This window comes from Paenibacillus mellifer (assembly GCF_023195895.1).
GTDB lineage: Bacteria > Bacillota > Bacilli > Paenibacillales > Paenibacillaceae > Fontibacillus > Fontibacillus mellifer.
In genome coordinates this window covers 1-56,295 of sequence record NZ_JALPRK010000029.1, presented here as the reverse complement: position 1 = coordinate 56,295, position 56,295 = coordinate 1, and the positions used below count along the sequence as shown (strand labels likewise).

Annotated in this window: 51 protein-coding genes and 1 pseudogene; 17 read left to right on the top strand and 35 right to left on the bottom strand. The window is 52.5% G+C overall.

All coding sequences use genetic code 11. The annotated features are described in order from the left end of the window. Positions 1-50 precede the first annotated feature (50 nt). A complete protein-coding gene (locus M0651_RS21785; RefSeq protein ID WP_248553789.1) occupies positions 51-1,157 on the bottom strand; it encodes a TIGR04053 family radical SAM/SPASM domain-containing protein in 1,107 nt (368 codons plus the stop codon). Then, positions 1,148-2,587 (bottom strand): protoporphyrinogen oxidase, encoded by a 1,440-nt coding sequence (hemG, locus tag M0651_RS21780; RefSeq protein WP_248553788.1) that lies wholly within the window; start codon positions 2,585-2,587, stop codon positions 1,148-1,150. Before hemG ends, M0651_RS21785 begins: the two co-directional genes overlap by 10 nt. Positions 2,588-2,760: 173 nt before the next feature. Between hemG and ilvB the strand changes: the two genes are divergently transcribed. Continuing rightward, the gene (ilvB, locus tag M0651_RS21775; RefSeq protein ID WP_248553787.1) at positions 2,761-4,479 is read left to right on the top strand and encodes a biosynthetic-type acetolactate synthase large subunit; all 1,719 of its coding nucleotides are present in this window, start codon (positions 2,761-2,763) and stop codon (positions 4,477-4,479) included. Positions 4,480-4,576: 97 nt separating this feature from the next. On the opposite strand, the gene M0651_RS21770 is transcribed toward ilvB, so the two are convergent. The 3 genes from M0651_RS21770 to M0651_RS21760 all read right to left on the bottom strand — a co-directional run bounded on the left by M0651_RS21770 (position 4,577) and on the right by M0651_RS21760 (position 6,920). Continuing rightward, positions 4,577-4,870, bottom strand: a complete 294-nt coding sequence (locus M0651_RS21770) for a hypothetical protein (protein ID WP_193418199.1) — start codon at positions 4,868-4,870, stop codon at positions 4,577-4,579. Positions 4,871-5,008: 138 nt separating this feature from the next. Continuing rightward, positions 5,009-5,353 carry a YlbF/YmcA family competence regulator gene (locus tag M0651_RS21765; protein ID WP_248553786.1) on the bottom strand — a complete coding sequence of 115 codons (345 nt, stop codon included), beginning with the start codon at positions 5,351-5,353 and terminating at the stop codon, positions 5,009-5,011. 403 nt (positions 5,354-5,756) lie between these two features. Further along, positions 5,757-6,920 carry a DUF445 domain-containing protein gene (locus M0651_RS21760; RefSeq protein ID WP_248553785.1) on the bottom strand — a complete coding sequence of 388 codons (1,164 nt, stop codon included), beginning with the start codon at positions 6,918-6,920 and terminating at the stop codon, positions 5,757-5,759. A 240-nt stretch (positions 6,921-7,160) separates the two neighbouring features. On the opposite strand from M0651_RS21760, the gene M0651_RS21755 reads away from it, so the two are divergent. From M0651_RS21755 to M0651_RS21730, 6 genes are all read left to right on the top strand, one after another. Then, positions 7,161-8,528, top strand: a complete 1,368-nt coding sequence (locus M0651_RS21755) for a YheC/YheD family endospore coat-associated protein (RefSeq protein ID WP_248553784.1) — start codon at positions 7,161-7,163, stop codon at positions 8,526-8,528. 41 nt (positions 8,529-8,569) lie between these two features. After that, entirely contained in the window at positions 8,570-9,682 is a 1,113-nt protein-coding gene (locus M0651_RS21750) for a YheC/YheD family endospore coat-associated protein (protein ID WP_248553783.1), read from the top strand. 23 nt (positions 9,683-9,705) lie between these two features. Beyond that, positions 9,706-11,082: a YheC/YheD family endospore coat-associated protein gene (locus M0651_RS21745; RefSeq protein WP_248553782.1), complete on the top strand. Its 1,377-nt coding sequence runs from the start codon at positions 9,706-9,708 to the stop codon at positions 11,080-11,082. Then, on the top strand, positions 11,079-12,203 hold the full coding sequence (locus M0651_RS21740) for a YheC/YheD family endospore coat-associated protein (protein WP_248553781.1): 1,125 nt from the start codon (positions 11,079-11,081) through the stop codon (positions 12,201-12,203). The genes M0651_RS21745 and M0651_RS21740 overlap by 4 nt, the downstream gene beginning before the upstream one ends. 288 nt (positions 12,204-12,491) lie before the next feature. Next, entirely contained in the window at positions 12,492-13,043 is a 552-nt protein-coding gene (locus M0651_RS21735) for a GNAT family N-acetyltransferase (RefSeq protein ID WP_248553780.1), read from the top strand. After that, the gene (locus M0651_RS21730; RefSeq protein ID WP_248553779.1) at positions 13,000-14,109 is read left to right on the top strand and encodes a YheC/YheD family endospore coat-associated protein; all 1,110 of its coding nucleotides are present in this window, start codon (positions 13,000-13,002) and stop codon (positions 14,107-14,109) included. The genes M0651_RS21735 and M0651_RS21730 overlap by 44 nt, the downstream gene beginning before the upstream one ends. A 52-nt stretch (positions 14,110-14,161) precedes the next feature. Here the strand turns inward: M0651_RS21730 and M0651_RS21725 are convergent, their stop codons facing one another. The 10 genes from M0651_RS21725 to M0651_RS21680 all read right to left on the bottom strand — a co-directional run bounded on the left by M0651_RS21725 (position 14,162) and on the right by M0651_RS21680 (position 25,113). Further along, positions 14,162-15,433: an MFS transporter gene (locus M0651_RS21725; protein WP_248553778.1), complete on the bottom strand. Its 1,272-nt coding sequence runs from the start codon at positions 15,431-15,433 to the stop codon at positions 14,162-14,164. Positions 15,434-15,628: 195 nt separating this feature from the next. After that, on the bottom strand, positions 15,629-16,324 hold the full coding sequence (locus M0651_RS21720; RefSeq protein ID WP_248553777.1) for an HAD family hydrolase: 696 nt from the start codon (positions 16,322-16,324) through the stop codon (positions 15,629-15,631). A 73-nt stretch (positions 16,325-16,397) separates the two neighbouring features. Then, complete coding sequence (locus M0651_RS21715) at positions 16,398-17,495, bottom strand: GerAB/ArcD/ProY family transporter (RefSeq protein ID WP_248553776.1); 1,098 nt, start codon at positions 17,493-17,495, stop codon at positions 16,398-16,400. Positions 17,496-17,514: 19 nt separating this feature from the next. Continuing rightward, entirely contained in the window at positions 17,515-17,724 is a 210-nt protein-coding gene (locus tag M0651_RS21710; protein ID WP_248553775.1) for a hypothetical protein, read from the bottom strand. After that, positions 17,721-18,890 (bottom strand): Ger(x)C family spore germination protein, encoded by a 1,170-nt coding sequence (locus M0651_RS21705; RefSeq protein WP_248553774.1) that lies wholly within the window; start codon positions 18,888-18,890, stop codon positions 17,721-17,723. The genes M0651_RS21710 and M0651_RS21705 overlap by 4 nt, the downstream gene beginning before the upstream one ends. A 7-nt stretch (positions 18,891-18,897) precedes the next feature. After that, complete coding sequence (locus M0651_RS21700) at positions 18,898-20,373, bottom strand: spore germination protein (RefSeq protein WP_248553773.1); 1,476 nt, start codon at positions 20,371-20,373, stop codon at positions 18,898-18,900. Between the two features lie 154 nt (positions 20,374-20,527). After that, entirely contained in the window at positions 20,528-22,225 is a 1,698-nt protein-coding gene (locus M0651_RS21695; RefSeq protein ID WP_248553772.1) for a cellulase family glycosylhydrolase, read from the bottom strand. Between the two features lie 99 nt (positions 22,226-22,324). After that, on the bottom strand, positions 22,325-23,413 hold the full coding sequence (locus M0651_RS21690; RefSeq protein WP_248553771.1) for a GIY-YIG nuclease family protein: 1,089 nt from the start codon (positions 23,411-23,413) through the stop codon (positions 22,325-22,327). Then, complete coding sequence (gene yfcE, locus M0651_RS21685) at positions 23,410-23,958, bottom strand: phosphodiesterase (RefSeq protein ID WP_248553770.1); 549 nt, start codon at positions 23,956-23,958, stop codon at positions 23,410-23,412. Before yfcE ends, M0651_RS21690 begins: the two co-directional genes overlap by 4 nt. A gap of 72 nt (positions 23,959-24,030) precedes the next feature. Next, complete coding sequence (locus tag M0651_RS21680) at positions 24,031-25,113, bottom strand: FAD:protein FMN transferase (protein WP_248553769.1); 1,083 nt, start codon at positions 25,111-25,113, stop codon at positions 24,031-24,033. A gap of 353 nt (positions 25,114-25,466) precedes the next feature. Here M0651_RS21680 and hcp point away from each other — a divergent pair. Continuing rightward, a pseudogene (hcp, locus tag M0651_RS21675) lies at positions 25,467-27,050 on the top strand (hydroxylamine reductase). A gap of 76 nt (positions 27,051-27,126) precedes the next feature. Here hcp and M0651_RS21670 read toward each other — a convergent pair. The 8 genes from M0651_RS21670 to M0651_RS21635 are packed head-to-tail and all read right to left on the bottom strand — an operon-like array spanning position 27,127 to position 37,678. Then, complete coding sequence (locus M0651_RS21670) at positions 27,127-29,475, bottom strand: discoidin domain-containing protein (protein WP_248553768.1); 2,349 nt, start codon at positions 29,473-29,475, stop codon at positions 27,127-27,129. Between the two features lie 53 nt (positions 29,476-29,528). Continuing rightward, the gene (locus tag M0651_RS21665) at positions 29,529-30,599 is read right to left on the bottom strand and encodes a peptidylprolyl isomerase (RefSeq protein WP_248553767.1); all 1,071 of its coding nucleotides are present in this window, start codon (positions 30,597-30,599) and stop codon (positions 29,529-29,531) included. A 59-nt stretch (positions 30,600-30,658) separates the two neighbouring features. Then, complete coding sequence (locus M0651_RS21660; protein ID WP_248553766.1) at positions 30,659-32,122, bottom strand: alpha-L-fucosidase; 1,464 nt, start codon at positions 32,120-32,122, stop codon at positions 30,659-30,661. Between the two features lie 40 nt (positions 32,123-32,162). Continuing rightward, on the bottom strand, positions 32,163-32,324 hold the full coding sequence (locus M0651_RS21655) for a DUF6903 family protein (protein WP_248553765.1): 162 nt from the start codon (positions 32,322-32,324) through the stop codon (positions 32,163-32,165). After that, positions 32,321-34,498 carry a 1,3-beta-galactosyl-N-acetylhexosamine phosphorylase gene (gene gnpA / locus M0651_RS21650; protein WP_248553764.1) on the bottom strand — a complete coding sequence of 726 codons (2,178 nt, stop codon included), beginning with the start codon at positions 34,496-34,498 and terminating at the stop codon, positions 32,321-32,323. Before gnpA ends, M0651_RS21655 begins: the two co-directional genes overlap by 4 nt. 18 nt (positions 34,499-34,516) lie before the next feature. Continuing rightward, complete coding sequence (locus M0651_RS21645) at positions 34,517-35,380, bottom strand: carbohydrate ABC transporter permease (RefSeq protein ID WP_248553763.1); 864 nt, start codon at positions 35,378-35,380, stop codon at positions 34,517-34,519. Between the two features lie 41 nt (positions 35,381-35,421). Beyond that, the gene (locus tag M0651_RS21640) at positions 35,422-36,312 is read right to left on the bottom strand and encodes a carbohydrate ABC transporter permease (protein ID WP_248553762.1); all 891 of its coding nucleotides are present in this window, start codon (positions 36,310-36,312) and stop codon (positions 35,422-35,424) included. A 40-nt stretch (positions 36,313-36,352) separates the two neighbouring features. Then, on the bottom strand, positions 36,353-37,678 hold the full coding sequence (locus tag M0651_RS21635; protein ID WP_248553761.1) for a carbohydrate ABC transporter substrate-binding protein: 1,326 nt from the start codon (positions 37,676-37,678) through the stop codon (positions 36,353-36,355). A 216-nt stretch (positions 37,679-37,894) separates the two neighbouring features. Between M0651_RS21635 and M0651_RS21630 the strand changes: the two genes are divergently transcribed. Then, positions 37,895-38,731, top strand: a complete 837-nt coding sequence (locus M0651_RS21630) for a helix-turn-helix transcriptional regulator (protein ID WP_248553760.1) — start codon at positions 37,895-37,897, stop codon at positions 38,729-38,731. Between the two features lie 51 nt (positions 38,732-38,782). Here the strand turns inward: M0651_RS21630 and M0651_RS21625 are convergent, their stop codons facing one another. Further along, positions 38,783-39,679, bottom strand: a complete 897-nt coding sequence (locus M0651_RS21625; RefSeq protein ID WP_248553759.1) for a LysR family transcriptional regulator — start codon at positions 39,677-39,679, stop codon at positions 38,783-38,785. 129 nt (positions 39,680-39,808) lie between these two features. On the opposite strand from M0651_RS21625, the gene M0651_RS21620 reads away from it, so the two are divergent. Beyond that, positions 39,809-41,287: a carboxylesterase/lipase family protein gene (locus tag M0651_RS21620; RefSeq protein WP_248553791.1), complete on the top strand. Its 1,479-nt coding sequence runs from the start codon at positions 39,809-39,811 to the stop codon at positions 41,285-41,287. Between the two features lie 26 nt (positions 41,288-41,313). Then, positions 41,314-42,054, top strand: a complete 741-nt coding sequence (locus tag M0651_RS21615; protein WP_282578037.1) for a sulfite exporter TauE/SafE family protein — start codon at positions 41,314-41,316, stop codon at positions 42,052-42,054. 69 nt (positions 42,055-42,123) lie between these two features. On the opposite strand, the gene M0651_RS21610 is transcribed toward M0651_RS21615, so the two are convergent. The 6 genes from M0651_RS21610 to M0651_RS21585 all read right to left on the bottom strand — a co-directional run bounded on the left by M0651_RS21610 (position 42,124) and on the right by M0651_RS21585 (position 45,558). Then, the gene (locus M0651_RS21610; RefSeq protein ID WP_248553758.1) at positions 42,124-42,672 is read right to left on the bottom strand and encodes a CueP family metal-binding protein; all 549 of its coding nucleotides are present in this window, start codon (positions 42,670-42,672) and stop codon (positions 42,124-42,126) included. A gap of 67 nt (positions 42,673-42,739) precedes the next feature. Further along, a complete protein-coding gene (locus M0651_RS21605; RefSeq protein WP_248553757.1) occupies positions 42,740-43,828 on the bottom strand; it encodes an AI-2E family transporter in 1,089 nt (362 codons plus the stop codon). Positions 43,829-44,196: 368 nt separating this feature from the next. Next, positions 44,197-44,394 (bottom strand): hypothetical protein, encoded by a 198-nt coding sequence (locus tag M0651_RS24375; protein ID WP_248553756.1) that lies wholly within the window; start codon positions 44,392-44,394, stop codon positions 44,197-44,199. A gap of 41 nt (positions 44,395-44,435) precedes the next feature. Beyond that, positions 44,436-45,005, bottom strand: coding sequence for a manganese catalase family protein (locus M0651_RS21595; protein ID WP_248553755.1), 570 nt, complete (start codon positions 45,003-45,005; stop codon positions 44,436-44,438). Positions 45,006-45,056: 51 nt separating this feature from the next. After that, positions 45,057-45,335, bottom strand: coding sequence for a spore coat protein CotJB (locus M0651_RS21590; RefSeq protein ID WP_059046206.1), 279 nt, complete (start codon positions 45,333-45,335; stop codon positions 45,057-45,059). Between the two features lie 4 nt (positions 45,336-45,339). After that, on the bottom strand, positions 45,340-45,558 hold the full coding sequence (locus M0651_RS21585; protein ID WP_059046208.1) for a spore coat associated protein CotJA: 219 nt from the start codon (positions 45,556-45,558) through the stop codon (positions 45,340-45,342). Positions 45,559-46,066: 508 nt separating this feature from the next. Between M0651_RS21585 and M0651_RS21580 the strand changes: the two genes are divergently transcribed. The 3 genes from M0651_RS21580 to M0651_RS21570 all read left to right on the top strand — a co-directional run bounded on the left by M0651_RS21580 (position 46,067) and on the right by M0651_RS21570 (position 47,451). Beyond that, a complete protein-coding gene (locus M0651_RS21580; protein WP_248553754.1) occupies positions 46,067-46,303 on the top strand; it encodes a hypothetical protein in 237 nt (78 codons plus the stop codon). Between the two features lie 73 nt (positions 46,304-46,376). Beyond that, on the top strand, positions 46,377-46,979 hold the full coding sequence (locus M0651_RS21575) for a hypothetical protein (protein ID WP_248553753.1): 603 nt from the start codon (positions 46,377-46,379) through the stop codon (positions 46,977-46,979). 31 nt (positions 46,980-47,010) lie between these two features. Further along, positions 47,011-47,451 (top strand): hypothetical protein, encoded by a 441-nt coding sequence (locus M0651_RS21570; RefSeq protein WP_248553752.1) that lies wholly within the window; start codon positions 47,011-47,013, stop codon positions 47,449-47,451. Between the two features lie 242 nt (positions 47,452-47,693). Here M0651_RS21570 and M0651_RS21565 read toward each other — a convergent pair whose 3' ends face one another. The 5 genes from M0651_RS21565 to M0651_RS21545 form a co-directional block, all read right to left on the bottom strand. Then, positions 47,694-49,058, bottom strand: coding sequence for a hemolysin family protein (locus M0651_RS21565; RefSeq protein ID WP_248553751.1), 1,365 nt, complete (start codon positions 49,056-49,058; stop codon positions 47,694-47,696). A 34-nt stretch (positions 49,059-49,092) separates the two neighbouring features. Continuing rightward, the gene (yfkAB, locus tag M0651_RS21560) at positions 49,093-50,235 is read right to left on the bottom strand and encodes a radical SAM/CxCxxxxC motif protein YfkAB (protein WP_248553750.1); all 1,143 of its coding nucleotides are present in this window, start codon (positions 50,233-50,235) and stop codon (positions 49,093-49,095) included. Further along, on the bottom strand, positions 50,232-51,332 hold the full coding sequence (locus M0651_RS21555; protein ID WP_248553749.1) for an HD-GYP domain-containing protein: 1,101 nt from the start codon (positions 51,330-51,332) through the stop codon (positions 50,232-50,234). The genes yfkAB and M0651_RS21555 overlap by 4 nt, the downstream gene beginning before the upstream one ends. 86 nt (positions 51,333-51,418) lie before the next feature. Further along, the gene (locus M0651_RS21550) at positions 51,419-52,246 is read right to left on the bottom strand and encodes an undecaprenyl-diphosphate phosphatase (protein WP_248553748.1); all 828 of its coding nucleotides are present in this window, start codon (positions 52,244-52,246) and stop codon (positions 51,419-51,421) included. A 36-nt stretch (positions 52,247-52,282) separates the two neighbouring features. Beyond that, on the bottom strand, positions 52,283-53,716 hold the full coding sequence (locus M0651_RS21545) for a bifunctional metallophosphatase/5'-nucleotidase (RefSeq protein WP_248553747.1): 1,434 nt from the start codon (positions 53,714-53,716) through the stop codon (positions 52,283-52,285). 137 nt (positions 53,717-53,853) lie between these two features. Here M0651_RS21545 and M0651_RS21540 point away from each other — a divergent pair, with 137 nt between their 5' ends. From M0651_RS21540 to M0651_RS21530, 3 genes are all read left to right on the top strand, one after another. Beyond that, positions 53,854-54,606 carry a molybdenum cofactor biosynthesis protein gene (locus tag M0651_RS21540; protein ID WP_248553746.1) on the top strand — a complete coding sequence of 251 codons (753 nt, stop codon included), beginning with the start codon at positions 53,854-53,856 and terminating at the stop codon, positions 54,604-54,606. 81 nt (positions 54,607-54,687) lie between these two features. Beyond that, positions 54,688-55,719, top strand: a complete 1,032-nt coding sequence (locus M0651_RS21535; RefSeq protein ID WP_248553745.1) for an HD-GYP domain-containing protein — start codon at positions 54,688-54,690, stop codon at positions 55,717-55,719. A gap of 150 nt (positions 55,720-55,869) precedes the next feature. Then, a complete protein-coding gene (locus M0651_RS21530) occupies positions 55,870-56,208 on the top strand; it encodes a L,D-transpeptidase (RefSeq protein WP_248553744.1) in 339 nt (112 codons plus the stop codon). Positions 56,209-56,295: the final 87 nt, after the last annotated feature.

Below are 56,295 nucleotides of genomic sequence, written 5' to 3'. Positions count from 1 at the left end.
GAATGACAAAGGAGGCCGATCGGCCTCCTTTTTGCATTGCGTTCACTCGCTTACTCTTGATCCTGACTATGGTAGCCCCGAGGAATATAGGAGCAGTAAGGATCGCTTTCCAAATAATCGCCTGTGACAGCATAAGCTCTAGCCCTGGAGCCGCCGCATAATTCCTTGAATTCGCAGGCTCCACATTTGCCCTTAAGCAAGGATTTGTCTCTTAACTGCCGCAGAATCGTTGAATTTCGGTAGATTTCCACCAGCGAGGTGTCCCGGACATTCCCGCAATTGACCGGCAGAAATCCGCTCGGATATACCTCCCCAATATGGCTGATAAAGACGAAACCGTCCCCGTCGTTCACGCCTTTTGGTGATCGACCGAGCACATCCTGTCGTTTTGGCGCTGCCGCAGCCCCCTCTCCGGAAGCGGCGTTCAGCCTCTGCTGCTGCATGAAAACCCGACGGTAATGGGGCGCTTCCGTCGCTTTGATTCCATAAGGCATCTCTCGTTGCAGGTTCGCCAGCCAGATCATCACCTGCTCATGCTCTTCCGGTGTAATCATGTCTTTCGTCATCCCCCGCCCCGTTGGTACAAGGAAGAACACGCTCCAGAGCACCGTGCCCATCCCTTTGACCGTTTCCGCGATTCGCGGCAGATCGTTCAGGTTGTAACGCGACACCGTCGTGTTGATCTGAATCGGAATCTGGAGTTGCTGCAAATAACCGATCCCTCTCGTGGTCATCTCGAATGAGCCCGGTGTACCGCGGAAATGGTCATGGATTTCTGCCGTCGAGCCGTCTAGGCTAAACGCCCAGCGAGATAACCCAACCTCCTTGGCTTTGCTTACGGCGGAGAAGGTAACCCTCGGTGTGGCGCTTGGGGTCATGGAAACGGGCAATTCCTTCTCATGGATCGCATACTGCGCCAGGTCAAACAAATCCGGACGCATGAGCGGGTCTCCGCCGGTAAATACAAATAGCGGATCGTCCATTTCCGCGATTTCGTCGATGAGCTTCTTGCCCTCTTCGAAGGTCAGTTGTCTGGGATCGGGATGATATTGGGCTTCCGCCCGGCAGTGCAGGCATTTCAGCGCGCAGGCTCTCGTCACTTCCCAAATAACGATAAAGGGATTCACGTTATAATCTTTATGCTGGATCAGTTGCATTTCGATTCATCTCCCAACCAAGTTAACGCCGCTTCCGCCGCTTCCTTCCCTTGACGAATGCAATCGGGGATACCCACACCGCCATACCCCGCTCCGCACAGCAAAACGCCGGGTAACTCCCGCTCCAGCTCGAAACGCAGCTCCTGCAGGTGTTCCACATGACCAACCGGGTACTGCGGCATCGACTCCGGTAAAGCCGACATTTCGCAAAAGAGCGGTTCGGCCTCGATCCCCATCAGATCCTTAAGCTCAGCAGCCACGCGTCGGCGGATCTCCGTCTCCGGCAGTTTCGTCCAGGCCTGATCTCCCAGACGGCCGATATACGCACGGAGCAGCACCTGATCTTCCGGTGTCGTATGCAGCCACTTGGAGGACGTCCACGTGATGGCCGTAACCATGCGGCCTTCCCCGCGTGGGATCAAGACACCGGAGCCGTTCAAATCATGCAGGATCTCATTCCGCCGGTAGGCAAAGGCCAGATTCGCAACCGAGACGTAACGAATCTGTTCCAAATAGTCCGCTGCTCGTACCTGTTCATGCAGCAGCCGAGCCGAGGCATAAGCCGGGGTTGCCAGAATGACGGCGTCCGCTTCCAAACGTTCGCCCCCGCGTAACTTCAACTCATAGCGGCCAGCTTCCTTGCTCAGACCGTCTACCGCTTGTCCCGTAATCACCCGCTCGCTTTGAAGCGCAGCGGTTAAAGCCTCCGTCAGCACGTTCAGTCCACCCTCCAGCGTCAAAAACATGCTGTTTGGCGCCTTTCTATGCATGTCTTCTCGCGGCTTGGGAGAAGGAGGTTTCTTGCTCGCCAAAAGACCGAGAATCAAACTGCGATGTTTACGCTCCATCTCCATAAACTGGGGGAACGTTGCTTCCAGGCTAAGCTCCGCCGTATCCCCGGCATAAATGCCGGCCAGCAGCGGTTCCGTCAGGTTCTCCAGCACTTCGCGCCCCAATCGTCGACGGATGAATCCGCCGAGCGATTCATCTCCGCCGCCGCGTCTGATCGGCAACACGAGATCCAATGCAGCTCGCAGCTTGCCGGCCGGCGACAGCAAGCCGGTCTTCACCAGTGGCCACATTTGCGTAGGAATGCCAAGCATCAGCCCCGGCGGCATCGGGTGAAAACGGCCACGATGCACAATATAATTTTTTTTGGCCAGTGGATTCGTCCCCACCAGCAAATGCTCCAAACCCAATTCCTTCGTCAGCTCCAGCACAGCTATTTTCCGTGCGATGAATGAATCGGGGCCTTGCTCTATCGTAAAACCGTCCCGGCGCAAGGTCCGAATGTTCCCGCCTAGCCGGTCCGTTTGCTCAATGATCGTGATCCCGGCCTCAATCCGCTGTTCGCGAAGCCATTTCCTGGCGTAATAAGCCGCGCTTAACCCGGAAATCCCCCCGCCGACCACCGCAATGGTTCTGCTCATGATAAGGTTTGCCCTCCTTTGAGCGGCGTGACCCTCCTGCGAATCAAACCGTCTCTTCATTGAATTCCTTGTAATCGTAACCCATCAATCCGTGCCGTTTTATGACTGGAATCACTCCAAATGCAAACCCCTCGCGATAAAATGGTCAAAATTCCATCGGGAGGTAAGTTGAGATGAGGAATAATCATGAACCCAAGTTGCCCACCGCCAAAAACGGAGCGGAGCTGCTAATCGAGTGCTTGCGTGCGGAACGGGTCTACAATATCTTCGGATATCCCGGCGGCGCGGTCATTCCGATCTACGATGCGCTGTACGATTGCCTGGAGATCCGTCATATTCTAACGCGTCATGAGCAAGCTGCCATACATGCGGCGGACGGTTATGCCCGAGTCACCGGCCAGGCCGGGGTTGCGCTTGTCACCTCTGGGCCGGGTGCGACAAATGCGGTCACAGGTATCGCTAACGCCTATATGGACTCGGTCCCCATGGTTGTGCTGACGGGCCAGGTTTCTACCGACCTGATCGGGCGGGACAGCTTCCAGGAGGTCAATATTTATGGAATGACGATGGATGTGACCAAACATAATTATTCCGTGATGGACATCCGCGATTTGCCTCGAATCGTCAAAGAGGCTTTCCATCTCGCGGTCACCGGGAGACCTGGTCCCGTGCTAATTGATCTGCCCAAGAACATCATGACCGCCCGTACCGATCAAGAGCCGACCGTCGAAGTCCATATTCGTGGATACGAACCTCAATCCGAAATTGACGAAGAGGTCGTTCGGCTCATTGCAAGCAAGATCAAGTCCTCCCGCCGCCCGGTCCTTGTGGTGGGCGGCGGCGCAGCGGCATCCGGCGCCGTAGAGCAGCTGCACCAGTTGGCGGAAACCGCGCAAATCCCGGTTGTTACGACGCTGATGGGCATCGGCGCCTTCCCGTCCCGCCATCCGCTCTATCTCGGGATGCTGGGAATGCACGGCACCTATGCCGCGAACCGAGCGGTCCATCACGCGGATTTGCTAATTTGCCTCGGTACACGGTTAAACGATCGGTTATCGGGCAATGCAAAATCGTTCGCACCCAACGCCTGGAAGATCCAGGTGGATATCGATGATGCCGAGCTGGACAAGAATATCCCTGTCGATCTCAAGCTCTGCGGGGATGTCGGAGAGCTGCTGCGCAAGCTGAACGCTTACGTGAGAGCACCCGAGAAGACAGATTGGCCGGCGGAAACGGCCGGTTGGCAAAGGAAGGTGCCGCATTATAACGAAGCGGCTGCCGGATCGCTTAATCCGCAGGAGGTCATTCGGTTGATCGACAAGCATACTGGAGGAAACGCGGTGGTGGCCACCGATGTCGGGCAACATCAAATTTGGACCGCCCATCACTACCGGTTCTCCCGCCCCCGATCCTTCCTGACCTCGGGAGGACTCGGAACGATGGGCTTCGGTTTCCCGGCCGCGATTGGCGCGGCCATAGCCCAGGGCGGACCCGCCGCTCCGCCGGTCGTCTGCATCACCGGAGACGGCAGTTTCCAAATGAACCTGCAGGAAATGATGACGGTCGTCGATTACGGCTTGCCGGTCAAAATCGCTATTCTCAACAATGGCTATTTAGGGATGGTTCGGCAATGGCAGCAGTTGTTCTATGAACGACGATACTCGTCTGTTCAGATCACTTCCCCCGATTTCGTCGCTTTTGCCGGCGCATACGGGGTTCCCGGGCTCCGGGCACAAACGCCAGAGGAAGCCGATGCGATCATCCAACGGGCGCTGGCCCTCCCCGGCCCCGTTCTGATGGAGTTTAATGTACGGGAAGAGCAAAACGTGTATCCGATGGTGCCGCCGGGAGCCGGCAACGATCAAATGCTGACGGGTGACGGCGAGATTTAATGGAGTGCTCCATGAGCAGGGACGAAAAAGGGACAGTCCCGGAAGAGTGATCTTCTTCCGGGACTGTCCCTGTCCATGATCAGGCTAAGCCTGAAGCTTATGCATTTTCTCCACGCTTGCCGTCCTCTTGCCATTGAAGCTCCCATTCGCGATATTTCGCCCGCCGGATTCGATCCAGCTCGCGTTGCTTCTCCTCCCCTACGCCCAAGAGGAAATGCAGGTGAGCCCCGATCACAAGGAAAGCAAACCCTGCCCACACCGCGCCAAACAGCGACACCCAACCAGCTCCAGGTTCAAAGGAAATCATCGGCAGCGCATATATGAGCATCGCCAATGCCAGAATCAGATAAACGACATGCTTCCATTTACTTGGTTTTTTAACGGTTTTCATCTTCCGCAGCTCCTTTATTTCATAGATTACGAGATATGAGATTCAGTTCGCTGTACCTTGTCTCTTCTATCTCTATGAACGGGGCTGCAGGAATATGATAGAAACTTGCTAATCTAAGATACGGGCGGATGCGGAGATTTAGATCCCCGCGCCGTACAGGTGAGCCAGACTGTCCGTAATAATCTTGTTGACGTCCTGAATAATCACACTAAGCCGGCGTTCAGCGTCAAACAAACGGCGGATATTGAGGTTCAAGCTCAGCACCTCGAACTGCTTCTCCATCTGTTCCATTTCTTCCTGCGACGGCATTTCTCCAGCCATCATCCGCTGTTGCATTTCATTTTGGCGAACCCGGAATTCATCCAGCATCCGTTTGCTCTCGGGATCGGCATCCACTAGCTTCATCGCTGCTGTAATTTCGGTTACCTCCGGGCTATCCTTCAAGGCTGCCGCCAGTTCATGCGCTTTGTCGTAAATGTTCATTGATAAAAACCTCCAAATTAATTAAGGGTACAAGCTGCCTTAAGGCGGGCCTGTCTCGTACTATATTGGCGAACGATGTAACACCTTGAGCTAATGTCGCAACAACAATTTGCACTAACGCTGATCTAGATGCTTATTTGCCCAAAAATCAAGGGTTTCCACATGTAACGCGGATCAGACACCCTATTGGGTTGGAACGAACCCCGTTTTATTAAAAATCGGGAAATAAGCTCTACAGCAAGCGTTAGAATTTTCTATGCCTCTTTTCGGCTCAATTAGCGTTCCTCATAAGCGTTAGGCAAAAGTTTCGTTGTTATTACCACTGTCAGTACCACTACGCACGCCATGGCAAGCCCGATCTTGTGGCCCGGACGGTTCAACAGGCAGTTCTCCGCCCTATCCCCTATCCCGTCCACAGCATCAGCATCGACTGGAACAAGCCGATGATACCGCCAAGCAGCACGCCGAGCCAAGTAATGGCGCGAAATTCCTTCCCCGAGACGCTGAGGATAACCTCCTCCAGGCGCTCCACCGGAAATTTCTGCACCTGCTCCTCGACGAGGCCCGGTAAATCCACAGCCTGCATCGCAGAAGGAATCCCCTTGGTGACAAGGCGCAGCAACCGATCCGTCAGCACCGGAACCATCGCGATGGCCTGTATCTTCCACGGTTCGATCAACGAGCGGAGCGGAAGATTCTCCGCCTGTTCCAGCCACCGCTCCAACGGCAGCTGCTCCAGCTTGCCGCTTAGCCAATCAAGCGCCTCCTCGCCAGTTAAAGCGGCTAACAGCTCCGCTACCGGCTTCTCCCCGTACAGCTCCAGGCGCGATTCGATCGCTTGGGCTGTTTTGCTCACGGCCTCCTCGCCGCGCAGCGCTTGAACGAGCGCCGGGGTCATTTTCTGCACCAATTTGTCCTCATCCATAAAGATCGCGGCCATTGTGCCTAGGAAACCGCCCGCTTTATCCATCATCCCAGCCGCCATTCGCGACAGCATGCGTTGACCGCTGGCAGACAGCAGTTCTTCCTCAACGACTCCCAGCAGCGCCCCAGCCAAAGCGGCGCTCCAGGCCTTACGGTTCTCCTCGGACCATCCGGGAACGAGCTGCTTTAGCGGCAAGCTTCCCATCTCCGAGTGCTCCCACAGCCGTGCGAAACCCCGCATGGCCGTTTCTCTAACCGCTGCCGCCAATCGGGTCTTCAGTGCTTCATACTCCGCCTCGCTCCATACGCGCAAAGCGGCTTGCCGCAGCGTCAACTCACTGGAGTCCAAGCGTTCAATGATCCCACGCAAGGCATCTTCCGCCTTGTTCCGGAACTCCGGTCGCAGCACCGTTTCCTGTAGGCCTTCGGCTGTCACGAGATACTCCGCTACGACCTGGCCCAGCGACTGGGCAATATCGTCGCGGCGTTTCGGAATAAGTCCCGGCGTAAAGGGAACATGGAACTTGCCGATATGTATGGGGTTGCGCGGATGGAACAGCATTTTGATCGCAAAGTGATTGGTGACGCCGCCAACAAAAGCAGCTACCGCGACGCTTACCAACACGTAAAGCCAATCGGGCATCCTTCCTCCACCTTCTTTCTCTTAGGCTGCCGCCCTAACTATCACCCACGAAATCCGCCTTCAGGCCGCGCCCGACAAGGGAATGAACGGTTCATCCCTTCGCCCTGAGGCCGCTGAAAACGGGCATAGGTTAATCACCAAGGATTCTATGTCCTCATATGATACATTACATGCATTTTACGCAGATGAACTTTACTTGCATCCAAGACTCTAGCTTAGCTTGGAAGGAGATCCGCATTCATGCCCTCCAAAAAAATTACGGTACAAATCATGAGTCCGGGCATTTTGGAAGATGACATTCTCGTGCTCGGAGACATGCTGATCAAACAATGGAAAATCCCGACACATCTTCCGCTTCTGCTCGCCTTCGGATCATTCCGGCACCGCGTCAAAGTTATTCCCTTATCCAGATCCGACGGAGTTCGCATGAGTTCAGGCCTGGCAAGGAAAATGGGAATCCAGCCGCGGTCGTCGCTGCGACTCATCTATCGGCCACATTCCTCAACCCTTCAATTGGGTCCGCTGTTAGGCATCCTGCTCAGTCAGGACTTCCCCGGCAATCCGGAAAGGCCGTTTGGCCAAATGACCTTATTCTGTAAAGAGCTCGTCACCGCCTGCTCACGCCAAGGGGTGTTCGTTTACTTCTTCACGCCCAACCATATTGGCACCAGCGCGGGCCAGGTCTCGGGCTGGGTCTATGGCAACGGGTGGAAGCAAACCCAGCTGCCTGCCGCAGACGTCTTCTACAACCGGCTGAATTCGCGGAAATTGGAGAACAAACCTAGCGTACAGCATTTTATGAAAGAAGTAAAATCCCGCTACGGGAGCCATTTTTTCAATGAAAAGTATCTCGACAAAACCGAAGTATTCGACGCTATTGGCCGAGACACCTCCGTACAACGTTACTTGCCGGAATCCCATCTGTTCCGAAATTACGCCATGCTGAAAGCGATGTGCGCCAAATATCCGGTCGTCTTCCTGAAGCCGATCAAAGGCAGCTTAGGCAAGGGCATCATCCGCATCTCGCGGCTCGAAGGCGGAGCCTTTCAGACATTAACCGCCCAGGTTGGCGGTACGCGGAGGCAGGTTTATCCAAATCTCACCAAGCTGTTTACATCGCTCTCCGGCAAGATGAAGGCGACCCGCTATCAGATCCAGCAGGGGCTTCATTTAATCGAAGTGGATCATCGGCCGGTGGATTTTCGTGCGCTGGTTCAGAAGAACTTCTCCGGCAAATGGAACACGACCTCCATTGTGGCACGGATCGCCGGAAGTCAGCATTTCGTCTCCAACCTGGCTCGCGGGGGAACCCTCAGCACGGTGAAGGACGCGATCGCCCGCAGTTCGCTGCCGCAAGGGGTGAAGGGGAAAGTCGCCTCGAAGCTGAAGAAGGCGGCCCTGGATATCGCCCAGAGTGTCGATGCTCAAATCCCAGCCCACTTCGGGGAATTCGGCATCGATTTGGCGGTGGAAACGAGCGGCCGGGTGTGGCTGCTGGAGGTCAACTCCAAACCGTCCAAAAATGATAATACCCCGATAGGCGAAGGCAAGATCCGACCGTCGGTCAAGCAAGTGATTGAGTACACCCGATATTTGTCCGGTTATTGAAAGTAGCACTATAAGGGCCTCTTGGAAGGAGGGATTCCGTCATGATCAAAACACCTCAAGGGACCGTTGGGATCCTAGTCGCCGAAAGCGACGGGCTGCTTCCATTCGCGGAAGCCGCGTTCTGCCGCAGATTATGTTATATCGGTGAAAGACAGGGCCTCTCTGTGATTGTCTTCTGTTTAGGTTGGATTGCTTCGGGGAACGCCGCCGGCATTCCGTCCTACACGTATGAACACGGGACCTGGATTCGCAAATGGTCCCCCAGACCCGACATTATATACGACCGCTGCTTCACCCACGACCGCAAGCATCAGCTACGTAAGCATCGCCTACTCGAACGGTTGGCTGCCGAGCATCCCTTCGTCTATCTGGCCCGAGGGCTTGCGGGCAAATGGGTCGTCTATCAAGCTCTGCTTGAATGTCCGGAGGTCGCCGAACATTTACCGGAGACCGTGCTTTATCAAGGGCAGCCTCAACTGGACAAATGGCTGCAAACCCATGCTGGCGAGGCGTTCTTGAAACCGCGTAACGGTACGCATGGCAAACGGACGCTGCATGTCAAATATCATCCGCCTCGCGATGAAATCAGGGTGATGGGCCGGAGCGAACGGAATACGATGTTCCGGCGCCGTTTTCTCACCAAACAAGCGGGGCTGGAATGGGTCGACCGATTTACCGGAAGACGCCCCTTCCTGATTCAGCCGTATTTGCAGCTGAACAGCGCTGACGGCGAGCCATTTGACGTCCGCGTCCTCATGCAGAAGAACGCCCAAGGTGAATGGAGCTTAACGGGAATGGCGGCCCGCGTCGGCCGTAAAGATTCGTTAACCTCCAATCTGCACGGAGGGGGTACTGCCCACCGGGCTCTGCCTTTTCTCATACGAGAACTCGGGGAGCAGGGCGGCAAAGCCGCTGAAGCAGCGATCCGCAAACTGTCACTCTTGATTCCGGCCTATCTGGAGACCCGTTTCGGCAGGCTGGCGGAACTGGGCCTTGATTTCGGCGTAGACCGCCAAGGCTGCGTATGGGTGCTGGAGGTCAACTCCAAACCGGGGCGATCCTCATTCTTTCGAATCGGCGATCCGGAAACCGCCAGAAGGTCGCTGGAGAATCCGATTGGCTACGCCCGCTATTTACTGCTGAGCAAACCCTGATCACTTTTAGGAGGATAAAATCCATGAGTTTGACTTTTTGCAACGTCCATTTCACGCAAGCCCCCGAACGGGTGGTTTACGTGTCAGGGGCTCTAATGAAGAATCTGAAGCTGTCCGGAAAAAAGTCGATGCATCTAAGACTCGGCGGAGAACGGGTTCCCGCCACCATCAAACGAATTAATAAAGCGGGAAAACACCTTTACCTTGCCGGCGGCGTCCGCAGAGGCATTAAAATCCCAAAACCCGGCGGCGTCTACCTTCGAAGCCTTCAGGAGGGGGAAGTGCAGATCGGCCCGCTCATCGGCGTCTTGTCCGATGGTCCGGTGTCCTCACAGACGAATCCGTTCGGCTCTCGTACCGGTTTCATTAAACAGCTGCTCAGACAGGGCAGCAAGATCTCATTTATTTTTGCGTTCACCCCGCGGGATATCCACTGGGAGGACGATACCGTGACCGGCTACTTTCTTAACGAGGCGGGCCGCTTCATGCGGAAGCGGGTGCCCTTGCCCGACGTTGTATACAACCGTCTGCCCAGCCGCCGCGCTGAAACCACAAGTTCGATCAATCAGCTTCGGGAACGGTTCGTCCGCCGGAGAATTCCTTTCTTTAACTGGAGCTTCTTTAATAAGTCCGATATTTACCGGTTGCTGGAGAAAGACACCGCCGTTGGCCGTTACGTTCCCGAATCGATCATGAGCCCGACGCCCGAGCAAATTAAGGAGATGCTAGATCGGCATTCCCTCGTGTATTACAAGCCAAACAGCGGCAGCCTAGGCAACGGGATCTACCGTCTGTCCTATATCCCAAGGAGCGGATACTACGCCAGGTATCGGAAAAATGGACGCAACGCCTTGCTGCGCTTCTCTTCCTTCGCCAGCCTAATGCGCACGCTGCAAGCCCGACACGGGCGGGCGCTCCGCGGATATGTGGCCCAGCAGGGCATCCGCCTGATCGAAATCGACAGCTGCCCGATCGATTTCCGGTTCCACATGCATAAGAACGGGAAAAACCAATGGGTTGTCGTAGGCATAGGGGCGAAAAAAGCCGGTAAAGGCAGCGTGACGACCCACTTGAAGAACGGCGGCTCCCTGCTCACGCCGGATCAGGCACTCAGCAGAGCGTTTGGCGCACGTGCCGATGAGGTGCTGCGGAACGCCAAGTCCGTTGCGATCACGTTGGCCGAAGCGATCGAATCCCATCAACAGCATCTGATCGGCGAAATCGGTTTTGATATCGGGATTGACCGGGAAGAGAAGATCTGGATGTTCGAAGCCAACGCCAAACCGGGTCGTTCGATCTTCAAGCATCCTTCGCTCCGGGCAGAAGGGAAGGCGTCGGTAGACCATATCTTGGATCATTGCCTCTACTTGAGCAAATTCCGGAGGAGGGATGGCTCATGAGCAATCCGCTCTTGAGCGATAAGAAGCCGGTCGTCGCCGTGTTAACGGTGGATGATACCGACAAGCTGTTCCGCGGAAATCGCAGCAACTTCAGGGATCTCGTCAAAACCGGGCAAGAGCTGGAATATCCCGTTTATGTCGTCACGGCCAAGGACTTGAAGCTTGGCGCCAAACGTGTTCAAGGATATTTGTTCCATCCGGAAGACAAAGCGTGGAAGAAGCAATGGTTCCCCTTGCCCGATGTCATCTACAACCGCATTCCGCTGCGGGAGGATGAGAAGAAACCGGAGGTACGCCGTAAAATCGACGAGGTGATCGAGCACGAGACCATCCATCTCTTTAATCCATTCTTCTTCAATAAGCGGCGCTTGTTTGAATGGTTGAAGAAAGGTCGGTCTACCAAGACGCTCGTGCCAGATACGAAAAAAATGCTGGGCCCCAAAACGCTGGCCGCAATGCTGGAGAAATTTGGCTGCCTTTACCTCAAACCGGAAAGCGGTAAAGCCGGAAAGGGCATCATGTTGTTGCGACTTGATGTCAACGATATCAAACCGTACCGACTCACGATTCAAGGAAAGCGGCGCCGAAACGTCGTTTATAAGACCGCCAAGCTCCCCTTGTTATGGAAAAGAATCAAGAAGGAAGCAGGAAACACACCTTACATCATGCAGGAGAGTATCGAATTGACTTCCTATCGAGGCCGTCACTTCGACATGCGTGTGCTCGTACAAAAAAACAGTAAAGGCATCTGGATGGTGACCGGGATCGGCGCCCGTCTCGCCGGTCCGAAACGGATCACGACCCACGTTCCCCAAGGCGGAAGCATCGAGGATCCGGAGAAGATGCTTCTACCCGCCTTCGGGCCGGAGATGACGGCGCTCCTTCTAAGTCGGATCAAATCCAGCGCGCTCCTGATCGCCAAGCAGATTGAGAAGGAATCCGGCTTCCTGCTTGGAGAAATGTCGATGGATTTAGGGATCGATACGGACGGACGCCTCTGGTTCTTCGAAGCCAACGCCAAGCCGATGAAGTTCGACGAGCCCCATATCCGCAAGAAATCATTGGAGCGAATATTCCAATACAGCCAATACTTGTCCCGTCAACCGAAATCTAAAGTGTGAGAAGGCCCGGCTGAATTCAAGATTCGACGCCAAGTCAGCTTCACTGCACTACTTCGTGATCCAAAGATGACTTTTTGAACTACCATTACAATCAAGGTTCAAAAAGTTAGATTGGGAGCACCGAGAAGGTTGGATGAAGCTAGGGACTGAGTAGCGCAGCGTACGTTTTGGGTACGTGAGCAACGGAAGGCCCGGCTGAATTCAAGATTCGACGCCAAGTCAGCTTCACTGCACTACTTCGTGATCCAAAGATGACTTTTTGAACTACCTTATAGGAGGGCGGAAGTGATGGAGATTAGAGGCGTGACTTTGGATGAGGTCCCTTGGGCGCTGCAACATGGCGAAATACTGGCTTTCGTACGCAAATACGGCTCCGGTCACGTCTCGTCCGCCGTCCTCCGGGGCCTGCTTCGGCTGACCCCCAGCGACTTAAACCGGCCCGGCTGCTCCCTGCTCGTCGCCCGGATCCGTGCGGAAGACGGGGAACGGTTGGCCGGTGTCGCTTGCGCCATGGATTACGGCCGCACGCTTTGCGTGGTAGTCGTGCATCCACTGTACCGCGGCCGAGGCATCGGCGCGAGGCTGCTTCAGGCTCAGTTGACCCGATTGGGGCAACTAAGCTGCCGAGTTGCGCTTAGTCAGGTCCCGGGCCTGCATATGTGCTTTCGCGCTGGGCTGTACGCTTCAGGACTGACCCGTGACCCGCACGGCAAAGCGCTGCTCCTCCTGGAGTCGCAGCCCGTTCTCCCCAATATTGAAGAACCGTCCGCCCATAACAGCAAGGAAGGTGATATGGTTGTCACACCCCGTCCTGGGCATCCTGACCTTGTACCTCAATGAGAAGAAGCAGCTGGAGGAACGGCATATCTACCAGCGCATGATCACGGAGGGACACAAAATCGGTCTGGACATTTTCGTGTTCACCCCGATGGACGTTTTCGACCAGAAGAAGCAGATTTTTGCACTCGAGTATGACCCGAAGGCTAAGAAATGGTTCCGTAAATGGCGCAGCTTCCCGGACCTGATCTTCGATCGTTGCCGGATTCAGCGTAGCAAACGGTTCGAACAGTTGCTGCGGTTCCGGGCCCGTTACGGTCACCTGACCTTTCTCAACCGGCCGCTGCGAAATAAATGGACGATTTATCAAACCTTGTCCCGAAAAAGCCGCTTCCGATCCAACCAGCCGGAAACCGTGTTGTTCCAAAGCAGCAGCGATGTGATGAACCTGTTGAAGAAGCATTCCACCGTCTATGTCAAACCGATTAACGGTACGGGCGGCCGCGGGATTCTGCGGGTTGAGCGACTGGACGGCGATCTCTTCCTGATACAGGGACGGCGGCAGAACCGGAGCATCATCGCTCCTCAGAAAATTCACAAAGCCCGTCTGAGCGCCTTCCTGCTGGGCTGGAAGGGAAGCGGCCGCTTCATTGCCCAGCAAGGTATCCAGATCAAATTACCCACCGGCCGCGTCCACGATTACCGGATGCTCGTACAGAAGAATGGTCAAGGCAAATGGGAGATGACCGGCTGTGCCGGCCGCGTGGGACCTCCCCGCAGCGTCACTTCCAATCTCCATGGCGGAGGCCATGCAGTGGCCATGAACACCCTGTTGAAGCAATGGATCCCAAGCGAAGAACGGCGTCAAGAGGTTCGACGCTCGGCCGAGAAGCTCAGTCTGGAAGTTGCAGCCTACCTGGAGGAGACTTTCGGCGCCTTATGCGAGCTGGCGCTTGATTTGGCAATTAACCGCCATGGTCAAATCTACTTGCTTGAGGTGAATCCCAAGCCTGCCCGCGAGGTGTTCAACCAATCGGGTGATTCGCAAGCGTACCGCGCAGCAATCGTTAAACCGTTAGAATACGCGCTGTGGCTGTATAAGCAAAAAGCCGCTTCCCCCTCCAATTAGGAGGGAAAGCGGCTTTTTACGTATCTCAACAACTTAACGGACTGGAACGGCGCTATTCACCTATTTCCCTATCCTTCCCGCAGTTCACCTTACGAAGTATCCGTCCGAATACGCTTAAAATGGGCACCAGCAGAACCGCTGCCGCAAGCAGTGAAGCCCTGACTCGGAATCGGCTTCCGATCCAGCCTACTGCCGGCCCACCTGCCGTCTGTCCAAGCGCATCCGACTGGCTGATCATCGAAAGCACGGTGGCGCGGTTGTCACTGCGAAGTTTCATATTTAACCATGTCGAATAGATTGGCTCGCTCACGGTAACGACCACGCTTACCACAAGTACCGATGCCAGCGCCCATGCGAAATTCGTCGCCAAGGCAAGGGAAAGGATGCCAAAAATTCGAACGAGAGTCAACACGAACATGACTGCGGAAACGGTTCGATCACGGCTCATGTCCAGTTTTTTCTCCGTAAACCTTACCGCCAGCATGCCCAATAGTATAGAAACTGCGCTAATTAGTCCGAACCACACAGCCATAGTGACCATCCCCTTTGGAAAACCGATCTCCTGGATCAAGTGAATTTCCCAAAGACGGTCATAACCTTCTGAGGCGGCTCCGCTAAACAGCGTGACAAATACGATCGTTATCAAGAGCGGGCTGCGTGCGATCACCCTTGCCCCGCTCTTCCATGTTCGCGACATTTCCTGGAGATGGGAGGTTCGCTCTTGGCTCCGAGATCTTACAAAACGCGTCTCCTTCATAACACGGATCAGGAGGAAACCCAATACAACATACATGAGTCCTCCAGCCAAATAAGGAAGATTCGGCGATACTAACGAAAGACCAACGCTAATACCGATACCCAACAAAGACGCCGTTAAAGCCACTCGTTTGGCACGCAGAAAAACAGAGCCAGCAGTTGACTCACCAACCTCATCAACCATCCAGGCGCTGTCCGCGCCGCTGACAAACGTGTGACCCAGTCCAAAAAACACTTGAGCGAACATGACCCAAACGACGACCGGGATCATCAAGCCAAAATCTTGTAGCCAGATGATACTTCCCTCAAAAATAAATCCAACTCCCAAAACGAACATACCGATAATGACGGACAGCTTCCGACTGTAAGTATCCGCAATCACGCCGGTGATCCCTTCAAAGATCAACACCGTCAATTCCAACACCGTGCCGACCAAGACAAGCTCAAGGGGGCTTAAGCCTAGCTGAGTAACATAATAAATGCTGTATGTCGTAAAAATGGTGCTACCAGCTAAAGAAGTAATAAAGTTCATTAAATAAAATATTGTTGCAGCTTGTTTTTTAAACAATCCTTTACCGCCTTTCGAGCAGACGGCACGTCAATTCAGAACTACCCTTCCATTCCGCAACAAACGGCCGTATACCGCTGTCTTTTTTGAACCTGAATCATTCCGATTAATTGGTTGAATTGAAGTTGTTTGCTTTGCAAATGGAACACCTCCGAAAATAATAGAAAACGGGTTTGATCCCTCGTGATGATATAGTTACGCTTCCTTCGCCTGATCGTAAAGCGGAATCAACTCGCCGAAGGAGCCGATCAGTACGTCCGAGCCAGCTAGTTCACTGCCATCGCCGAATCCGGCATAAGCGCAGCCGATCACCGTCAGCCCGTTCCGCTTGCCGGCTTCGACGTCCGAGGAACGGTCGCCGACCATCCATGCGCGGGATACGCCGTGCCGATCCAAGAGCAGCTTGACCAAATCAACTTTCGTTGCCGTTTTGTATTCGCCTGCGCTGAATATCCCTTCGAACAGAGGTAAGATTCGATGCGCCTCGGCAACGCCTTTAACGTAATGCTCCAGCCCGTTGCTCGCGACGAACAGCCGTACACCACACCGCTTCAACTCCTGCAGCGTTTCCAGCACTTGTGGATACAACTCCGTGTCAAGTTGCTGCAACCCTTCCAGTTCAAATTCCAACAGCAAATCATCGGCCCTTCGATGCACGGTTTCGCTCTGGTGCGGAAGGACGCGGCGCCAAATATCCGGCAGAAGCATCCCCAAACACCCTAATATCAACTCTTCCGGCGGCGTTTCTCCAGCATAAAGTTCTTCCTCCCGCAGCCGATCAAACACCTTATGAAACACCGGTACCAGCAGCGTTTCCGTTTTGAATAACGTCCCGTCCATATCAAAGATCATCGCGTCCGGCCTTGGAAGTTCTACTGTCTTTCTCTCCATCTCCACATTCCTTCCGTATGTATGATATAGCCTCATGATATGTCAAAGCCACATTCCTTGTAAACCGAAGTCATTATCCGGACTTCGCCTGGCGGGCCGATCGCACCTTGATTTCAGCAACCAGCAGCAAAAGCACGGGAAACACGACCTGAAATGGAAATGCGTAAAAATGGTATATTTCTATAGCGAAAAACTCCATATCCATAATATTGTCGAACAGCGAGTAGGCCAAATATGTGGTCAGAAGACCCGTTTGAAAGACCACGCTGCGATAACTGTTCAGGCGAAACAACTTCGCGATGCCTTGGCTAGCGGCCAACAAGCATACGCTGAACTTCACGAACACGCAAATCACGAAGACGATGGCGACCGTACCTTCGATGCGCTGAATAAAATCCCCGACATTAATGCGGCCCACGGCCGCATAGGAGGGGAAATACACGTTGCTCATCGTATACGTCCCCAAGACGAAAATGTTGCGGAACGAAATGAACAGGATCAACCCTCCGCCGATCAATAACCCATATAGGAAAATACGAACGAACGACTTGCGGTCTCTCACGCCGCCCATAATGGCGGTTAACAAAAAGGATTCGGCAAACGGAAACGAAAAGGCGGAGAAGGCTCCTTCCCAAACCGGACTCCAGCCATGGTCCAATACCGGAAGGAGATTATCGAACTCCATTCTTCCGATGGCGAGGAACAACACGATCAGTATCATCACTAAGCAAACGTTAAACAGCAGCCGCGCGCTCCGCCCCAATGTTTCAATGCCGTGCAGTACAACGATGATGCTTAGCGTGCCCACGAACAGCATCGGCACGAGCATCGGCGTTTCCGGCATCGCTTCGGACGTCATGAACTCCCCGTAATTTCTAAGCACTAACGCAGCCAAATGAACGGCATACCAAACATACAGCAGGATGAATACTTTCCCCAGCACATTGCCGAACACATTCTGGCAAATGTCGAACAGGTTTTGCCCGGGATAGAGAGTCAGCAGTCTAGCGGAAATCAGAGCGACTGGAATAGCCAGACAGACGGCGATCAGGATGGCGATCCATGAATCGGTTTTGGCCTGACCCGCCGCCCCCAGGATCATCGTACTGCCCATGATGAACAGGATCAAGATCGTTCTGGCTTCGCCGCCGGTTACCATTTCCTTGTTCATTGCGAATTCACCTCCCGCGTTATGGACCGAATATCATCCCCACCAGTTGTTCGATCGCCTGCGTCGGGCTCGGCAGCTTTGCGCCGCCGGCCAGTGCCAGAGCCGCTGAGAAAGACAGCAGCCCCATGGCGCAGCTTACGATAAGGTCCTTTTTATAGCCGTTTTTGTACGTTTGGACTTGATCCAACAGTACGATGAGAGCATAGACAATGAGCGTAAGCAAGATCAATAATTCTCATCCTCCGTATTGATCGATTTTTTGGTCGATGCTGTGCCTTTAATTTCAACTTTAGCCTGCACGGACACCTTCAGCCTGGAAAATTTCTCGTCCCAATCCGGTTCGAGTGTCTTCCATTCTTTCGGAAACTTCTTATGAATCCGGCTGCCAAAACCGAAGATGTCCTGTTTATACCGTTTTTGCGCAATCTCGATCGCTTTTTCCATTTCCTCTACCACCATCTCCTCCGCCATGCTCTCGATTTCCGCTCTACCCTTGGACGTATAGTAGTCGACATCTTCTTGCGCTTCGTCAACCGCCGTAACGGTATGCGTCTTCACCCGGATTTCGATCTGACCGTCCACCAGCACCGGTTCCACTTTGGTTTTGTTTTTAAAAATCTCCAAAGATATTCCCGGCAGGCGGTTATAACCACCCAAGGTTAGGATTCCTCCTTTGATTTCGTCCCGGAGAAACAATGCGAATTTGGTTTTGTTGGCGTCCATTGTTCCCAGCATCTTGTCGATATCGAAAACAGCCAATCCGTGGATCGAAGCTGTCTTTTTGCCCTTGTTCTCCGACGAATAAACCATCGGCAGGATACTGCTGATGCCGGGGGTATTGATCGTATCGGCGAAATCAAAAATCTCCATCACAGGGGAATTCGATACGCTATTTTCGTTTTTCAGGATTTCATCGATCTTGTAGGAGAACGGTTCGTCAGAATTGCTTTTGCTGGAAAGCACTTCCTCTGCCGTTTCCTCTCCGGACACCAGGATATGGATATCCGATCTAGTTTCCGAATCCCTGACGTACCAGTCGATAACTTTCGCTGCCCCGTCCCGGGCGATCTCCTCGCTTAAAATTATCGACTTGGCGTGAGCCCAATATAGTCGGTTGCCGGATTCCGTTATCATTCTTCGTACAATTTCAAACATCGTATGTCCAGATAAACTGATCCGACTGGAACCAATGCTCATCGCATCCTTCCCCCCCAACCCATCGACAACTTCTACGGTCAACCTGATCTCGCCTTCCTTTTCTCCTTTATCGATGGCAATCCCGGCGACGGTCGTCATTTTATCGACTTCCCGGTAATTCCAGCAGCCGGATAACACGAAGATCGTCAGGCTGCACATTACGACGATCAACCGCCTTTCGCATGCTCTCTTCGCCATCTTGTATTCACCTCGTGACCTTACGTATCCGCCGCTTGGCTTGCGCGATAGGAGCCCCGACCTTTACGCCCCACCAAGGAATCCGGATCACCGTATCCCTGATGTCTGACTCCTTGAATGAACCCACCGTGAGCATGTAAGGGACCCCGAAGCTCCGCAGGCTCATTAAATGAACGACTAATCCGATCATTCCGAACATGAAGCCGTAAAAGCCCATAAACGAGGACAAGGACAACAAACCAAAACGCGTAAAGATCGAGGCCGCTTTCATCTTGACATTAAGGAGCGTCGTAATGCCTGTAATGCCGATAACGATCACCATGGGGGCACTGACGACTCTCGCATCGACCGCGGCCTGTCCCAGAACCAAGGCTCCCACAATGCTTACCGCCTGGCCGATCGAATTCGGAATTCGGGTTCCTGCCTCCCGGAGAATTTCAAATACGATCAACATAACGTAACATTCCGCCACTGTCGGAAGAGGAACGGATTGCCTTGCGGCGGATATGCTAAGCAACAGCGGGGTGGGCATCATTTCCTGGTTGTAGGTGACCAAAGAGACATAGATGGCCGGAACGCTAATCGCCAAAAATTCTCCGATGTACCGGATGATCCGGTTGAACGAACCAAAAAAGTAATTGCTGTAATAATCCTCGCTCACCTGAAAATATTCCACGAATAAATAAGGAACCGTAAGGACAAATGGACTCCCATCCACCAGCACTGCAACACGTCCCTCCAGAATTTTACCGGCCACGGCGTCAGGACGCTCTGTATTGCCCACCGTTTCGAACGGTGTCAAGGTGTGATCGCGAAGCAACTCTTGCAGTTGCCCGGAATCCAGTAAGGCATCGATCTCCAAACGTTCCAACCGTTTGGCAAGCTCCTGCAGAATCTTCTGGGAAACGGAATCTTCCACATAGCATAGGCAAACCGTCGTGTGGGTCGTTTTCCCAATCTCCAGGAATTCGAATTTTAGTTTCGAGCTTTTTACTCTTCGCCTGATGAGCGACAAATTGGTGATCAGCGATTCGGTGAAGCCTTCTCTCGGTCCGATCACCGATTTCTCCGATCCCGGTTCTGACACCACCCGAGTTTGCCATCCCTGTGTCCCGACGATTAGAGCTTGATTACTCCCCTCCAGCAACAATAAGGCATTACCGTAAAGGAGATCATTCATGATTTCCTCCATATTGCCTGATAACTTAAGCTCGCTGACCTCAATGATGCCATCCATCAACTGCTGCATTAAAGATATATCTTGAACTTCTTCGGTAGGATGGAACCTTAAGATGGGTCTGAGAATGTAATTGCTTAACGTCTCGGTACTCACCATGCCTTCAATATGAATCAGGCAACCGGAAAGGGACTTAACTGATGGATGCTGGAATTTGCGGAACTTGATGGTGGAATCCCCAGGAAATATCCGCTCGAACAACGCGATATTTTCGTTTATCGTAGGGTACAGATTTTCCTTATTCACCAATACAATCCCTCCTCTCTTCATAGCATGCGGATATGTTATTCCCAAAATGGGTAAATTTTATTAACCGATTCAGGCTCGAATTTGCGGCAAAAAAAAGCAGCGGGGGTGCCACATCCTTCCCCGCTGCCTTCGTATGATCTTCGGCCGATGATCACTGGTTGATCAGCCAAAAGGCCTCCCAGGCGCCCCCGACCTTGTCGCGGTTAGCCACCAATCCTGCCCCGTTGTCTAGATCTACCGTAACGTACTTATTGTTGGCCAGCGCGAACAATGCGATCGTCCCGTCGGCCAGCTGTTCCTTCCTGAACTTCTCCCAAAGTTGAATGCTCTCGCCGCGGGCAACCAGCTTGCCGCCGATGTTCACGTCCGCGGTGACGTACTTCCCATTGATTTTCGACTTTAGCGAAATCGTCTGATCGCTGTTGTTGACGACCTCGAACAATTCCCAATCTTGGGCCGTTTCACGGTTTGCCACCAGCGGATCACTGCCGGCGTTCTCCGCGCTGACGATTTTCTTATTGGCTTCAGAGATCAAGTAAACCAACCCGGTAGGCGCGGGGGGAGGCGTTGATCCGGTCGTATATTTCTTCACCAAATTTTGCAGTGTGAGATTTGGCTTGAAATTCTCCGTATTAAACTTGCTCCATTTGGCGGCGATCGTCGCGGGGTTGTCACCCGTGATGTTCGGTACCGGATTTGGGTTATTGTTGAAATATCCCCAGTTCCCGTAGTTCGAGCTGACCTTGTACGTCCAGTTCGTCCAGGAGATGTTGGAAGCGTTCATTCCGGCCAAGAACTTCTCCCATAGATCGGTGAAATCGAACAGGCAGAACTCCCCTACGTACACTGGAACGTTCCACTGGGCTTGATGATCTCGAAGCCCCTGCAAGGCGCCGTTCACCAGGTTGTTCTGCGCATTCCAGTCGGAAGCCTCGCTCCCGGCCATCGCGTAATAATGCATTTCGTACACGACGTTCGTCCATCCGAACGTGTCCGGGTCATAGAGCTGCCCCCAGCTCCAAGCCGCTTCAATAAAGATCGCATGATCGGGATCGATTGCACGGATCGCTTTGTACAGCCGATCGTAATAAGCGTTCAACTGCTCCTTGCTAACCCGGTCGGGTTCGTTTAACAGATCGTAACCGGCCACGGTCGGATTCCCTTTAAAGTGCTCCGCAATCCCTTCCCACAACCGGACGGTGCAATCCTGATATTCTTTGTTCTTCCAAAGCTGCGGGTCCGAGTTGGCCTCGCCGGAGTTATCGAACGTATTCTGGGCGCCAAACGTGCCGTGCAAATCCAGAAGGACGTAAATGCCTCGATTCCCCGCCTCGCGGACGAGCCAATCGAGCTTGCTCCACGGATCCTGCTTCCAGTTGCCGTACTTGTCCATCAGCTCGAGGTACAAGATCGGCACGCGGACCATATTCATCCCCATGTTTTTGATATTGTCCAGATCCCGCGTCGTCAACCAGGCGTCCTGATACGTTTTGATCAGGCTTTCCGCGGTCTCTGCGCCATGCAGGCTTGTCAACGTTTCGCGCAGCGTCCATTCGTCCTTTACGCCGAGCGGCGACATCCAGCCCTCCTGCAGCAGCCATCCTCCAAGATTGGTCCCCCGCAGATTGACGATATTGCCGGTTCCGTAATTATCCCGCAGCACGGTACCATTCGCCTTGAGAAACCCGCTAGGCTCGATGCTCGATACTCCGGCATCCCCCTCCTCCGCCTGGGCTGACGGCGCAAACATCGAACCGCTTAATGTCGAAGCAGAAAGAACAACACAAAATAGCAACGTACGGAGCATTCTCTTGATGTCGTTGACGGTGTTGGAGCTTTTCCTTACCATCACAAATCCTCCTTTGTGCCAATAATGGTTTATATTTCCACTCCAAACATAAACGATTTATGTAAGCGCTGTCAATAAAAAGATAGTTTCATAGATTCTTCAAATCATCTCTTCCAGAGCCCGAAAGATCCGTACGGCGTCTGCGGTCTCAATCCAAGCCTGCGGAATCGATGCATGGCGGCAGTCGCTGCTTTGCAAATATCGGTAGATAATTCGGGCTTCATCGATTTCATCACGTCTCGGCTTGCCAGCCAAAGGGAGTCCCGCTTTGCCGAAGCAGGCAAGCGTCTTATCGGCAAGTTCTTTGGACAGAGCCTCATGAGTATCTTTGGACAGATCCAATTTCTGACTATAGAGAATTTGATTCCGCCGCAACAAGAAGCATTTGAATTCCTGTTCATTTAAATGCTCCAGCACCACAAGGTTCCGGTTCTGCTCCGTGACCCCGGCGACCTCCTCCTGCTTGGCAAACAAATCGATGGCGTTCAAGGCATCCCTAAGCTTGGCCGCGGCTTCAAAGTCATATTGCCCGGAAGCCTCCCGCATCCGCAGCTCCATCTCTTCCCTAAGGCCGGGATCCCGACCGTCAAGAAACGCGTCGAATCGCGCGAGGATTTGATTGTTGCTTAGGATCGCCTCCCCACCCAAGCATGCGCCGAGACATAACCCCAGCGAATGGTTCAAGCAAGGGACGCCGGTAGAAGCAGAACGGTTACGATTGCAGGCGATACGCAAAACTTCACGAATGCTTCGGACCGCTTGCTCAACGGTATGCCGGCTTGCCGTATAAGGCCCGTAGGCTTGTCGGATCCCTGGGGCCTCAGGGTTATCCGCGATTCCCAAGTCCCAAATCCCTTCGTTGTCCCGGATCGCGATATACGCATAACCGTACGTGCTTTTCATCTTTTTGTTATACATCGGCTTCAGTTCGCGTATCAGCCGGCACTCCAGCATCAGTGCTTCGAATTCGGTATCTGTCAGGCGGATCTCCAAATCCTTGACGTTATGCGCGAGTCTTTCAACTTTCTTGGAGCGGTTACGGGAAGCATGAAAATAGGAGCGAACCCTTTGCTGCAGGTTTTTGGACTTGCCGACGTAAATAATGCCTCCCGCCGCGTCCTTCATCAAATAACCCCCCGGCGAAGCCGGGAGGAGCCGCAGCTGATGTTCGATCCGTTCGTTAGTCATGGAGTAAACTCGATCCGTTTCACGGTTTCTCCGGCAAAATCCTTAACGATAAACGCCCCCGCCTCCAACACGCCGTAGGAATTCGGGTATTCCTCTTTCGGTAACGCGATGGATCCCGGATTCAGCACATAGATGCCGTCCTTGCGGTCGGCTACAGGCACATGCGTATGTCCCTGGATAAACACGTCGCCGGGTGCCAGCGGCGGAAGCTGCTCGATGCTGTATCCGTGTCCATGTGTGACGTAGATCCGGCGTCCTTCGAAGTAGAGCATGGCGTAATCCGCCATCATCGGAAATTCGAGCAGCATTTGATCCACTTCGGCATCGCAGTTCCCGCGAACGGCGATGATGCTCTGCTTATGCCCGTTGAGCATTGCCGCTACCCGTTTCGGATCATATCCGTCAGGCAGCGGATTCCTTGGGCCATGGTACAAGAAATCCCCCAGCATGATCATCTGATCGGGTTGCTCTTCTGCCGCTTTGGCCATCGCCCGGTCCAGCCAAGCGCTTGACCCGTGGATATCCGAAATCAACATCAGTTTCATAGAAACCAACTCCTTTATCAAATCGATTTAGGATAAAGAAAGACGCTCAATCGCTTGAACGTCCCCAGCCTGCTATTCTTCGACCAACGTGTACTGCTCGTCCGTCACCTTAAACGTATCCTTGAGTCCCGACGTGACGTAAATCTTATTGTCCTTCGTGATGAACATTCCTTCCGTCCCATCGTTCAAGTCCTCGATGTACTTCAAGCCTTCCGTAAGGCCCATCACATAAACGAAAGTTGACAGCGCGTCGGCATCCGTTGCATTGTCCGCAAGAATCGTCACGCTCTTCAGATTGTTTTGCGACGGTACCCCGGTTCTCGGATCAAGAATGTGATGATACATCACATCGTCCTCGATGAAGAATCGTTCATAAATTCCGGAGGTGTCAATCACCTGATCGCTTAAGCGAATCGTGCCCATGGTTGTGCCGCGCGAGCTGTCAGGATCCTGAAGACCCACGTTCCAGCTGTCGCCGTTAGGCTTGCTCCCGATGACGATAATGCTGCTGCCGCCAAGATCGACCAGTGCGCTCTTGACGCCTTCCGCCCGCAAATAAGCGGCAACCTCGTCGGCCGCGAAACCTTTCCCGATGCCGCCGAGATCCAGCACCATTCCCTGCCGTTTCAGAAAGACGGTGCTTTGGGCCTCATCCACGACCACATCCTTATAGCCGACTAGGCTGAGTTCCCGCTGCAAATCCTCCGGCGCCGGAACATGGGCCCCTTCATGCCCGATATCCCACAGATCGACCAGCCCGCCGACGGTCGGATCGAACAGCCCGTCCGTCTCTTCGGCGTAGTCAAGCGAACGTTCGAGTACCTTCATCGTATCCTCTGAAACCTCAACCGCCTGTTTGCCGGCTTCCTGATTCACTTTGTAGAGTTGGCTCGTTTCTAACGTGCGACTTAGCTCTATATCCAAGGTTTTCAGTAGGTTGTCGATATGGTCTAAATGCTCCTCCGCCTTGGGGTCATCAAACAATTTGATGTTAACCACCGTATCAAATATATAATATTGTTTCGAGACCGGCTCCCCGGCCGTTGGTTTCTCCTTCGTTTCTTCATTCCCACCGCAGCCGGAAAGAATGGTCATCAGCATTGCCGTTACGCTTAGGATGATGGCTCTTGTACGCCATTTCTGTGCTCGTTGCATCGTTTCACCTCATTTGAAATTCCACGCATCTAGTGGTTAACATATCGTATTGTATAATTTCCACAAGCAATTAGTCCAGTAAGTACATCACTTATAAGGATAGAGGAGCATGGTAAAGCGAGCGTAAACGAAAAAGAAGCGGGAGACATCCCGCTTCCAAATTCCTCACGACCGAGAATCTTCGCAACTCGTTACCTTAGAAAGTCATCCTCACGGGTTCTGTTGTCGTAAGAGCGATTATACCTCCGGAAATCGTCAAGGTGCTGGCGTTCTTGGTTTTTCACGTGGTAATGCTGCCCCCCCCCAATGAATACCAAAGCCAAAACCAACATAATTCGGTAAGCAAACGTGTAATGATCGGTGGCAAATCCAGTAACGATTCTCCGTTATCATTAATTGTATTATATAAAGGGATGTCATTCCTCGCGTTGGGCAGCGATCTGCCGGAACACATCGAGCGTCCGCTTTCTCTTTTTACGATGAACTCCTTATTTGCAACGATTACGAACGCCAATTTTGATCACGACAGTTTTGTCAGTCAAATACGAACCGCCTTTACGATGCGCGACGTCGTCCAACACTACTGGAACGAGCGGCATGCAGGAGTTGAATTTTTCCTGCCCGATGCCGCGCTCTGGAAAGCGGAAGACGAAATTCAATTTGCGGATAAAGCGAAGCAAGTGGGGGTCCTCTCCACCGCCAACGAAGACATCCGTTCCTTGCGTGAGCTGCTGACCTACGGACTCAAAGGGATGGCCGCCTACACGTATCATGCTTATCAGTTGGGTTATACTCATGCGGCAATCGACCTCTTTCTGCGCCGAGCCCTGGCCGCGACATTAGACGATACCTTAACGGCTGATGATCTCGTCGCCTTGGTCTTAGAGGCCGGTAAATATGGCGTGGAAGCCATGGCCTTGCTGGATCAGGCCAACACAAGTACCTACGGTCATCCGGAAGTGCCTCAAGTAAATATCGGCGTGCGCAATCGCCCCGGCATATTGATCAGCGGTCATGATTTGAAGGATTTGGAACAATTGCTGGCTCAAACCGAAGGAACCGGCATGGACGTCTACACCCACAGCGAGATGCTCCCGGCCCATTATTATCCGGCTTTCAAGAAATACAGTCACTTCGTTGGCAATTACGGCAACGCCTGGTGGGAGCAAACGAAGGAATTCGCCGCTTTCAACGGTCCGATTCTAATGACAACCAACTGTATCGTTCCGCCGAAAGCCAGTTATATGGATCGAATCTACACAACGGGAAATACCGGATACCCCGGGGTTCGGCATATTCCAGAAGGCACCGACGGTAAGTCGAAAGATTTCTCGGAACTGATCGCCCACGCCAGAAGCTGCTCCCCGCCAACAGAGCTCGAAAGCTGACGGATCGTCGGCGGCTTTGCCCATCATACGGTTACTCAGCTGGCCGACACGATTGTTCAGGCCGTGGAGACCGGAGCGATTCAGCGATTCTTCGTGATGGCCGGGTGTGACGGACGGATGAAATCACGTGATTACTACACGGAGTTTGCCTTACAAATCCCCCGCGATACCGTGATCTTGACGGCTGGTTGCGCCAAGTACAAATATAACAAGCTGGAGCTCGGCGATATCGGCGGTATCCCGCGCGTCCTGGATGCCGGTCAATGCAACGATTCCTATTCGCTGGCGGTCATCGCGCTCAAGTTGAAGGGGTTGTTTGGCCTGGAGGATATTAACGATCTGCCTATTTCGTACAATATCGCTTGGTATGAGCAAAAGGCCGTCATCGTCCTGCTGGCCCTCCTCCATCTCGGCGTCAAGAACATTCATCTCGGCCCTACTTTACCTGCCTTCCTGTCGCCCCATGTAACCCAGGTCCTGATCGACAATTTGGGTATCGGCGGCATCACGAACGTTGAGGAAGATATGGCCCTGTTTCTCGGAGCCTAGGCGTTACGCGATAATATAAAGAAAGGCAAGGACCAACTACTCCCTGAGGAATAGAAGGTCCTTTCTTGATCACCGACTATATATCCGCGTCTTGGCTACGATACACCTGGATCTCTGTCATCGTAGGCGTCCAGTATTCGCTTTCCTTTTGTTTCGTTAGGAGCAGCCGCAGTTTGCTGCTAGTCACACTGCCGAAATCGTCCAACTTCAGATCATGTCCCATCCCATCCGTTTTGGATTGGAACGTTATCCATTCCTGCGTCTCTGGGTCCAGCTTCTGCAGTTCAAATTCCTGGATTCTTAGATTCGTACCTCCATCGGTATATTCATCCAAATAAACTTCATCGAAGGTCGTCGGTTGGCCAAAATCGATCGTAATGACGATCGGATATCCGTCCGTCATCTTGTCCGGGTCGGCACTTGCCCAGCGAGTAGCGGTATTTCCATCCACCAGTTTATCCGCTTCCAGTCCCGGATTCGGATGGGTATAATTCGCTTCAATCGGTTTATGCAGCGCCAGGTTAACCCGGTCCGACTTGCCTTCGTCTTCGATCGGATTCGTGTCGATCGGGTCCTTTACTTTCTTGCCGATCGGCGATTCTTGCAAGCCGATATCGATTCCTTTTCCATAATACAAGTGCGTCCCGAAGAAATCCCCTTCGCCAACGTTTCGATTATAGCGACCGGCGTCGATAAGCGGTGAGTTCTTCTTCAGCTTGAAATTCGCCGCCGAGTTCACGATCCGGTCAACCCCGTTATTCTTCTTATAGTCCTTTGGATTCTTCACGAACATCGGGTCTGCAAATACGGCATGGGGATCCTTAGGCTGCTGCTCCGAGTAGACGCCTCCCGCTTCGTAGAAGGCGTTATTGGAGAACACGGCTTTGTTCAAAGCCCCTTCTTTCCGGTACCATTTCGTTGGCGTCGTCTCCGACATGTTGTAGAAAACGTTGTTCAGGAAATACACCGTATCCTTAAACACCTCATCGTGGAACCAGTCCATCTGTTCCGCATTATAGACAAAAACATTATTCAGAAAATACGTTGGCGAGTAATTGGTGGATAGCATATTTTTCACAATGACGCCATTGTCGTTGACGCTTAGATTATAACGCGCCACGGAATTGGAGCTGTTCCCCATATAGGCCATCCAGCCTGCGGCATTGTCGTGGGAGTAGTTATATTGATAAGTCACATTGAAGTTGGTGTATTCCAAATCCCAAGGGGTGCCGTCGAATTCACCGTACGGGCCGCCGTACACCTCATTGAACTGCATGACGGAGTCTGCCCCAGCCCATAAGTACAGACCGCACGAGACGGCGTCATATCTTTGCAAATAACCGTTGATCTCGTTGAATTCCACCGTCATGTTCTTGGTGTTCGCCAACTGAATGGCACCTTGTCCAATGTTCTCGGCATAGTTGTGCCCAATGTAGACGTCACGGCTGTAAAGGTCACGGGTTCTCACCCACAACTGCTCCCAGCCTTCATGGTATTTGCCGGTTTCATCGTATTCGCCGGAGCTGGCATCGCGATCGTAGAACCAGTTAAAAGCGAATTGGATCGCGTGGAGCTCAGTTTTGTAGAAATGGTTATTTTCAATGCGGACATCCTGGAAGTAATAAGCCCCTTCGTCGTAGTCTTTATAGCTCTTTTCGCCGAAAACTTGGAATACGATACCGCCGTAATGAATCTTCTGCCAATCAGTTGGTCCGTCGATATCGTGGATATATAAATTGCTGATGCGGAAATAATTCATGATCTTGTCATCGCCCGGTCCCAGCAGATCGGCGTTAATCGTGATGGACACCCCGTCTCGAACGACGGAATGCTCTTTCGCAGACACGTCGATATCGGTAGCGAAGTCGTCGTCGTTTGAAATCTCCAGGTTATGAATTTCCCAATACTGTTGATTTTGCAGTACGATAGCTCCGGTCAGGCCGACTTTGGTTTTGTCCTTTTTGAAGTCCCCGTTTTCATAGCGGACTGGATTCTCCACGTTGCCGCCTGCAGCGATATAAGGTTTCCCGTCCTTCGGATTGCCGTACATGTCGATCACGATCGGCTTTCCCTTCGCCCCGGAGCCCTTTGGCCAGAGCTGTTGATCATTCCAGGTTTCACCGGCCTTCAGCAGAATCCGGTCGCCTGGCTGAAACACCGTTTCGTTGGCTTTCTGGAACGTCTTCCACGGCGTTCTCTTTGAAGTCCCGTTGTTGGCATCGTTCCCGAGCGTCGCATCGATGTAATAGTCAGTCCCTTGATGTGGGTTCGCCTGGTTCCCCGCAACTTGGGCGGCGTCCTCTACTTGAACAGCGGGAATTGCGGGGCCTGACTCGGAAGCATGGGCTGCCGGAGGCAGCAACGAAAGGACCATAGCAAACAACATCAGACCTACCAAGGCAACGCGGCTTTTATTCAAGTACATAATTTCCCTCCCATACATTCAGAATGGATACGATAAATCAGGTTGACTGCGGGTCAAATCCCCGGAATCGTAACTTTGGCCAGCATTTCTCGGTTGACTTGAACCGGCAGTTCTCCCCTGTATTGCTCGACATACGCTTCAAATCGTTCCTCCAACAGCTGCTGTTTGATCTGATATTCATACCTTTGCAATGCTTTCTGCTCATCGACCTTGACTTCATCCAGACGATACACGACAAATCCTTCGCCGACTTCCACAGGCGCGGTAAGTTCGCTTGGTTCCATATCCCTCAGTTGCAAGATCACCTGATGAGCTGGCGAGTTGGCTTGGGATCCGCTCTCTTCTGTCAACGTTTCTGTCTGAGTGATGGCCTCTTCAAACCGGCTTGCTATTTCCTCCAATCCAGCTTGTTGCGTGGTGGGTTCCGCCAAAGCGTGGGCTGCGGCCTTCTTCCCCTCTTGCGGGACAGGCAAGATCAACTGGGTGACCTCGTAGCTGGTTGCGTTAGCGCTCCACTCCGAGGCATGCGATTCGTAATAGCTCTCGACATCCCCCCTTTCCAGATATAACGGGTCCTCCGGATATTGGCTAAGCTTCTGCTTCAATTCGGTTTCAAGGGAAGCCAGCCTATGGGCATAGTAAGGCTCCAAGGTAAATCGAGTGAGCCCATATACCACTTCTCCACGTCGGATCGCTGCCTCTCTCTCCCGATTTTCCGCCTCCATCGAGGCCGTTAGCGCATCGAAATCAGGCGAGTCCAGCAAGCCCTGCGCCTGGGCTAGAATGAAAACCACCTTGTCCTGCATCGCTTGTTCTAACGCCCGTTCCTGCAGAACACGAAGCGGAGTGAGGTCTCCGACCGGCTGGGTCCAGTCGCCTCTCCCAAGCGTCACTTGGGACTTGACGTGGAACTCGTTCTGAACCGCTGATTTCAACCGGTCCATATGAAAGGCGATTTCCTGCTCCGTGACGGCGTATCCGCCTACCTTAGCAACTTCTTCGTCAGAACCTCTCGCCAGGATATAACCAACAAGCAGAATGCCGGCCACGACGATCAAACCGCTAAGTAGCCATCCCCGCCGCCAGCCCTTTATTTTCTTGCTCGTTTCTGTCCGTTTGCGCATCGCCTCACCTCCGCTCCAACCTATAGTTTGAACTAGTCAGATGTCGCCAGCATCCTTGGTTAATCGCTCAATAAAGAGAGTCGAAAATTCGCCAAAGTCGGATACCCCCGATACCGCTTAAAAATGACCTTCACCCGCCTTGCTGTCGTTAACGGAAGTGTGACGATTTTCTTATGGCCAATCATCGTACCCTCTCCAATCCAACGCCACTCGTCCAGGTTCCCGGTTTCCTCGAGGTCCAACTCATCCCCATCCTCTTCCGAAACCCACAGTTCAAACGCCTCCACCCGCTGTCCTTGTACAATAGGCTCCTGCAAAATCACAGCGTTAAATGTCCTGCCCTCCGGCAAAGCGATTTGCACCCAAGGCTCAGCGTCCGTCTCCGTCGGCTTCCAGCCACGATCCAGGTCACCGCCGCCAAGGACTTCGGCCGTTTCCTTCTCCGAAGCGGCACTTGATGCGGTCCACACGGCTCCTCGTATCCGCCACGGATCATTTAGTTCAGCGATCCGCACGCCCAGCCCGGCTAACGCTTCGCAATCCGGCGCTGCAATTCTCCCGTCCCGATTAGGCGGAACGTTGAGCAGGAGCATCGCGTTGCCGCCAACCGCCTTGAGGTAGATGTCGAACAGCTCGCGGGCGCTCCGGACTTGTCCGTCCTCTTCGGCATGGTAGAACCAGCCCCGCCGGATGGACGTATTCACTTCTGCGGGATACCAGACCCACTCCCCGCCGTAGCGGGCAATGGCTTCCCGACTACCGAGATCCTCTTCCATCGAGTTGATCGAACGGGCGAAGGTCGGGTCATCGGTTTGCTGCGATTTCTCCGCCGTTTTCTCGGCATCCTGCAGCGCCCGGGGAACGACACTCCATTCCTCTCGCCGCGTATGGCCTGCCTCGTTGCCCACCCAGCGGATATCCGGACCGCAAACGCTGATCACGCACTGCGGCTGCAGCCGACGGATGATCTCATAGTAACGGTCCCAATCGTATTGCTGCCTCTTGCCGGAAGCGCCTTCTCCGTTCGCACCGTCTAGCCAGACGCAGCTGATCTCACCGTATTGGGTCAGCAGCTCCGTCAGTTGATTGACGTAAAAATCGTCATACGCGGAGCCTTCTCCATAGCTCGCTTCCGTTCGATCCCAAGGTGATAGATATACACCAAACTTCAGGCCAGCTTCCCGACAAGCCTCCGAGACTTCACGGACCAAATCCCCCTGGCCGTCTCGCCAGGGACTGGAAGCAACCGAGTGCTTCGTGTAACGGCTAGGCCACAAGCAGAAGCCGTCGTGGTGCTTACAAGTCAGAATTACAGCTTTCATTCCGGCCTGCTTCAGAACCGCGACCCATCTCGCCGCATCGAGGTGCTGCGGATCGAACAGGGCTGGATCTTCATGTCCCTCACCCCACTCCCTGCCCGTCATCGTGTTCATCCCGAAGTGAATAAACCCGTAAAACTCCAGCCTTTGCCAATGAAGCTGCCGTGTTGAAGGCCTGATGTTAAAAATCTCGTTCATGTTCATCCAAGAAGTATTCCTTTCTCGTCTCCGCGTCGTTCGCGGGCTATTGATATTTGCGGTTGTATTCGTAAAGCAGGCCAAGTAAACCTGCCAAGCCAACGATCATCAAACCTAGATTCGTGTAACTTGTTCCTTGACTATGCCCGTAGACGACCAGGCAGATGCAGACGATCAATCCAAGCAACCGAAGTAGTATGACCTTCATGATGCAGCGCCCCCATCCGTTTCCTTCCAAACGATCTCGCTTGGGCCTAGTTCCACCACGGACGTTCTCCCTTCCCCGTCATATACGACCGTCGATTGCGGATCATTGGTGTTGTTGACGACCGCATACACCCCACGTTCCGGGTAGGCATGCACTGCACAGTCCACATTGTCTGCGTACCAACGCTTCAATTCCGCTTCCTTACCCGCCGCGAAATACAGGCTGCGCAGGAGCAGGCGCGCATTTCCCGGGGAATACGGGAGCCCGGCTATATACACCGCGCGACCCGCCCCTGACCGATTTGCGGCGAGATGAACCTCCCCGTTCGAATACTCCAGAATCTCAACGCGTTCATATAACGCATAGACGTGATTCGTCGTTTCCCCGAAGTCGAATGCCGTATCATCTGCCGTAATGAAATGCGCCTCCGCCTTCTGGTTGAAATATTTGTCCGTGGACACGCTGAATCCCCGTTCTTTGTCTACTCCAAAACAATCGGCTAATTGAAAAAATCGCCCCTGATGCTGCACCGCCGACGGTTCCCCGACGCCGATCAGTCCCCCGCCGGCGTATACCCACCGGCGAAGCCGCTCGACGAGCTGTGCATTCTTCCAGACCTCGCCGCCGGAGAAAGCCGTGTACGCATCTCCGGCATTGATCACTACATCGATGGACGGATCGATGCCCTGCTCCAGCACTTCGTCGAAGCTAAGAAATACGACATCCACACTCATGCCGCTCAAGGCTTCCAGAATCCCGTAGTAGGAATACGCCTGTTTGCTGTAAAGGCTATGGGCGACGGTAAACGCCTGCCACGTCCGCAGCGCTCCCCAGCAGTTTAAAATCGCCACTTTTAATCCCGAGTATGGTGATGCACCTCCAATATGGTCATGAATATCTCGGAATTCATCCGTAATTTGCTCGACGTAATCTACGAATTTCGGGAACTTGTAAGCCAAGCTGGGGTAACCGCCGTACCCCATGCGATCGATCGGTTTGCGCAGGATCGCGCGCCGCGCTGCCAGCCAGTTCCGGTTCGCTTCCACCACAGGATCGTTGCCTTCATGGAAGACGTCCGGGAAAAAATACGGCAGGAACCGCCCTTCCGTGTACTTTACGTGCGGGATATCTGAGATCATCCGAAGCGTCGTGCCGTCCCCCACACTCCCCACAACGGCGTCGAACCCGATCGACCCGAAGTACGGTCCATAAGGCTCCGTGCCGATCCATTGATCGCCGAGGAACATCATCGCTTCCTTGCCGCTGTCATGCACCAGGTCCACCAGTTTCTTCGTCTCCGCGGCGACGAAACGGGAGACGAAGTCGACGTAATCCAGATAGGCCGGTGACGGCACCCGGAAGGAGGAGTTGTAATATCCTTGATCGACGAAGTCTTCGGCGGTCAGGGCGTATCCTTTTTCACGGGAGAAATCCTCAAGCATGGCTACCGACACGCTGGCGCCATATCCGAACCAATCCACGAATTTCTCCTTGGCCAGTTCGTTAAACACCAGCGTAAATTGATAAAATAACGTGGTGAACCGCACGACATCCACTTCCGGATTGTCCCGGAGCCATTGTTTCATCGCTTTATAGATAAAGGCGTTGGAATGGGGCTGCTTCACGTCAAACGGAATTTCATGCGGCTTATCGCCCCAGTCGTTGGTGATGTGGTTGTACATCTGCACCGGATCCCATTGAATGTAGGCGAGGAACGAAACCGTATATTCATGCCACGGTACCGCATTATCGATGATCACCGTATCGTCCTGCTGACGTATCCGCCAATCGGACGGGGGCAGCACCTCGCCGGTCGTTCGATCGATCACTTGCCAATAACGATGTGGGTCGTGTAAGTAATCAACGTCAAGCTGCTCCCGGTAGTAGGTGCGCAGCAGCTCAATCTCCAGCGTAACCGACTGGGCCAGTACGAATTCGGTCATTAAATAGATTTGCGGGCATTCTTCCCTATGCTGTTCGATAAATTCGTTATGCCCTCTGGAGGGGAAATAAGCCGTGTAAATCTTCGCGGGAAGCGCTTTGACGGCTGCATCCAGCTTCGTCCCGTCGCTGTCCCGGATCGCATCCGCCCCCCACCTCTCCATCAGCTCCTTCGTTTCCCGCACGAACCCTTCCTCGCTCGGGAGCGTTACTCTGCCTCTCTGTCTGGACATACCTATCCTCTCCCTCTTCTATTCTCTCGTTCCTCCGGCTGTCATCCCTTCCACTAATCGCCGCTGTACCAGAACGTAAAGGATCAGGGCAGGAACCATCACGATCACCAGGCCGGCGTACAATCGACCATAATTGGCTGCCGCCTTCTGCGCGGTCATCAGATTCAACAGTCCGACGGGAAGCGTCTTATTGGGACCCGGCAGCAGCGTCAATGCGATGATATAGTCATTCCAAAAAGCCAGGAAGTTGAACAAGATCACCGTTACAATGCTGGGACGAGCCATCGGCGCCATAATGGATAACATCGTCCGAACATGCGAGCAGCCATCGATGGCCGCCGCCTCCTCGAACACCTCGGGAATCGTCTGGAAATACCCGGACAACAAATAAATCGTAAACGGGATCGCCGTCGCGGCATAAACCACGGACAACACCGCCAAATTGTCGATGAGCAGTCCATCCGGAAACCATCCGCCGAGCAACCGATCCCCGTCCAGCAGCATCAGGAAAATCGGAACGACAATGTAGTTGACGTTAATAAACAATCCGCCCATCAACAGCAGATTCAAGATCATTCGCCCACGAAACCGATACCTTGCCAGCACATAAGCCGCCGGCACGGCGACGACCAACAGAATCGCCAAACCAAGCACGGTCGTAAACAGCGAATTCAGCAGATATGAACCCATATGGGCGTCGGTAAACGCATCGAAATAGTTTTGTAGATAAACGCCTGCCGGAAGCCCCCATGGATCTCCATAAAATTCGGACTTCTGTTTCAACGAAGCCAGCAGCACCCAAATCATCGGAACCACGATCGATAAGGCGAGCAGGCTAAGGATGACGTAGATAAACCATTTGTACCCTTTGTCAGCTTTCATCGGTTCTCCGCCAGCTCCTCCCTAATGAGGTTAAACATGCATTAGTACTGAATGGGTTCCCGTTTCGTCGCCCGGCTGACCAACAGCGACAATCCAAAGGAGAACAGGAAGACGACTGAACCGATGGCCATCCCGTACCCATAAGAGGAATTGGTATAAGCCTGTTTATACATATAGTTCAAGAACACTTCGGTTGCTCCGTCCGGCCCGCCGTTCGTCATTGCTTTGATTAAGGTAAAACTTAAGTTGATCGAGCTAATGATAAAGAAGGTTAGCGTATTCCTTAGGTTCTGCCAGATCAGGGGCAACGAGATGGAGAAGAATTGCCGTAACTTCCCGCTCCCTTCCAGCGCCGAGGCTTCATAGAAGCTCTCCGGAATGCTGGACATGCTGGCCATATACATCACCATGTAGTAACCCACCGATTGCCAGATCATCGCCCCGGCGATGCTGTAGATCACTAGGCTTTGATCCCCGAGCCACATCCGCTGGAGAAAACCGAACCGGAGAATGCCCAGCAGTCCGTTCAGCAGTCCTTGCTCCGCATCGTAGATCGCGGAGAAGATAGCCGCGATCACCACGACCGACAATATGTTAGGGATATAAAAGATAACCCGATAGATGTCCTTCCCCTTGACGTTCTCTCTCGTCATCACCGCCGCGAACAACAGCGCCATCGACATCGTCAGGATCGTTACGATTACCAGGAGCAGCACGGTATTCTGGAACGACTTCACAAACACCGCATCGCCCAGCAAGATTTTGAAGTTGCTGAAGCCTACAAACTGTTTTTCCGCCGAAAAACCACTCCACTTGTACACCGACATCCGGAAGACGTTAAACGTAGGGATGAGCATAAAGAGAACAAACAGCACGAACGCCGGTGTGATGCACAGCCAAATGAAGCGGATTCGTCCTTGGTTACGTTTCACCGTCTCACCTTGCTTCCTGCAGAGAATGAATCGCTTATTTTTATTTTGCCGCTCTTAACTTCTCGCTGGCTTCGTTCAGGTCGGCTTGCCAATCGTCAACGGTTTTCTCCCCCGAGATGATGCTGTTAGCCGTATCGAATAAGGTGGTTTTGATATTGACGCCTTCGACCGGGCTGGTGCTGACGAACCCGCCGACCAGTGCCTTCACTTGAGGTTCATCGTATACGCTGTAGAACGATTGATTCTCGCCGGTCAACTGCTCCGAAATCCCCTTAATGGGTTGTATTGCATTGGATTGGGCAAAGATGTCGGCGGCCTTATCGGAGTAGAGGAAAGTGATAAACTGTTTGGCCAGGTCTTTATTTTTCGCTTGGGACGGTACCCAAACGGCCTCCATCGAAGTGACGATGTAACGGTCTCCGCCCTCCTTCACCGTCGGAATTGGAGTTAGTCCCCATGCGAATCCTTCCGCTCTAGGAGCGTCAGCCATTTCTCCGGCAATCCAGGTACCGTTTGGCATAAACAGAACCTTATTGTCCAAAATGGCCTGCTGGTTCTTGGTGAAGTCCTGCTCATTGGCATACGCGACCGTCGTATCCGAGGCATAACTCAGCAGCTTGGCCGCAATGTCCAGCACCTGTTTAGCTTCGTTGGTATTCCAGATGTCCTGCTCGTAGTTCATCACCTTGTCGTAAAATTCGATGTCACCCACATCCGCCAGCAAGGCGAAGAAAAAGGAATCCATATACCCGGCGGTCGGATAAGTGAACAAGGCGATCCCTTCACTCTTGGCTTTGTCGCCGAGCGCAAACATTTCATCCCAGGTCTTCGGCACTTCCCAACCTTTCTGCTCAAACAGTCCTTTGTTGTACACCAAACCAGTCGGGGAGTAATACATCGGCAATAAAAAGGTGCTGTCATCGCCGTAAGGATTTGTGCCGAGCGTCCCGATCAGCCCGTCGACCAACTTGTCCTTCAGCTTCTGCTCTTCCCCGGGCACCTGCATCGACAAGACGTCCGTCAGGTCCTCCAGCCCTTTGTCTTTGATCAGCGTCTCGGTGAGTCCCGCGCTGCGGCCTTGGCCAAGCACGACAACATCGGGGTATTTCCCCGCTTTCATGCCCGGTGTAATTTCATCTTCGATGCTCTTGCTAATCGTCAGCTCCACGTCAACGTCAAATTGCTCCTCAAACGCTGCGATCACCTGACTGTACATCTCTTTGCCGTAGCCGCCTTCGAGGGCGGCCATTTTCAACACCGGCTTTCCGTCTTCCCCGGAGGAAGCTCCGTTTGAACCGGCCCCGCAGGCCGTTAAGGTCAACATCGCTGCCATCGCAATCGCAGCGCCTATCTTTTGGATCCGCATTTGAACGCCTCCCTTTTTATTTATTTTCATTATAGTGAGAGGAAAGCGTTTTTAAATATGTCATTATTGCTATGTTTTTTAGGGATGTTGCTCTATTCATTAATAAAGATAACATTTTATGCTATCATTGAACTGTCATCGGTCAGGCTACAGCTTAGGAGCTGCTTAGGAGCTTAGCTACCAAGGTGTCATTTTTACTTTGAAAGGAACGGATGTATGAATCACCCTACTTCATCGGCGGATCTGCTCGCCAGCCTGAACACCGAGCTGATCTATATTAACAAGTCGGATTCCGACAGCCAAAACTGGATTGGCCTGAAGCATTCTCACCATTTCGCCGAATTGTTTTATGTGACAAATGGGACGGGGGAATTTCTCGTACGGGACGAACGACTCCCTATCAAGAAGCACGACGTGATCATCGTAAACCCCAACATCGAGCATACGGAAATCTCCGATTTCAGCGATCCGCTAGCGTATTTTGTCATCGGATTAAACGGCATTTCCTTTATCTCCGACGAAGACACGGTGCCTTACGTTCGCTTCCGGGATCCGGACAAGAGCATTCTTCTCTATCTGTACAAAGCGTTCGAGGAGTATAACGCCAAGCAGGAGGCTTATCTCGAGCTATGCAAGCATCTGGTCCAGGTGATGTTGATTTTGATCCTGCGCAAAAAGCATGTATCTATCAACGTATCTGCTACCGAGAAGGTCCCAAAAGAGGTTGCCTTGGTCAAAAATTACATAGACGTCCATTATAAAAACAACATCACACTGGAATCCATGGCAGAGGAAGCGCATATCAACAAGTACTACTTGTCACATCTTTTCAAAAAGACGTATGGCGTGTCCCCCGTCAAATACCTGAATCAGGTGCGGATGAACACGGCCAAATTCCTGCTGGAGTCGACCAATTACTCCGTGTTGGAAATCTCCGAGATCATCGGCTTCAAATCGCAGTCGTATTTCTCGCAAACGTTTAAACGGGAGGTTGGCGTCGCGCCGCTTGATTATCGGAAGGAGAACCGGCAGAAGACGCGGGGGCCGCTGTAGTTAGCGATATCCCAAAATAAAGCGCAAAAAAGGATGTCCCGTAGACATCCCTCATTCGTAATCCATCCTTCCCGATACGGCCAACCTCGCGAAATATTGGATGGTAAAATCGCGGAATTGGACCGCGATCTGCTTCAGGTACCGATCCTTTGGCCAGGATAGGGAAATCGAGCGTTTGCACCAGCTTTCTTCGAGTCGCAGCAGCCTGACGTCCGGCCCGGTAGATCCGCTCCAAGTGATCGCCGGCAGGAACGCAACGCCTTGCCCCGCACGAATCAGTCCGCGTACGGTGGCCGGGTCGTCGCTTTCGAACCGAATCCGGGGAGTGAACCCGGCCAACCGGCAGAAGGCATCCGTCGTCTCGCGCAAAGACTTGCCGGAAGGCAACATAATGAAGCGATCCTCCCTTAACTCACTTAAGCGAACCCGTTCCCGGTGTGCGAGAGGATGATCGGCCGGGACCGCGACGAGAATCTCCTCTTCAAGCAAGGAGACAGCCTCCGTTCCCGCGGGCGGCACTGCCCCGTCCGAGAGGCATAGATCGAAGTTCGTTCGATGGTCCAGAGGTGAAGCATGCTGCAGCAGGTTAAATTGGGCGTTTGGATATTCCGTGCGAAAATCGGCCAATACGCCCGGAAGCAAATGCGAGGAGACCCGAACATCCAACGTGACCATGGGAGAAGCGGATCCGTTGGTATCCCGCAGTCGCTGCTCGCCATCCTCCAGCGCTTCCAACGCAAGATCTACCTGCTGGAGAAACATTCGGCCCTGCTCATTCAGACGGATCGTCTTGCGCTCACGCTGAAACAACTCGGTTCCTAGCTCGCCTTCCAGCGCTGCGATCGTCTTGCTGAGTGCCGGCTGCGAGATATGTAGGCTGTGAGCGGCTTTCGTCATATGCTCCATGCGAGCTACCGTTTGAAAATACTTAAGTTGTAGCAATTCCACGCGGAAGGTCCCCCTCGTTTATAACCTATAAGTTATGATCTTCATATTCAAATATATATTATGGTTCATGAAATCAAGCAAGCTATAATAGTCACAACATCGAATAGATAGGAGACGATCATCTTGATTGTGCAGACGTTGTCAGGCAAAGTCGAGGGCTTGAAGTTGGAAGGAACCTACGTATTCAGAGGCATCCCCTACGCATCTCCGACGGGGGGACTGCGAAGATTCAAACCGCCTGCTCCTCCGCTGCCGTGGCAAGGCGTAAGATCCTGCGAGCGTTTCGGTCCAACCGCACCTCAGACTCCGGCGCTAGAAGGTATCCTGTCGGAACTTAAACAGTCCGAAGATTGCTTGGTTCTGAACGTATGGACGCCGGAAAACGTGAGCGATGGGCTTAAACCCGTCATGGTCTATATCCACGGCGGGGGATTTGTAGGAGGATCAGGGGCGGAATGTGACGGTCTCAGATTCGCATCCGAAGAAGGCATCGTATATGTATCTCTGAACTATCGGCTGGGAGCGTTAGGTTTCTTGGAGTTGAAAGAGCTGCTTGGCGAAGAGTATGCGACTTCGGGCAACAATGGGATGCTTGATATTGTCGCAGCTTTGCAGTGGGTTCAGCACAATATCGCCGCCTTTGGCGGCGACCCTTCACGCGTCACCGTCATCGGGAATTCCGCAGGAGCCAAATGCGTGGCTTCCCTTTATGTCCTGCCGAAGGCACGCGGCCTGTTTCACCGCGCGATTGTACAGAGCGGCGCAACGCAAGCGATTCGGGATCCACAGACCGCGGGCGTGACCACTCGGGGGTTGTTGGAGAAGCTGGGACTGTCATCGGCAAACTCGCGCCAATTGCTTGAGCTACCCGCAGAGAAGCTGATTGAAGCGCAATCGGCTGTAGGCTTTGATACCTCGCATGGCTTGCATATGTTCGGTCCCGTGGCCGACGGCCTTGTCATCCCTCCGGATCCGCTTGCGACCCTTAAGCACAGTCAAGAGCTGCCGCCGCTCTTAGTCGGGTTCAACGAGGACGAGGCAGCGATTTTTATTCAGAATGATCCACGGCTTCAATCCCCGGACTTGGAGGTGCTCGAAGGATTCTTCGGAAGGAATGCTGACGCCGTCTGGTATGCTTATCAGCATTACAGCAAATCCGTGTCCCCTGACGTTGCTTGGACCCGAACCTTAACGGAACACTTGTATGGGATCGGGGCGATGCAGTTCGCGGAGGCCGTCATCTTATCCGGGGCGCCTGTATGGATGTATCGCCTGCGGTGTGGCGGCAGGCTTGGCGCGATCCATGGATATGAAGGCAGCTTGATCCAAACGGCACTGGCCGCGGGCAATACCGGCTTCATGCCTACGCCGCCTTCCGACGATCCTTATGCCGTGACGGCTGAGATGCGCGAACTTGCGCGCGGGATGAGGTCGGCCTGGAGCGCGTTTATCCATAACGGCGACCCGAACACCAAGCTATTGCCAGCTTGGCCTGTTTACGGAGAAGATCAGGCCACGCTGGTGCTGGACCTAGCAAGCTCCGTGCGCAAGGACTTGCCGGCCCCGGCCGGGATCCATGTTCCTCACCAGGTTTGGAGGATGGCTTGATCCCGCTCGTTGAAGTGGCCCTGGTCATGCTGGCGCTTGGCTTCCTGCTTGGCTTCGTAGGGGCGGGCGGATCGGGATTCATCATCTCGATTCTGACTGTCGTCTTCGGTTACCCGATACATACGGCGTTAGGGACTGCGCTGGCCGCCATGTTCTTCTCGTCCTTCTCCGGTTCGATCAGCCATTACCGGGAAGGAAATATGGAGCTGCGAGCCGGAGTGGTCGTTGGCTTGACCGGTGCGGCAGGGGCGTGGATCAGCTCGGGCTGGTCCTCGCTGATTCCCGGGGATCGGCTGGGATATCTGACCTCCGGCATGCTATTTGCCTCCGGATTGGCCTTGTGGTTTCGAATGGTATACGTTTCTCGGCGCCCGAAAGCGCCCGACGATACGACGCTCGTCACAGTCAAAAGCGTTCGTTTCTGGTTGATAGCGCCGCTTATCGGCTTGATTACCGGCTCCTTATCGGGATTGTTCGGTATCGGATCGACCCCATTTATCCAACTGGGGCTGATGTTGCTCCTGGGAATGTCAATGCGGTACGCTGCCGGCACAACGATGTTGGTCATTATGCCGATCGCCTTAGCGGGAGGGGCCGGTTACTTCACCATTGGGTACCTAGATGTGCATTTGCTCCTCGCGGTTGTGATCGGTACAATGTCCGGCGCTTATGTTGGAGCCAAGTTCACGAAACGCGTGCCTGTTGTCTGGTTGAAAACCTTCATGGTGCTCACCCCTATGATGGGCGGTGCGATCCTCTTGTTATAGCTGGCGGTCTTAACGACCAAAAACGACGGACCCTCTCATGAGGGTCCGTCGTTTTTGAGATTGTTCACATCAGCTGAGCTGTAGCGTCGTAATGCAGGTTTGATCTCCATCGAACGTGGAGATTTCCGACTCAACTGTTTTCCCGTTATGGATAACCTGAACACGGTAGGTTTGATCGCGCGGCAACCACAAGTCGATAAATCCGTTCGCTTGGGACTTCATCTTTTGGTCCAGCACGGTATTCCCATTCGCATCGGTAACGTTCACTTGGAACTCCTGCTCGGTCATTTCGCCCCGGCATCCGGTTAAGCTGTGAATTTCACAGGGATGCGTTTGATCCACGTAAGGCGCGATCGAGACGAAGAATTCATCCTTCGGCAGATCATACGTCATCGAGTCGGCCGTATCGCCGTCCACAATCAGTTGATTCGACGTAATGGACGCGGACTTGGCGCTTAATTTCCCAACGCTGTAGTCCTGGACTAGCTGCTTGATGTTCTGAGCGTCTATCGCATTTGATTCTGTTTCCTTATCGGCTTGTCCCGTAATGAGAAAATAACTTCCCAACGCGGCAACCGTAATGACCCCGACCGCCGCCAAGATGGTATTCCGTTTCATGCCTGGCACCCTTTCGCCTGCTATAGTTTATTCGCAGTATTCGAACAACCCGATTATAGCACAATGCTCATAACGTTTCCCATTGGGATCTGAGGAACAGCTTATAAAGCCGCTTCCAGGCGATTTTGATCAGCATGTAGACCGGGATGACGACCAGCATGCCGATGATGCCGAACCAATTGCCGCTTCCCAACACAAGCAGAATCGTCGTGACCGGATGGATGTCCAGCTTTTTCCCAAAAACGTAGGGAGAGATAACGTTATCCTGAACTTGCTGCGCCACCAAAATAATGACCAACGCCCAGATGCCGGTGGACGGGGACTCAATGAGGCCAATAATGACAATCGGGATAGCGGAAATGATCGCCCCGAACAAGGGGATGAAATTCAGAATGACCGCAATCGTCGTCAACAACAACGCATACGGCAGCCCGATGATCAAGAAGCCGATGAACATCAGCACGCCCAGCGCTGTGTTCACGATCACTCGGCCGATGATATAATCGTTTAGCGCTTTGTCCATGTCTCTGGCAGCACGAAACACTTCCTTCCGGTAGCGGATGGGCGAGAGCTTAACCAAGCTGCGTTTGAAGCGATGGCCTTCCTTCAGCATGTAGTAGAGCAGGATCGGGAACGTAAACAGCACGATCGCGAATTGGGACAGGAAAGAGACGAAGCCGCTCAGGTAATTCGTCAAGAAAGAGATCCCTTTGCTTAAATATTCCGAGAAATTCGTGGCTAACCCGGAATCGGATGGAATAATCGACGAGAGGAAAGGAGTTTCTCCCCATTCCTTCAGTTGCGCATCCAGCAGATTCACGAACTGGGGAATGTTTTGCACAAGATTGATCAATTGGGTTTGCAATAGCGGCCATACCCCGGCAATAAATCCAAGAGCCAAAATCGCCATGACGACATAAAGGATGAGGATCGCAATAGATCGCTTGATCTTATGCCTTTCCATATACTGGACCACGGGGCGGAGCAAATAGTAGAAGAAACCTGCCAACAGCAGCGGAATCAAAATGGCTCCGATTACAGCCTGCATGGGGAGAAAAAAGGGCCTTACCAAGGAAAACACGTAAACGATGGCCAGCAAAATCAAGACAAATTTCGCTCCGCGGGTCCATCTTTCCAGCAGATTCATTCTCATCATCACCTATCTTTATATAATTCGTGCGAATAAAAAGATCTCTATTCTATATTATTGGTTTTCGGACCAAAAAGAAAATCCAGAGTTGGGGCGAGTTATACGCTCTTGTTTAGCGGTAAAAAATGGCCTTATTTCTCGCGTACGCTTGCAATTGGAGGAAATAAGGGACTTTTGTGGCGCTATTATGAGAAAAAGGAGACTAAATGTGGGAATTGGGAGCCTTCACCAGAGAATAACGCCCTTTTGGGTCGTTATTTTCTGATAACTAACCCATTTAAGGCCGCATAACGGTAAAAAGTTCCGCTATCAAAAATAGGAGAAGATCGGCCCAGCCGTTCTTCTCCTACCTCATTGCCTATACACTCCTCACATCAACCCACCTGCTGGCCTGCCGCATCAATTCTAACCTGCGAAGCGTTCGAGCATTTCTTGCAAACTTTCAGTTGCTGCCCTGCGCTAGTATTCTTGACATACAGCAGCTTGATTCGTGTGCTTCCGCACACCGGACACGTTCCCCGGCTGCGCGACGGCAGGTGCCAGAGCGATTTTCCACGTTTATTTTTGGCCATAACGTATCACCTTCAACGATAGAATGAGTTCATTTCAACAATTAGAAGAATTTCTTATGCTCCCGATCCTCTTTCAGGATCTCCACCGCTTCACGGAACCGCAGGCTGTGTACGATCTCGCGCTCACGAAGGAACTTCAGACTGTCCTGGATATCGACGTCGTCGGTCATGTCGATGAGCCACTGGTATGTAGCCCGCGCTTTTTCCTCGGCCGCGATGTCCTCGTACAGGTCGGCGATCGGATCGCCTTTGGCCTGGATGTACGCCGCCGTCCAAGGCACCCCTGCCGCGTTCTCGTAGAAGAGAGCCTTATCGTGGTTCACGTAATAAGGATCCATACCGGCCGCCTTCAGCATCTCCGGCGTCGCGTCTTTGGTAAGCTTGTAGACCATCGTTGCGATCATTTCGAGATGGGCGAATTCTTCCGTCCCAATGTCGTTCAGGAGTCCGATCACCTTGTCGGGGATCGTATATCTCTGATTTAAATAACGCAGCGCCGCCGCCAGCTCGCCGTCAGCGCCGCCGTACTGCTCGATCAGCAGTTTGGCCATCCGCGGATCGCATTTGCTGACGCGAACCGGGTATTGCAGCTTTTTCTCATACACCCACATATCGCCTGATTAACCTCCTTTAGCTTCCCATCACGGATTGAAGGCAGGTTGCTAAACCTGCCAAGGCCAAGGGCTTTTCGACCATTCCCAAGGGAATTTCGAATAGGCTCGCCCGAAGTTTTGCAGCGGGCCGTACAACTGCTGAAAATGGTTCGCATGCTGCGTCCGTTCCTGGGTCAGCTGATTAAACTGCTGAATCGCCGCCAGATCATCCGGGTGCGTGTCGAGGTACAAATTCAGCTCCACCAGCGCAAAGTCCAGCGCCTGCAGCTTCTCAAGCTTTTCATAATACTCCTGGTCGAACGGTTGATTGTTGGGATTCGTATTCATGAGATCACCGTCCTTTTCCCCATTTGGATTCATAAGGACTGTACAACGCCGGCCATAATGTGCCGTGTTTCAGGGCATCCATCGGGCTAAACTGCGGCAAATTCGGGGGCTGAAAGTGGATAAACAGCTGCGGAGGGGTGCTGTAGGTTTTGTGCGTGATCGGCGGACATGGGTCGAATGGGCCTATAAAAGGGGTCCACACACGTTCCTGAGGATGGCTCAAAGAAACTTCCTCCTTCTTTAAACATGGTCATGCAGGCGCAATCGCCAAATTTTCCCTGCATCCTACCATTAACATATGACAATCGCCCAAATAATGAACCGGAGGAGGCGCAATTTCACAAAAAAATAACGCCGTACCCCCTTAGCTAGGAGGTGCGGCGTTATGTAACCGGACGGAGCTTGTCCGCCTTATTCCTCTTCGATTTCCTCATCCGGCTCCTCAACGACGAGGCGGATGACCTTCACGCGCGTGATGCGCAATCGGCTGCCCTAAGACGGGGGACAATGGTCAAGACCAGAGAGTATACAGCCCTTTAATCTGAAACTCTTTCCCAAACTCCTCAAATGAAAATGATATGTACAATGACACCAATTTAACTAATTAGTGGAAAATATAATTATACCCAAAATAAAATAATTATCATATGAAATTTGTAATGTTTTTTTATTTTTTTAGATTTTTATCATTGGATTTGTAACAAATACCTTATCTTAGGAGATGATGAGCTATGAAAAAATCTTTTCGTCTATTCACGTTTGCATCAGCTGTAGTTTTATTATTTACTATTGCTTCTCCGGCTTATGCGGACGGTTTGGAGGAATCGACTAGTAGTATTCACGGGCATTTGAATACGATAGTACAGTTTGCTGATAGGACACCAGAAGTTGTTGAAAAGTTGTATGACCAAATCGGAATTGATTTGAATTGCTCAAATAAACAACAATACGGTAGAAATAATAACTAGCCTTCCAGAAACCACTTTACAGATTGATGGTAGTAATGTAAATCTATCTAATGGGGAATTTTACCTTGATGGATTGACATCTGGTCTCCATAAAATTAGTGTTTACAGCGTAAACAACTTAATTCATGAACAAGAAGTTATCCTTGATAATGGATTGAATCATATTCCAGTAGATGCAAGAATTAACTTTGGTGATTTGGTTGCCAGTTCGGAAAGTAAGATGGATCCTGATTTCTCCAAATCATCAGCAACTAATTCTTCTGAAATTACTCCTCTTTCAGATCCTGATTCATGGAATGGAATTGGTGTAGGAGCAATTTTAGGGGAAGGTAAAGGTAAGATGTTGTTACTAACTAATGAAGGACACGTAAGTTGTAATAAATCAGATTGGGATAATGGAGCTAACTTCCCTGCAAATAATTCTGATTGTGCATTAGCAATTGCTGGTGGAGTTATGTATAGTAGTAACCCATTATTATTCCAGGCATACGCCCAAGGTAGATATTGTTTACAAGAGAGTATGAATACAGTAGAGAGTCCGAGCACCGCCAATGTTTATTGTAATCAAAAACAAAAGGCGTCTGGATATTATACCGGATACCGGAACAAAGGGTACAATTGCTCAAGTTTTATTTTTTTAGGCGGTGATGAACGCCTTAATAAATATGACCTGTAAAATAAATTTCTTGGAGGGCCAAATCGGGTAAATGAAGAATAGAAAGATGGTCATTATTATTGGAATAGTCTTACTGTCTATTGTTATCTTTCTCTATTTTAGCACCAGTAAGATTATGGACTATCTAAATAGTAATACCAGAGGATCTAATATCTATGTAATTAGTATGGGTTATAATCTTAATGATGAAACTTTCACTTTCACTGATAGTAGTTCGGAATTCATTAACCGAAACGGAATAAAGATTCTCATTGAATTTCCAGAAATGAGCAAAGGTACCCATCACGGAAGGCTCCTTGTTAAGGAACTTGCAACATCGGATACTGTAATGGAACAACATGTTCACATTACCAAGGGCATGTCTGGGCAGGTAGTTCAATTAACTTCTGCGGGTTGGTCCACAGGTAAATATAAATGTATTTTTGAAATAGACAACAATCAGTTGGCTTCAAAAGAATTTATTTTAAAGTAATACATTAGGGCTATCTTTATGTCGACTTCAACGACCTAAAGGACCCCTTAATTCAATTTTCTATACGATAATCACTCACCATCCTTATTCTACTGGATTCATAAGAGCTGAATAATGCTGGCCAATAACCCACATACGTTCCTCAGGATGGCTCAAAGAACCGGCCTCTTTCTTAAAAAATAACGCCGTACCCCCTTAACCGGAAGGTGCGGCGTTATTTAACCGGACGGAGCTTGTCCGCCTTATTCCTCTTCGATTTCCTCATCCGGCTCCTCAACGACGAGGCGGATGACCTTCACGCGCGTGATGCGCAATCGGCTGGCTTCCTCGACCTCGAACAAGAAGCGGTCGACCTGCTTTCTTTTCCCTTTGGCCGGGGTGCCTTCCAGTTCCTTAAACAACCAGCCGCCGATCGAATCGACTTCCTCGTCTACGATTTCGCTGCCGACCAGGTCGTTCACCTCTTCGATCAGCAAACGGCCGTCCACCGAATAGACGTCATCCGACAACTTCTCGATGTCCGAGCGTTCATCCTCGAATTCGTCATGCAGATCGCCGACGATCTCCTCGAGAATCTCCTCAGCGGTCAGAAGGCCCGCCGTTCCGCCATATTCGTCGACGACCAGCGTCACCTGGGAGTGCTTCTTCTGCATCAGGCGAAGCACCTGGCTGATTTCCATCGACTCCGGCACATTCAAGATCGGTCGAACCAATCCCTCCAGATGGAGCGGCTTCTCCGAATCGGGCAGCAGCAGGTCGGTAATATGAACGAACCCGATGATCTGATCCTTATCCTCGACGGCGACCGGGTAGCGGGAGTGCTTCGTGCCCGCCACGATCTTCATGTTGTCCTCCCAGCTCAGGTTCGTGTACAAGCAGTCCATATCCGTCCGCGGCAGCATCACTTCCCGGGCCAGCATATCGGAGAAATCAAAAATATTGTCTACCAGCTTCATCTCGTCCTTATCGATGACGCCGCTTTTGGCACTTTGATCCATCAGGATGCGGATCTCCTCTTCGGAATGCGCCGCCTCGCCTTCGCCGGCGGGTTCGATGCCGATCAACCGTAACATGCTATTGGCCGCCGTATTCAGCAGCCAGATCACCGGAAGGAATATCCGATAGAACATCAGGAGCGGCCACGAGAGCCATAATGACGCTTCTTCCGACTTTTGGATCGCCAGCGACTTCGGCGCCAACTCGCCAATCACAATATGTAAAAACGTAATGATCGCAAAACCAACCGCCACCGATATCGTTGAGATCAGCGTCGGATCCGTTGCGCCCATCTGGTGCATCAACGGTTCGATCAACAACTCGGACACCGCCGGTTCCCCGACCCACCCTAGTCCCAGTGACGCCAGGGTGATCCCAAGCTGCGTCGCCGACAGGTAGGTGTCCAACCGCTTGTTGACCTTCAACGCATAATTTGCTCGTCGGTGACCCTCCCGAGCCAACTGGGTAAGCCGGGATTGGCGCACCTTCACGAGCGAAAATTCGGCGGCCACGAAAAATCCGTTCAAGAAGACGAGAATAAGGACGAGCAGCAGATTCCAAATCAGCTTGCCTATTTCAAATTCGGTATGACCATCGGGTGACACAGGCATGCAATACGCCTCTTTCCTAAATTAGTTCTACCTTTCATAATGTAGCGGCTTTACGCGTTTTGAATTCCGTACCCGGATAATACATGTCCGCGACCAGCAAATTCGGCCCGCAGCAACCGGCTGCGTCACAGTGACAATTTACCTTCTGGTTCAGAGGATGTTCCGTCACCCAGAGACCGAAAATCTCATCCAGTCGTCCTTCTCGAACATTACCGAAGGCCGGGATTGCTGCGAAGTCCGTCACGTATACCTCCCCGGTGAACATATTCACATTCACACGATTACGTCCGTCCGGGTCGTTGCGTACCGTCACATTGGGCTCCTTCCATAAACGGCGCAGCAACTGCAGATCCTCCTCGACCCCGTTGCAGGCGAAGAACGGCAACGTTCCGAACAGCATCCAGAGCGCCGGGTCTCGTTCGTCCAACAGCGAGTGGATCGCTGCCCGCATCTCGCTAAGTTCCAACACCGGCAAGCCTTCGGCAAAATCAGCCGCATACATGGGATGGACCTCATGCCTTTGGCAACCCATCTCTACGATCATCCGGTGAATGTCCGGAAGCTTCCGATGCGTACGGTAATTAATCATCGACTCGGCGGAGATGAACATGCCCGCTTCGCTGAGCCTGCGCGTATTTTCGACCATCGTATCGTACATTTTGTAGGCAACCTCCGGTTTGACCGGGTGCCCGCTGCGGGCGAATCCGACCTCATGGAAGTCACGCTCGCTTGTATAGTTGAACGAGATATGCATGACATCCAAATAAGGAAGCAGCTTCTCGTAACGTTCGTAGTCCAAGGTCAGATTGGAATTGATTTGCGAGCGTATTCCCCTCGCCTTGGCGTATTTGAGCAGAGGGATGATTTTCTCCTCTACCGTTTGGCGCCGGAACGTCGGCTCACCGCCGGTGATGCTGATCGTCTGTAAATGCTCGACTTCATCAAGGGCCTTCAAAATCAACGGCAACGGCAGCTGCTCGGGTTCCTTCAGCACAAGGCTGTCACCCACCGCACAGTGCTCGCACCGCATATTACACAGATTCGTCACCGTCAGCTCAACGCTTGTTAATACGTGGCGTCCGTAATCGCGAAGCGATCGAATCGGGTCCCACGGATCATAGTCTGGGCTAATCGGCCTTTCGGCTCTATCGATCGTGTTCGTTTGTTCTTCCTTCATCCACTTACCACCATTCCCATTCCGTCCACTTCCGCAATCACGATGGAGAGCTGGGCGGACAAATCTACTTCGTAAGGCGATGGGAGATCCTGTCCCCGCGGGTCCGTCAGAACCCGAACCACCGGTCGCTGCGGCATATGGCCGTGGATCTTTGACACCACGCCGGTATCGCCTGTACTCAATTTCACGGTCATCCCGATTGGGTAGATCGCTACGCGGTCGCGAAACAGTTCCAGCTTCGACTTCTCGTACTCATATCCACAGCCCGTATACAGCACTTCCAGCGCTTGGTGCGGCAACATCGCTTTGCGGTACACCCGGTGCGTCGTCATCGCGTCGTAAGCATCCGTAATTGCGATCCAGCGAGCATATTCGTGAATCTCGCTGCCGCGGATGCCGCGAGGGTACCCGCTACCGTTCATTTTCTCATGGTGCTGGTAAGCGCAATGCGCCGACAACAACGGGATTCCCGGTTCATCCTTCAGCATTTGGAAGCCGAGCTCCGGATGCCGTTTGATCATGTCGAACTCTTCGTCCGTCAGCCGCGACGGCTTGGTCAGCAGCTCGAGGGGGAGCTTTGTTTTTCCGATATCATGCAGTAAAGCGCCGAGACCCAGCACCGTCAATTCTTCTTTTGTATACCCGTGAAACTGACCCAACAACAGCGTATACACGCAAACGTTCAGCGAATGACGATACAAATAATGATCCATGCTGTTCATATTCATCATCATGATCATCGCGTCGTCACGGGCGCTGAGGTCGTCCAAGATCGATTCGATCAAACCGGAGAACGTTTTGCCCAAATAAGGATAGGTCACGTTCTTTACGTTTGGCGTTGCCCATTTGCGGAAATTCGTCCGAATCTCGCTGAGCGCGCGGCGCTGCGTCTCTTCCTCTATCATTTCAGGAATCACCAGATCCTCCGTACGAGGATCCGCTACATAGACATAATCTAGGCCGTGGGTCTTCAGCCTGCGAATGATGGCATCAGACATTTCTGCGTTCTCGGACAATAGAATGATCCCGTCCTCATTATAAATCTTTTTGCCTAATTTCATTCCAGCCTGCAGCGAGGCGACTGGGATTAACCGCATGACTTCCACTTCCGTCTCTGTAAGGTTTCTATATGTATCTGGAATCAGCGGTCGAAATCGAACACCACTTTCGATTTAGAAGCGGGTCAACGCATGATGAAGATCCAGAATAACGCAGCCAAAATAAATCGATAGTACGCAAAATGGCGTAGCTGCACTCTTTGGATAAGTTTCAAGAACGCCAGCACAACTACATAGGCCACCACAAAAGCAACCACAAATCCAATCAGGAAATACCCGATCGTATCGGACGTTAAATATCGGTAGGAATCGAGCATTTCATAACCCGAAACCGCACACATGATCGGAATGGCAATCAGGAACGAGAAATCGGCGGCCGCTTTGTAGCTGGCACCGCTGAGCATCCCTCCGGCGATCGTCGAACCAGACCGGGAGAAGCCGGGCCACAACACGGAAATGCACTGATACACACCGATCAGCAAGGCTTGCTTATAGGTTAGCTGATCCATCTCCGGGGCGGTGATCGTCGCTTTATTCTTGTTGAACCATTCGGCGAAGATCATGAAGATACCACCGACCACAAGCGCCCACAGCACCGTCTGTGAGCTGAACAAGCTCTTGATGTAATCGCGGAAGAAGAATCCGACGCCCAGCGCAGGTACGATCCCCAAAAGAATATGAATCAAATTAAGACGGCCTTTCGGAGCGTTCCGATCGACCACCGTTACTTTTTTGCTCAAGCCGAGCAGATTCAAGATTCGCTCCCGGTACACCCAGGCCATCGCCAGGATCGCGCCTAGCTGAATGACGATTTCAAAGGTTTTCATTTCCGGCGACTGATCGTCGTAGCCCATCAGCTTGGCCGTCAATATCATGTGTCCCGTCGACGAGACCGGAATAAACTCCGTCAAACCTTCCACAATGGCTAAAATAATCGAGACAATAAGACTCATTCGTTCCTCCTGATCGAGTGTGACTTTGCGCTATAGCTATTCTACTTTTTTCCACCGGGATTGAAAACAGGTTTCCACCGCACCGGCGGTTTGCAGTTCGAAACGGAGCAGGTCGCGTAAAAATTCAGGCAGCATATAACGCTTCTCCGTCCCTTGCTTTAACCGTTCGTAACCGACGCCAAACGTAAACATATCCAGCGTGCCAACAAGATAGGTTTGCTCTTCCCTTAATAGCTCGCCAGCCAGGCTAGCCCGCACGATCCGTTTGCAGGGCGGAGCTGCGGGGTCGTATTCAATCTCCAAGCCGTCGACGCATATGCCGCCTAGCACCTTCCCCCGAAATCCAAATCCCATAATGGATTTGCCCCTCTTCTCCTCGAGCAGCGACTCCTCCAGGCTGGCCAAAATATCTTCGCCGGACACCCGCATCGTACAGGGATTGATCGGCGAAGGGCAGCGCTCATGCAGCATCCCCTCGCTGATCTCGCCAGCCGGCAGATTCGCCAGCAGCTGACCGCTGTTCACCAGGGAGAACTCGCTGCCGGTATGACGGCGAACCGCCTGAGCTAGCAGATTGCCAAACGGCGATTCAGCTGAGTACGATACCGGCAACTCCCGATCCGTCACGGCGACCGTGCGATTCAGCCGAAGTTTAGCGGCATCCCGCTGCAAGGTGATAGCGGACTCGATCTTCTCTTTCTTCGGCCCCTCTACGACGGGGAGGCAAACTCCGTCCATCGATAAGCGCCCGGTCCCAAGGTCCCGGCGGACGACGACCTTCCCCAAATAGTTGCCGAATTTCCCCGCTGCTGTGACCCATGTTGATCCGATTTGCAGCGGCTCCTCCAGCAAGTGATGGGTGTGGCCGCCGATGATCAAGTCGATGCCGGTTACCGTCTCCGCCAACTGCCGATCCAGCGGCAGCCCTAAATGAGACATCACGATAACGAGATCAACCTCGCCGCGAAGCTGTCCGACATCCCTTGCAATCGTGTCCAGCGGATTTTGTGATACGAGACCAAGCAGCTCATAGAACTCGGCAAATGCGGCCGTCGCCGCCACTAGCCCGATCTTGAAGCCGTCCTTATGTACCACCAGCCGGCTTCGCATCCATGCCGGCGGTTGTCCGGTTTGCAGCTCCACGATATTGCCGCAGACTACGGAGCTGTGCAGCCCGGCATAAGTCTGGCTGAGCAATTCCGGCGTAAAGGTCAACCCTTCATTATTGCCGATCGTTATGGCATCGTACCCGGTCAGGTTAAGCACGTCCACATTAGCCTGTCCCAACGTTCCTTCGGTTTCGATCGCCGCTCGGTCCATATGGTCGCCGATATCGAGAAGGAGTGTGCCGGCCGGCGCTTCGGCCCTCAAATCATCTATCATCGCCGCGATGCGCCCCATCGTTTCGAAGTGGCTATGGATATCGTTGGTGTAAAGTATCGTTAACGTTTCCTGGTTCGTCTCCGGCATCAAGAACTGCCCCCTTGCCCTCTCAATCTATTCGGCCTATTCTAAATTTTAGAGTTCAATGTGTATTATATACCTTAAAATTGATCGTTGTCTTGTTATAATGTATATTACATACAAACCATTCCGAGGAGACTCCTATGAATATTCAAATCGCCCTATTTGCCGGGTTGGCGGACCGAATCGGCACGTCCAGTCTCAGCTATGCCTACCCGCATCCGGAACGGCCTCTCACCGCCGCTTCATTAAAGGAAGCGCTGGCGGAAACCTATCCTTCAGCGGCCAATCTCATCTCCGCTTCCTTCGTCGCCGTGAATCAGGAGTATGCCGCTGGCGATACGCCGATCACCGCAGAAGATGAGGTCGCGTTGATCCCGCCGGTTTCCGGCGGGGAGCCATCGTCCGACCTACCGCAGGACGAGGCATTATCGGACCTCTTTATCATTACGGAAGAACCACTGTCCGTGGAGGAGATCACGGCCAAGGTCATTGCTCCCGACCACGGAGCGGCGTTGACGTTCACCGGGACAACCCGGGAATGGACGCAGGGAAAGCGGACCGTCCATCTTGAATACGAAGCCTATGTCCCGATGGCCTTAGCCAAACTGCGCCAGATCGGCGGCGAGATCGAAGAACGCTGGCCAGGTACACGCTGCGCCATCAGCCACCGGATCGGCCACGTGGACATCGCCGAGATCAGTGTGGTCATCGCCGTATCGGCCCCTCACCGGGCCGGGTGCTACGAAGCCAGCCGCTATGCGATTGAACGTCTAAAGCAGATCGTACCGATCTGGAAGAAGGAGATTTGGGAAGACGGCTCCGAGTGGAAGGGCCATGGACTTGGGCCCTGGGACCCCCGCGTTCCAGGCGAACACCTCCTTTCGGATGATTGACATCTAACAAAATTCATTGTCAGTCCAATTATTTCCTGATATGATTAAGGAAAACTGGAAGATTATGAGGTGTCATCGTCCTTGAAAGTACATATTATGGAACTCAGTCCAGGCGACCGTCTCCAACACGACGTATTTAATCATTTCGGCGTTTTTGTTTTGCAGCAAGGTTGCGAGTTGACCAGTGATGCTATCGTTAAATTAATGCAGCACGGAATCGACTACGTTGATATCGAACCGCAAACCCTTAACGCCGATTTCCCTACAGATCCTGCCTTCCGAGCTAAACCTTATTTAAACGAGGCCGTGGACGGATTTGAGGAATTGTTTTTGGAAGCGCTAACTAGCGGGAGTATCGATGAAGCGAAAGTGGATCGGCTTCTGGAACCCATGATCTCGGAACTCGATACCCAGAAGGACGTTGTCTCCTTGCTGCTGATGATCGGCGAAGATGACAATTATACATACCATCATTCCATGCAAGTCGGCATGCTCTGCTATTATATCGCTTCCTGGATGGGGTATACCAGAGAAGAAGCCTATAAAGCAGGGAAGGCCGGCTATTTGATCGATATCGGCAAAAGCAAGGTACCGCAAGACATCCTGACCAAACCCGGCAAGTTGACACCGGAGGAGTTCGAGGAAGTGAAGCGCCATACCGAATACGGCCATGAGATCATTCTCGGCTCGACCGGGGACGAGCTCTCCGCACGGGTGGCGCTGCAGCATCACGAACGAGAAGACGGCAGCGGTTATCCCCATGGCTTACGCGATAAGGAAATTCATCCATTCGCCAAAATCGCCGCCGTTGCTGACGTGTATTCTGCGATGACCTCTAACCGCGTTTACCGCTCGAAGCAGGAGCTTCTATCGGTCTTACGCGAGCTCAATAGCCTTAGCTTCGGCAGTCTGAGCCCTGAACCTACGCAGGCGTTAATTCGCCACCTACTGCCAAACTTCATTGGCAAGAAGGTCATGCTGAACTCCGGCGAGATGGGTTCCATCGTTATGACTAACCAGTCGGACTTTTTCCGGCCGCTCGTCAAAACCGATTCCCGGTTCGTCGACCTGTCCAAAGAGCGCGAAACCTCGATTGAAGAGGTTTACTTATAATTCTGCCATAATTCACCGGGTCCCAAAGGGCCCGTTTTTTATTTCTCCGTTGGTTCACCCGTAATTCAAGTTTGATTCTCTCCGCGCCCGCCCAGCCAACCCATGCCTATAGGTCATACACTAGCAAAAAAACGTGAGGCTGGTGTATTCATGCCGAATTACCGTATCATCGTGGATTTATCGGATCGAATGCTCTACTTGCTGGACAATAACATCGTCATCCGCGGATTTCCGGTTGGAATCGGGAAAATGCTCACGCAAACCCCAGTAGGATCTTACACGATCGTCAACAAAGCCCCGAATCCTGGCGGGCCGTTTGGAGCTTATTGGATGGGCTTGTCCAGGCCCCATTACGGAATCCACGGGACCAACGACCCTTCCTCCATCGGCAAGGAGGTTTCCCACGGCTGTATCCGCATGTATAACCCGGACGTCATTGAATTGGCACGGATCGTGCCGATAGGAACGAGCGTAACAATCCGTAAATAAGCCTTATGCAAGTAGACTCTTGTCTCTTACCTCTTGAGAAATACCTTCATTACGGTTTACTTCTGGATTTGGAAAAAGGTGCGAATC

Coding starts and splice junctions, on each gene's coding strand:
- M0651_RS21615 (WP_282578037.1), top strand. CDS start 41,314: ATGCTGGCGCTTGGCTTCCTGCTTGGCTTCGTAGGGGCGGGCGGATCG.
- M0651_RS21570 (WP_248553752.1), top strand. CDS start 47,011: ATGAAGAATAGAAAGATGGTCATTATTATTGGAATAGTCTTACTGTCT.
- M0651_RS21690 (WP_248553771.1), bottom strand. CDS start 23,413: ATGACTAACGAACGGATCGAACATCAGCTGCGGCTCCTCCCGGCTTCG.
- M0651_RS21610 (WP_248553758.1), bottom strand. CDS start 42,672: ATGAAACGGAATACCATCTTGGCGGCGGTCGGGGTCATTACGGTTGCC.
- M0651_RS21595 (WP_248553755.1), bottom strand. CDS start 45,005: ATGTGGGTGTATGAGAAAAAGCTGCAATACCCGGTTCGCGTCAGCAAA.
- M0651_RS21765 (WP_248553786.1), bottom strand. CDS start 5,353: ATGAACATTTACGACAAAGCGCATGAACTGGCGGCAGCCTTGAAGGAT.
- M0651_RS21555 (WP_248553749.1), bottom strand. CDS start 51,332: ATGCGGTTAATCCCAGTCGCCTCGCTGCAGGCTGGAATGAAATTAGGC.
- M0651_RS21785 (WP_248553789.1), bottom strand. CDS start 1,157: ATGCAACTGATCCAGCATAAAGATTATAACGTGAATCCCTTTATCGTT.
- M0651_RS21740 (WP_248553781.1), top strand. CDS start 11,079: ATGAGCAATCCGCTCTTGAGCGATAAGAAGCCGGTCGTCGCCGTGTTA.
- M0651_RS21565 (WP_248553751.1), bottom strand. CDS start 49,058: ATGCCTGTGTCACCCGATGGTCATACCGAATTTGAAATAGGCAAGCTG.
- M0651_RS21605 (WP_248553757.1), bottom strand. CDS start 43,828: ATGATGAGAATGAATCTGCTGGAAAGATGGACCCGCGGAGCGAAATTT.
- M0651_RS21760 (WP_248553785.1), bottom strand. CDS start 6,920: ATGCCCGATTGGCTTTACGTGTTGGTAAGCGTCGCGGTAGCTGCTTTT.
- M0651_RS21550 (WP_248553748.1), bottom strand. CDS start 52,246: ATGAGTCTTATTGTCTCGATTATTTTAGCCATTGTGGAAGGTTTGACG.
- yfkAB (WP_248553750.1), bottom strand. CDS start 50,235: ATGAAGGAAGAACAAACGAACACGATCGATAGAGCCGAAAGGCCGATT.
- M0651_RS21680 (WP_248553769.1), bottom strand. CDS start 25,113: ATGCAACGAGCACAGAAATGGCGTACAAGAGCCATCATCCTAAGCGTA.
- M0651_RS21750 (WP_248553783.1), top strand. CDS start 8,570: ATGATCAAAACACCTCAAGGGACCGTTGGGATCCTAGTCGCCGAAAGC.
- M0651_RS21545 (WP_248553747.1), bottom strand. CDS start 53,716: ATGCCGGAGACGAACCAGGAAACGTTAACGATACTTTACACCAACGAT.
- M0651_RS21735 (WP_248553780.1), top strand. CDS start 12,492: ATGGAGATTAGAGGCGTGACTTTGGATGAGGTCCCTTGGGCGCTGCAA.
- M0651_RS21590 (WP_059046206.1), bottom strand. CDS start 45,335: ATGAATACGAATCCCAACAATCAACCGTTCGACCAGGAGTATTATGAA.
- M0651_RS21660 (WP_248553766.1), bottom strand. CDS start 32,122: ATGAACATGAACGAGATTTTTAACATCAGGCCTTCAACACGGCAGCTT.
- gnpA (WP_248553764.1), bottom strand. CDS start 34,498: ATGTCCAGACAGAGAGGCAGAGTAACGCTCCCGAGCGAGGAAGGGTTC.
- M0651_RS21665 (WP_248553767.1), bottom strand. CDS start 30,599: ATGCGCAAACGGACAGAAACGAGCAAGAAAATAAAGGGCTGGCGGCGG.
- M0651_RS24375 (WP_248553756.1), bottom strand. CDS start 44,394: ATGGCCAAAAATAAACGTGGAAAATCGCTCTGGCACCTGCCGTCGCGC.
- M0651_RS21645 (WP_248553763.1), bottom strand. CDS start 35,380: ATGAAAGCTGACAAAGGGTACAAATGGTTTATCTACGTCATCCTTAGC.
- M0651_RS21755 (WP_248553784.1), top strand. CDS start 7,161: ATGCCCTCCAAAAAAATTACGGTACAAATCATGAGTCCGGGCATTTTG.
- ilvB (WP_248553787.1), top strand. CDS start 2,761: ATGAGGAATAATCATGAACCCAAGTTGCCCACCGCCAAAAACGGAGCG.
- hemG (WP_248553788.1), bottom strand. CDS start 2,587: ATGAGCAGAACCATTGCGGTGGTCGGCGGGGGGATTTCCGGGTTAAGC.
- M0651_RS21530 (WP_248553744.1), top strand. CDS start 55,870: ATGCCGAATTACCGTATCATCGTGGATTTATCGGATCGAATGCTCTAC.
- M0651_RS21540 (WP_248553746.1), top strand. CDS start 53,854: ATGAATATTCAAATCGCCCTATTTGCCGGGTTGGCGGACCGAATCGGC.
- yfcE (WP_248553770.1), bottom strand. CDS start 23,958: ATGAAACTGATGTTGATTTCGGATATCCACGGGTCAAGCGCTTGGCTG.
- M0651_RS21655 (WP_248553765.1), bottom strand. CDS start 32,324: ATGAAGGTCATACTACTTCGGTTGCTTGGATTGATCGTCTGCATCTGC.
- M0651_RS21635 (WP_248553761.1), bottom strand. CDS start 37,678: ATGCGGATCCAAAAGATAGGCGCTGCGATTGCGATGGCAGCGATGTTG.
- M0651_RS21715 (WP_248553776.1), bottom strand. CDS start 17,495: ATGAACAAGGAAATGGTAACCGGCGGCGAAGCCAGAACGATCTTGATC.
- M0651_RS21705 (WP_248553774.1), bottom strand. CDS start 18,890: ATGGCGAAGAGAGCATGCGAAAGGCGGTTGATCGTCGTAATGTGCAGC.
- M0651_RS21770 (WP_193418199.1), bottom strand. CDS start 4,870: ATGAAAACCGTTAAAAAACCAAGTAAATGGAAGCATGTCGTTTATCTG.
- M0651_RS21630 (WP_248553760.1), top strand. CDS start 37,895: ATGAATCACCCTACTTCATCGGCGGATCTGCTCGCCAGCCTGAACACC.
- M0651_RS21670 (WP_248553768.1), bottom strand. CDS start 29,475: ATGTACTTGAATAAAAGCCGCGTTGCCTTGGTAGGTCTGATGTTGTTT.
- M0651_RS21720 (WP_248553777.1), bottom strand. CDS start 16,324: ATGGAGAGAAAGACAGTAGAACTTCCAAGGCCGGACGCGATGATCTTT.
- M0651_RS21745 (WP_248553782.1), top strand. CDS start 9,706: ATGAGTTTGACTTTTTGCAACGTCCATTTCACGCAAGCCCCCGAACGG.
- M0651_RS21580 (WP_248553754.1), top strand. CDS start 46,067: ATGAAAAAATCTTTTCGTCTATTCACGTTTGCATCAGCTGTAGTTTTA.
- M0651_RS21695 (WP_248553772.1), bottom strand. CDS start 22,225: ATGGTAAGGAAAAGCTCCAACACCGTCAACGACATCAAGAGAATGCTC.